Source organism: Rhodococcus sp. D-46 (assembly GCF_011290655.1).
GTDB lineage: Bacteria > Actinomycetota > Actinomycetes > Mycobacteriales > Mycobacteriaceae > Rhodococcus_F > Rhodococcus_F qingshengii.
This window is the reverse complement of the sequence record NZ_JAANTF010000007.1, coordinates 461,373-512,620: the sequence shown is the minus strand read 5'-3', so window position 1 is coordinate 512,620 and position 51,248 is coordinate 461,373. Positions and strand designations below refer to the sequence as shown.

Genomic DNA, 51,248 nt, shown 5'->3' with positions numbered 1-51,248 from the left:
GTGGTCGGCTCAGTCGTCGTCGGCTCAGTCGTCGTCGGCTCAGTCGTCGTCGGCTCAGTCGTCGTCGGCTCAGTCGTCGTCGGCTCAGTCGTCGTCGGCTCAGTCGTCGTCGGCTCAGTCGTGGTCGTCGGCTCAGTCGTCGTGGTCGGTGTCGGAATTACGGTCGTGCCGCAGTTGTGACGGTGACAATGCCAGCCATAGTTGCCGTTGCCGTTGTTGCCGCCACCGTTGCCGTTGTGACCGCCACCGTTGCCGTTGTTATTGCCGCCGTTGCCGTTGTTATTGCCGCCGTTGCCGTTGTGACCGCCACCGTTGCCGTTGTTATTGCCGCCGTTGTTGCCGTAATTGCCGTTTCCATTGCCGTTGTTGCCACCACCGCTGTTGCCGCCAGGTTGGGCGGCGACGATGGCGGGGTAGACCGATACGGCAAGGACGCCGATACCCATCAGGCACATCACAGCAACAAGCATCATCGCTAGCCGTCGTGGCTGGCTCATCGACATTCCTCCCCGACACATACGTCCGACCTGCGGAAAACTGCGGCAGACTCACCGTGCCTATCGCACCGGACACACCCTCGTTACATTTCCGGCAAACATGTATCCGCCCAAGGATCATCCCTCACTTGGAAACTCAACGGTCCGGATCAGCGGTCGCAATCGTATGAAACGGCGCACACTCAGATCGAATCTTCGCAATTCGGGCAGGCCCTGAAAATGCAGGAAAGGGTCGTTCAACTTTCGTTGAAAGACCCTTTTCGCTGGTACTTCTTGGTGGAGCTGAGGGGAATCGAACCCCTGACCTCTTCGATGCGAACGAAGCGCGCTACCAACTGCGCCACAGCCCCGTGCCACCGCCTCAGCGGTGCTCGGCAACTCTAACAGGAACGAATACTCCCGTTGGAATCACCCGACACGAACTTTCGGCCCGACAAGATCGGCCCAGAAGATCACTGACCGGACGCGCGACGCATCTCGGTGTGCCTGATCTCTTCTTCGTAGTGATCCAGGTGATCGAACACCGGATCTTCGTCGTCGACCTCGAGGACAACCGCTCCTGGCCGACGCAGTCGCGCCGGAATCAGGCGAAGCTCTTCGTCGGTGTGCGATTCGACTCCGAGTCGCGATCGGTTGAGGCGTTCGGTACGACGGCGGCGAATCTCTTGCTCGATCCGAACCTGCCGACGCAAGTACGCCATGTACCCGACGAGGCCGCACACGGTCAACGCAAACAACCACCACACCATCGGCGAGATGATCAATGCGAGAGCGCCCGAGAGAATCGCGACGAACGCAAGTCCCAGCAATGTCCGCTGACGGAATGCATACCGCGCCTCCCGGGCGATGGCATCCGCTTCGGGGTCGAATCCGCCTCGGCCGCGCCGAACCGGAACAAATTCTCCGACCGGTGCACGACCGCCGGCGTAGTCGTCTTCTGCGTGAGTGTCCATCTGGTCCTCCGCGTCGTAGCTGCTGCGCACTGGTTCTGGTTGCCAGTTCGGATCGCTTCGATGTCCTGCTGCCGGCCCGCGCTGAACAGGGTTGCTGTCGCCGCGGTGGAGTACTCGAGTCGCGAGTGCCGCGTCACTCGTCTGCCGGATCCTGGGGCGCTTGTTGACAAGCATCGGCACCAGGACGAACAGCCACACGGCCACCAGCCCGATCCACACGAATGAGCTAGGCATGCCGCGGCCTCCTCCCGATCACCTACCAGCACCTATGCCAGCCGTTGACGAGTCAAGGTTAACGGCCGACGCCCTCGCATCGTTGCCGACGCGCCGAACCCCACCATACTCATGTGTCACACGCGTACCGAACTGAACTTCCGGTTCAGTCCCAAAAGTCTCAAGTTCTGGTTGAATCAAAAACCACATTTTCCCGCCCGAAAGTAGGACTACTCAGCGGTAACTGCTGTTTAGCTCGCGTTTCTCACGCTTCTGGCGCCGTCTTCGTCACACCCACGAAGCGCGTCCGGACCGCACCAATCTGTCGACGACGGTGGTGGGTACTTCCTCGATGGTCATTCCGACCAGAAGATGATCACGCCATTGGCCGTCGACATCGAGGTAGCGCTTGAGAAGACCTTCCTCCCGGAACCCCACATTTCGTAGGACTGCGCGACTCGACGCGTTCTCCGGCCGAACAGTGGCCTCCACTCGATGCAGACCGACCTTCGAGAATGCGTGATCGAGTGTGAGTGCAACGGCAGCTGTGGCTACGCCCCCACCGGTCACGTGCGAGGCGACCCAATAGCCCACCCAGGCGGACCGCAGAGCGCCGCGCACCACATTTCCGATGGTGACCTGCCCGCAGTACTTCCCGTCGAGTTCGATCACCAGGGGAAGGATCCTGCCCTTGCGCGCTTCGGAGCGAAGGTTTCCGCACAGGGACGGCCAGACGGTGATGTGGTGGCGAGCATCCCAGGGCGATTCTCCGGTGGGCTCCCACGGCTCGAGGTGCTCGCGATCGCGAATGCGGAGACGACTCCACACAGCAGCGTCACGGAGCTTCACGGGGCGGACGGTCACCACTCCCGCGGGCACTCGCAGCGGGCCGAGATCTTCCGGCCATCCTGGATGGACTGACATCACACCCCACTCGGGTCGGCGTTACCCACGTTGGGCGAGAAAAGCTACGTCGACTTCTTCACCGATGTGCACTTCGGTGACGTCTCGATCGACCAGAACCAAGCAATTGGCTTCCGCCAAGGTCGCGAGGAGATGTGAGGACGCACCGGGCGCGCCCCCGAGGGCCTGCACGAGGTACTCCCCTGTCGCTTCGTCACGCATCAGCTGACCACGCAGAAAACCCTTGCGATCGGCAATCGACGTGATCGTTCCCACTGTCCGAGCCTTCACTACTCGCCGCATCGGCTGGCGGCGTCCGAGCGCGATTCTGATCAGCGGGCGAACCATGACTTCGAATACCACCAGTGCGCTGACCGGGTTGGACGGTAGGAGAAAGGTCGGAACCTCGTCCCTTCCCAGCTTTCCGAAGCCTTGCACCGATCCCGGATGCATGGCAACGCGCTCCACCTCGAGTGTCCCCAGGTCGGCAAGCGCCTCACGAACCTCGTCGGACGCTCCGCCGCCCACGGCACCGGCGATGACAACGATTTCCGAGCGAATCAGCTGTCCCTCGACTACTTCGCGAAGACGACGAGAGTCGTTGCCTGCGATTCCCACACGGTTGACGTCGGCGCCGGCATCGCGCGCTGCGGCGGCGAGGGCATACGAATTGACGTCGTAAACCTGGCCTGGCCCCGGCGTGCGATCCACGTCGACGAGTTCTCCACCGACGCTGATAACCGAGAGGCGCGGACGGGGATGGACGAGTACTTTGTCGCGGCCGACCGCAGCGAGCAACCCGACCTGTGCGGCTCCGATGATGGTGCCTGCCCGAACGGCCACGTCGCCCGGCTGGACGTCGTCGCCTGCACGGCGAACGTAATCGCCCGAACGCACCGGCTCGAAGATCCGAACGCGAGCGCGACCACCGTCGGTGTTCTCGAGGGGAAGAACTGCGTCGGCCAGCGTGGGCAAAGGCGCGCCGGTGTCGACTCGGACGGCCTGGCGAGGTTGCAAGCGGATCGGTTGGCGTGAGCCCGCCGTCACCTCACCGACCACCGGCAAGCTGAGGTCGGTAGGCTCGCCGTCCTCGCCTCGGAGGTCGGCTCCGGCGCCGGCGACATCGACACTGCGAACCGCGTAACCGTCGATGGCAGCTTGATCGAATCCCGGCAATGGGCGTTCGGTCACCACTTCCTCGGCACACAGCAGTCCCTGCGCCTCCGAGATGGCGACCCGAACCGGACGGGGTGCCACTGCAGCAGCGGTAACCCTGGTCTGCTGCTCCTCAACCGACCGCATCTGGTCCGCGTCCTCCTGTGTCTGGAAATTCGGTGATATCCGTCAGCTCATGATGCCTTGCCGCCGAAAAGGGACAAGCACATTGATACTGCGTTATCGGGCGATCAACCACCGTGGCGACACGCTCAGCGGTCGAGCCGATCCGCGAGCCACTTACGCAAGGACGGGCCGTAATCGTCACTGTCGAGCGCCAGGTCCACCGAAGCGCGGAGGTACCCGCCGGGGTTGCCCAGGTCATGACGCGTTCCGCGGTGCACCACCACGTGAACCGGATGGCCCTCGGAAATCAGGAGAGCGATGGCGTCGGTGAGTTGCAACTCACCGCCGGCTCCCGGCTCGATGCGACGAAGTGCGTCGAAGATCGCACGATCGAGCAGATAGCGACCTGCAGCGGCAAAGGTCGACGGCGCGTCTTCCACAGCCGGCTTCTCGACCATGCCGACGACCTTGAGGACGTCGGGATTGACCGCGTCGGGAACGATCTCGACGTCGAAGACGCCGTAAGCGCTGACTGCGTCTTTCGGGACGTCGATTGCACAGAGAACGGATCCGCCGCGCTTGGCCCGAACTCGCGCCATGATCTCCAGGACGCCACGCGGTAGTACGAGATCATCGGGCAGAAGGACCGCGATGGCATCTTCGTCGTCGTCGAGAACCGACTCGACGCAACCGACTGCATGCCCGAGGCCGAGGGGCTGCTCCTGAATCACGGAGTCGACTTCGAGCAAACCCGGCGCTTTGCGCACCTTCGCCAGGGCAGCGAGTTTTCCGCTTGCTTCCAGCTTGCTTTCGAGCACGAGATCCTCGACGAAGTGGGCAACCACGCCGTCTTTGCCCGGGGACGTCACGATGACGAGCCGCTCGGCTCCCGAGTCCGCAGCTTCGCCTGCCACCAGTTCGATACCCGGTGTGTCCACGACCGGCAGCAATTCTTTCGGAACCGTCTTGGTGGCAGGCAGGAAACGCGTACCAAGTCCGGCTGCGGGAACCACGGCCGTACGGAAGGCCCTCGTGCTGCTAGCGACAACGTCTGTCATGCCAACACCTTAGCCGCCGCTTGTTACCGCTCGGTCAGCACGACGAATATCGTTGCGGGGTGACACCTCAGACAAAAGCACAATGGCGACAAATCACACTCGCAGCACGTGATGCAGTCTCCGAGCACACTCGAAACACGGAAACTGCGGCGTTGATCACGCACATACGTTCAGTGATTGTCGACGGCTCGGTCGTCTGTGCGTACGTCCCCACCCGCACCGAACCAGGATCCACCGATTTGCTCGACGCCGTTGCCGAGATCGCTCAGCGTGTACTACTTCCGATCACCGGGGAGCCGGGACCGTTGTCCTGGGTCGAGTACAGCGGCGCGAACGGTTTGCGCCCCGCGAAGTACGGCATTCGGGAGCCTGTCGGACCCGTCTTGCCACCGGAAGCCCTGTCCGACGTGGAATGCATGCTTGTCCCTGCTCTCGCGGTGGATCTTCGCGGAACACGCCTCGGCCGCGGCGCAGGCTTCTACGACCGGACGCTCGGGTCGGTCGGACCACAGACTCGGCTCGTGGCAATTGTCAGAGACTCCGAACTCGTCGAGGCCTTGCCTGCCGACGACCACGACATTCCCATGGGCTGGGCATTGACGCCAAGCGGCGGTCTCACGCAACTCAAAGGCGATTGATCTGCGGGAATAGATCCCTGATTAGCGCTGTTGGCACTGTCACTTGTAGAGTGCTAAAGGCTGCGGTGTAAATACGCGGCTGCTCGAACATCACAGTGCGGAGGAAGCCCGGTGCCCACCTACTCATACGCATGTACGGAATGTGACAACCGTTTCGACATCGTCCAGTCCTTCAGCGAAGATTCGCTGACGGTCTGCCCAGCTTGCTCAGGCAAGCTCCGCAAGCTGTTCAACTCTGTTGGCATCGTGTTCAAGGGCAGCGGCTTCTACCGCACCGACAGCCGCGGCGGCTCCGGGACTGCGAGCGAGCCGGCCAAGAGCGATTCGGCACCCGCTGCGAAGTCCGAGTCCAAGTCGGACTCCTCTTCGACATCGAGTTCGTCGACCAGCACGCCGGCGCCCGCAAAGGCTGCCGCAAGCTGATTTCCACAACCTCCGGGTTGTCCACAGGTTCACATTGTCAGGGCCGGAAGCACCGCTTCCGGCCCTAACGTGCATGAATGCCGTCAGTACGTTCTCGTTCGCCGAGGCGCTCCCATCCATTGCGCGCCCAGCTCGATCTCACGCCGAACACCTTCGATCGCGTCGTCGAACTGACACGCGGCACACGGTTTCGCTCAGCGACCGTCCGCAAGATCGCAGCGGTCGTCCTGGCCACACTCGGCGTTGTTCTCTTCTTTCGAGGCGATCCCGCGACTGACACCGTCGCCGTAGTTGTCTCGAGCCGCGATCTCACTCCGGGGCAGGTGATTGCGGATTCGGACGTCGAGGTCCGCGAGATCGACTCGAAACAACTTCCCGAAGGAGTTGTCTCCGACACCGACCTGGTAGTCGGGAGAACCGTTGCCGGCCCGATTCGCTCCGGAGAAACCGTCACCGACGTGCGCGTTCTCAGCCCACGGCTGGCCGGGTTGTCGGTAGGAACCGACGACGCCCGCATCGTCCCCGTCCGATTGGCCGATGCGGCCGTCGCGGACATGTTGCGCAGCGGGGACGTCGTCGACGTCCTGACCGTCGGCCCTGACACATCCCGCCCAGACACACCCCACCCCGACACACCCAACGAATCAGTTGCAGACAAGGCCCCACAAATTCTTGCGGCAGGAGCGGTAGTCGCGTTGGTCACCACGTCGGAAAGTACACGTAACCAGCAGGAACAGGTGATTTTGCTGGCCCTGCCGACACCAGCAGCCAACGTCGTAGCCGCGGCATCTCTGTCCAATGCGATCACCGTGACATTCCGCTGACCGCACAAAGCGTCCGAAGCTCCTCTAGGATTTTTCCAGTCGGTTCGGTATCAACGGACCATCTGGCACTTGCCATCGGAGACTCGAGGGGACACCGACATGCTCAAGGGATTCAAGGACTTCCTGCTTCGCGGAAACGTGCTCGACCTGGCCGTCGCAGTGGTCATCGGCGCGGCCTTCACCGCCATCGTGACTGCCTTCACCAGCAATATCATCAACCCACTTGTCGCTTCGATTGGCGGAGCCAACGAATACGGGTGGGGCATTCAGCTGACGGGTGACTCCGCTGAGACGTTCCTGAACTTCGGTGCGGTCGTCACCGCGATCATCAACTTCATCATCATCGCAGCGGTCGTCTACTTCGTGCTGATCGTCCCTGCGAATGCGGCGAAGAAGAAGTTCGTCTCCGAGCCCGAGGACAAGGAAGCCAGCGAAACCGATCTGCTCATCCAGATCCGCGACATCCTCTCGGCCAATGCCGGTGGCGCCGACACGGGAGCGCACGCCAAGACTCTCGAATAGGCAGTGCCCACAGATCAGATCAGGCCCTCGGACAATTGTCCGGGGGCCTGATTTACTTCTCAACCCCCGTGGTGCGGGGGCCGCTGACTGCGCAGCCAGTCGTCGTCCGAGGACCGCGAGGATCCTTCGGGACCCCGCTCGTCCGACGTCGTCTCGGGAAAGACGTCCCCGAAGATGCGCGCCAGGCGCTTCTTGTCGACTGACGGCTTCTTCGGGGTATCTCGTTGCTCCGACAAGCTGTCTCAGCCCTCGAGGCTGGAGAGCTCGGCGATCACGTGACTCGCCAAAGCCGTCAGGGTTGCCATGCCGTCGCGAATTGCCGGCCTGGTCGACGCCAGATTGGCGACCACGGTGCTTCCCGAAACTCCGACGAGGCCGCGGGACAAGCCTGCTTCGAGCGATCCGGCCGAAAGACCGGAAGCACGAAGTGCTTCGGCAATTCCCGGGATCTCGCGATCGAGAACCTCAGCGGTCACGTCAGGAGTGACGTCACGCGGGGATACCCCGGTACCGCCGACCGAGATGACGAGGTCGACGCCACCGATGACTGCGGTGTTGAGAGCGTTGCGGATCTCCACTTCGTCGGCGGCGACGGCGACCGTCGCATCGACGAGAAAACCCGCTTCGTTCAGCAGTTCCGTGACCAGTGGACCGATGGAGTCGGTGTTGTCGCCGTGGGCTGTGCGATCGTCGACGATGACGACCAGAGCGCGGCCGGCCGATGTGGCTTCGAGTTCCATGACTCCTACCGTAGTGTCCGATCCCGACGCCGTTGCGATCTGGCCGAAGATCGGGTCGATCGTCTGCTGATCGCCGAACATCATCGGCCGCCCTGCGCTGCCGCGGTTCCCAACGTGACGTCGACGGTCTTGGTCTGCCCGCCGTCGCTGTACGTGATCGAGACCTTGTCGCCGGGAGCATGTGAACGCACTGCCGCGATCAGCGAATCACCATCTGCGACAACACGATCGTCGACCTTGGTGATGACTGCACCCTTCGGGATACCGGCCTTGGCTGCCGGCCCGTCAGCAGTGACATCCATGACGGTTGCGCCGTCGGCGTTGTCCTGCGACGGCACGGTCACGCCGATCATGGCCTGAGTCGCCTTGCCGGTCTTGATCAGTTCGTCGGCGACGCGGCGTGCCTGATCGATCGGGATGGCGAAACCGAGGCCGATCGAACCGCCTTGGGTACCCGACGACGCTCCGAGCGAGGCGATCGCCGTGTTGATGCCGATCAGCTGGCCGTCCATGTTGACGAGGGCGCCACCGGAGTTGCCGGGGTTGATCGCTGCGTCGGTCTGCAGAGCGTCGATGACGGTGTTCTGATTGCCGGACTCGCCGCTCGTGGACACCGGGCGATCGAGTGCGGAGATGATGCCTTCGGTGACCGTGCCGGCCAGGCCGAGTGGGGACCCGACGGCAACCACCTGCTGTCCGACCTGGACGTCGCCGGAGTTGCCGAGATCGATGGGGGTGAGGTCGTTTCGACCGTCGACCTTGATGACGGCGATGTCGGAGACGGGATCGGCACCGACAAGGGTGGCCGAGGCCTTGGTTCCGTCGGAGAACGCAACGCGAAGTTGCGCTCCCTGTGCGCCGGCAACGTGGTTGTTGGTCAGAATCAGACCGTCGGAGGACAGGATGACACCGGAGCCCTCACCGCCCTGTCCCTGCGCGGTGGCCACCTCGATCTGCACGACGCTCGGCACGACCTTCGAGGCAACGGCCTGAACCGAGCCGGCGGGAGCGTTGGACGTGTTGGTCGCAGTGGGCTTCGGAGCGTTCAGCGAGTTGGTGACCGTCGCGGTTCCACCGTTGCGGTCCGCGACGACGGCGCCGACCACGCCACCGACACCACCACTGACCAGGACCAGGGCGAGAGCGCCGGCAACCAGCGCCATGCGTCCCGACTTCGGCTTGGTGGTGGTCGAACCGGAGTTCGGCCCCTGCAGCGGTGCGGGGATCTGATTGTGGCCGCCGCCCGGGCCGTTCGGGCCGCCGGGGCCACCAGGGTTGGGTGCGCCGTACGGGGCGCTCTGCTGGTACGCGGCCTCATGGGCACCGTGCGGGTGGCCGAAAGCCTGCGTGGGCTGCTGCTGCGCCTGCCCGAAGGCTTCGGTGGGCCGGCCTTCATTGGGTCGGGCTTCGGCGGGTCGGGCAAAGGATTCGGTCGGCTGGTACGGCTGCTGAGGCGCCTGCCCCTGAGGCTGCTGCGGCGGCACGGGAGGCTGGGCCTGAGGTGCCGTCGGCTGGGCCTGAGGTGCTGTCGGCTGCGCCTGGGTGGTGGGCTCGCTGTTGGGCTGCTCGGGCCGGGTCGGCCCGACGTTACGGTCCTCGGTCATCGGCTCGCTTTCGTCTACGGTGACCACCGGACGGGCAGTCACAACTGTTCTGCCGACAATGCTGCCTTGCGCTGCTGAGAAGGCGCTGAGACGTGCCTGTCACTTTACCCAGAGTTCGACGTGAAAAACCGGTGTTGTCGGTTCGGCCCGAAAGACTTTCGGGCCGAACGCATTAAGCCGTGACGTCAGTCACCGAAGCGCGGGACCAACGGTCTACAGAACACGCTACTCGGCACTCGGCCCCGGTTCACCGGGAAGCACGATACGAACAAGCGCTCCCCCACGATCGGATTCGTCGATCGCGATTGTGCCGCCGTGCTTGACGACGACCTGACGCACAATCGCAAGTCCCAGACCCGATCCCGGCATCGAACGTGCCGCGGTCGACCGGTAGAAACGATCGAACACCAACTCCCGATCCTCCTCCGGAATTCCAGGTCCCGCATCACTTACGGTCAATTCCAACAATCCTTGACCCACCGGACGCATTTCGACGCGTACCTGTTCGCCCTTAGGACTCCACTTCGCAGCGTTGTCGAGGACGTTCAGCACGGCACGCGACAGGCCCGCTTGATCTCCGTAGACGTACCACGGAGTCGTGACCGCCTCGAACTCGATTTCGTTGCGCCTGCGCCGCGCTCGTTCGAGCGCACGCTCGACGACGTCGCTGACGTCGACGCGCTCGTACACGGTTTCGGGTGCGTCTTCGCGGGCCAGATCGACAAGGTCACCGACCAGAGTCGACAGTTCCTCGATCTGCGCGACGACATCGGCACGAAGTTCCGCCATGTCCTCGTCGGGAATCTGCGGCGCACCGGGGCGACTTGACGCGATCAGCAATTCCATGTTGGTACGCAACGAAGTCAACGGTGTGCGCAACTCGTGTCCGGCGTCCGCAACGAGGCGAGACTGACGCTCACGGGACTCGGCGAGCGCCCGCAGCATCGTGTTGAAACTCTCTGTCAGGCGCGCTAATTCGTCGCTGCCGGTAACGGGGATCTGCGTCAGATCGTCGGTCCGGGCGACTCGTTCGGTGGCGGCAGTCAGCCTGGCGATGGGCCGTAAACCGGTGCGGCCCACGGTAGTACCCGCCACCGCAGCCAGGATGACACCACACCCACCGACCACGAAGAGCACCCAGGCCAGCCGATCCAGTACCGCAACGGTCGGCGCGAGCCGCTGACCAATCACCAAAGTGCTTCCGTCATGCGTCCGTTGAGCAAGCACTCGCTGGCCGTCGACGGTTCGCAGCGAAGAATCCGATTCACCACGCGCAACGGCATCTTCGGCTTCGCCGATCGGCACGTCGGAACCGGGCGGCTGGTACGTGCTCAGGTCCGAGAAGATCAGGGCCACACTGATGTCGGTGGTGTACAGCGTCGCACCGGAGATGTAGCGAGGATCGAATCGCACGACATTGCTGTCGATGAGCACCGCTGCCCTGGTACGCAACTGGTGATCGACGTCCGCGTAGAGCGCACGCGAAACCACCGCGTAGGCAGCGATCGCCATGACTGCGACGGCAATGGCCACCACCGACGCGGCGAGCAGCGTCACACGCCAACGCAATGACACCGAACGGGTCAGTGGCATCGGCGGGCGCATTTCGACGGACGCTTGGGTGGTGGAGGATTTCTTCGGTTCGGCGTTCTTGCCGAACGGAGCGGTGATCACGGAGGCGTCTCCCGCAGGACGTATCCGACTCCGCGGACGGTGTGGATCAACCTCGGTTCGCCGTCGGCTTCCGTCTTGCGACGCAGGTAGCCGACATACACCTCGAGGGCATTGCCGGACGTCGGGAAGTCGTATCCCCACACTTCTTCGAGAATGCGTCCACGGGTCAGCACGCGGCGTGGGTTGGCCATGAGCATTTCGAGGAGGGAGAACTCGGTGCGCGTCAGGCTGATCGATCGTTCGCCGCGCTTGACCTCACGGGTGACCGGGTCGAGGGTGAGGTCCTCGAACGCCATCATTTCGGAATCGGCGTCCAGATCGGGCGCGGTGCGGCGAAGTAGTGCACGCAACCTGGCAAGCAACTCTTCCAAAGCGAAGGGCTTGGGCAGGTAGTCGTCCGCTCCGGCATCGAGACCGGCCACTCGCTCGCTGACCGAATCGCGGGCGGTGAGCACGAGGATGGGCAGGTCGTCGCCGGCACTGCGAAGACGACGGCACACTTCGAGTCCGTCGAGTCGCGGCATCATGACGTCGAGCACGACGGCGTCGGGCCGGTTGGCGAGGATCTTCTCGAGTGCGTCGAGCCCGTCGACCGCGAGCTCGACCGTGTAGCCGTTGAAGCTGAGCGACCGCCGAAGCGACTCGCGAACCGCCCGGTCGTCGTCGACCACCAAAATACGCATACCGACAGTTTGGACTGAAGTGCTGAGATGCGGCTGAGAGGGTCCGATTCCGGCCTCCGGCGTGTCGCGGTCAGTCCCGGGTTCGCCTCGGCCCGGGCAGGCTCCAATGACGCCATAACGCAAGCAGTCTGAACACCGCGGCGAACGCTGTGCCGCACACCAGCGCGGCGTTGGTGGACAGTCCGGCTTGCGAGACTGTGACCACCAACGCAGCGCCGAGCAGTGCGGGAACCGCGTACAGGTCCTTGTGCAGGAGCAGTGGCACCTCGTTGACGAGAACGTCGCGGATCACGCCGCCGCCGATCGCCGCGGTCGCACCGATCAAGGTCGCCGCCAGCGAACTGGCGTTGTTGTCCAGCGCGATGACGGCGCCGGTGCTCGCGAACAAGCCCATCCCCAGTGCGTCGAGCGCCAGGATTTCACGACGCAGTCGATTGAGCGGCTCGTGGAGGTAGAACACGGCGAGTGAGGTGGCGGCGGCCGTTCCGAAGTACGGCCAACTGCTCAGAGAGCTGGGCGGATGGACGCCGAGGAGAACGTCGCGGACGATACCGCCGCCGATGCCGGTGAACACACCCACCGAGCACACCCCGAAGATGTCGAGTCGCTTGGTGACGCCCACCAGGGCACCCGAGGCCGCGAACGCCACGATGCCCACCAGTTCGAGGATCCTCAGCAGCACCGGCCAAGGATCGCACGGTCAGATGCGGCTCGGGTCGATCACCCCGAGTCGAACTGCTTTGACCAGTCGCCGAGGGACTCGGTGGGTCTGGCCGAAGGCTGTGACCTCGACCAGATCGGGCGCCGTCGCCTTCCACTGGGCACGACGGCTGCGCGTGTTGGAACGGGACATCTTCCGCTTGGGAACGGCCATCAGAGTGCCTTGCGCTTTCCGTAGCGCCGCTCGAACTTCTCGACGCGTCCGGCGGTGTCCATCACACGTTGCGCTCCGGTCCAGAACGGGTGAGAGTCGCTCGTGACGTCGACGACCAGCAGCGGGTACGTGCCACCATCTTCCCATTCGACGGTGCGCTCACTCGTCACGGTCGATCGGGTCAGGAAGCTCTTGCCGGTGCTGGCGTCCTGGAAGACCACCGGGTGGTAGTCGGGGTGCATCTGCTTCTTCATTCGTTTCCCTCTCGCGTTGATTCGGTTTCGGCATAAGGTGATTCGGATTCGTCACACGGGTCTTCGTGAAACTCGCCGAACGGGTCTTCCCACGTTGCCCACGACGCTTCGTCCGCCAATTCGTCGTCGGTGACCAAGGCGTGCTGCAGTGTTCGGTCGATCTCGAGCGGGTTCGCACCGCATGTGAGAACGACCATCGAGGTGTCGCGATCACCGAAACGTTCGTCCCATTTCAGGGCCGCGAGTGCACGGCGCTCGGCCGGAACGCGGTCTCGTTCCTCCGGCGTCATCGCGGCAAGCCAGGTGTCCGCGCTGGCAACTCGCAGGCCACCGCCCGCCGATTCGAGCCAGAGCGCTTCACCCGGTTGCGTCGCCACCCAGACTCGTCCGCGGGAGTACACGACGCCTTCGAGCAGGACGTCGATCGCCTCGTGCAGACGACCGGGGTGGAACGGCCGGTTCGCGGTGAACTCGACGAGCATCACTCCGCCGTCGTCGTCGAGCGGCGGCTGGCGACGCAACAGCGGTGAGTGAGCGTCGGCCAGTTCACCGCGTCGCGCATCCGCAGGCACCTCGAGGAGCAGTGCCTCGATGTCGTCTCCCTCATCGAAGACGGGTACCCGTGGAGCGATGCGCGCGAGAACCGCGTTCAAGCGGGACCGCTGCCAGCCGTCGAGCGCATCGGACCCGCGTAGGACGAGCGCGTCGGCGAAGTCGACCTGCCCGACGACGACCTGAGCCAGGGTGCGGTCGTCGTCGAGAGCTTCGTCGCCGGTGGCGTCTGCCAGCCAGGTCGCCGCGTCGATGCACGTCACGACGGCGTCGACGCGGACGTCCCGCTGCGCCGGTCCGTCCAGTTGGCCGACGACGCCGGTCACGACGACGTGCTCGATCGCCCAGCACAGCGCCTCGGGCTCGAGTTGCCGGTCCAACAGCAACACGATCCGCTGCACCGAACTGTGCGAGTGAAGCCGGCGCAGGAGCGGCAGCAAGTCTTCGCGCAGAGTGCAGGAGACGCAGCCGTGCGCGAGCTCGAGGATCGTCTCGCGCTCGGACACAGTGCCGGCAGACCCGGCACTCCCGGTCATCGAGGTGACCGTCCGCCGGACCACCCCTTCACGGACGTGGCTCAGGTCGTGGTGGACCAGAACAGTTCCGGTTCGCAGCAACGCTCGTGCGGTGTGTGGGGTGGATTCGCTCATGCCGGCGACCAGGACCAGCGGAGTCCTGCCGTCCAAGATCGTGTTCACAGCGGGCCTTTCTGGGAATGATTGTCATTACCGAGGTTGAACGGTACATTGATCTCACCGCATTGTCGAAAATGATTGTCATCTGCAAGTTGAAAGGAACACCCATGTCGGCTCACTGCCAAGTGACCGGACGTGTGCCGGGGTTCGGAAAATCCGTCTCGCACTCTCACAAGCGTTCGAACCGTCGCTGGAACCCGAACATCCAGCGCAAGACCTACCTCCTGCCCAGCGAGGGGCGTCGCATCACACTCACGCTCTCGACCAAGGGCATCAAGACGATCGACCGCGACGGCATCGAATCCGTCGTCGCCCGGATCCGCGCGCGCGGCGAGAAGGTCTGAGCAGATGGCACGCAACGAGATCCGCCCGATCGTGAAACTCAAGTCCACCGCGGGCACCGGGTACACGTACGTGACCCGCAAGAACCGTCGTAGCGACCCCGATCGACTCGTACTGAAGAAGTACGACCCGGTGCTGCGAAAGCACGTCGATTTCCGAGAAGAGAAGTAGGCATGGCCAAGAAGTCGAAGATCGCGAAGAACAACCAGAGACGGGTCGTCGTCGAGCGGTACGCGGAGCAGCGGTCCGCTCTCAAGGAGACGATCCGCTCCCCGAAAAGCTCGGCAGAGGAGCGCGCGAAGGCCCAAGCGACCCTGCAACGTCTACCACGCGACGCCAGTCCGGTACGATTGCGCAATCGAGACGCTGCGGATGGACGTCCGCGCGGCCACCTGCGGAAGTTCGGGCTCTCCCGGATTCGCGTGCGAGAAATGGCGCACCGTGGGGAACTGCCTGGCGTACACAAGTCGAGTTGGTAAGGAAGTCGGATGGCAGTCAAGCGTTCACCGTCGAAGAAGCCACGCCCCGTAGAGGGTCGTAAGCCCAAGAAGAACCCGTTGTTCGCAGCGAAGATCACGCATGTCGATTACAAGGACATCAACTTGCTTCGCACGTTCATCTCGGACCGCGGCAAGATCCGCAGCCGTCGCGTCACGGGCCTGACCCCGCAGCAGCAGCGTCAGGTCGCCGTTGCAGTGAAGAACGCACGCGAAATGGCGTTGCTCCCCTTCACCGCCGCCCGGTAGTCATACGTCCTCGGTAGTCACACGTAGAAGTACCGAAAAGGTCGCGCAGTCACTCGACTGCGCGGCCTTTTTGTTGCCCGGACTAAGATTTCCCGAAGTCGTTCATTCCAGTCGAGAGGTGCCCGCAGCGTGTCGGGAGTTGTTGCGGGTTTCACCGTAATTTTTGTTGTCATCGCGGTTGGGTATCTCCTCGGCCGTCTCGGCACCCTCGGTAGCCAAGGACAGTTCGTTCTCGGTCGACTCGTCTTCTTCGTCGCGACGCCTGCCCTGCTGTTCACCACCCTCGCGTCGTCCGATCTTTCGGTGATCTTCTCGCCGACGCTCGCCGTTGCGTCGGCTACTGCCTTTGCCGTCGGCGCTCTGTACGTCGTCGTCGCAAAGATCTGGCTCAACCGGCCGCTACCCGAACTGACCATCGGCGCGCTGTCGGCTTCGTACGTGAATTCAGCCAACCTCGGAATCCCGATCGCGGTGTTCGTGCTCGGCGATGCCACGTTCGTCGCGCCGCTCCTGCTCTTCCAGATCGTCGTGTACTCCCCGATCGCCTTGACGATCCTCGATCTGACGGCCCTTCGCGGCGCGGATGCCGAGAAGCTCTCGTTGATCGACACCGTCACCGCCCCGTTCAAGAATCCGATCGTGCTCGCGGGCGCTGCGGGGTTGATCGTCGCGTTGATCGGTTGGGTACCGCCCCGGCCGCTGATGCAGCCTTTCGAATTGATCGGCGCGACGTCGGTACCCGGTGCGCTGTTGGCATTCGGGCTCTCGCTCTACGGCGTGCGGGTGCTGGAGAAGGGCTCGAGTCCACGCCGCGACGTCGCGCTGGCGTCGACGCTCAAGATCGTGGTCCAACCTGTGCTGGCCTATCTGATGGCGCATTTCCTCCTCGACATCGACGGTCATCAGTTGTTCGCCATCGTGGTCGTCTCGACGTTGCCGACGGCGCAGAACGTCTTCATCTACGCAAGCCGCTATCGGCGCGGAATGGTCCTCGCCCGAGACAGTGCCTTTGTCACCACTTTGGCGTCAATTCCGGCAATTGCGCTGGTCACAGCGCTACTCGCTTGAGCAGGGTTACGGTGGATTCATGCGTGTACTAACCCTCGCCGTTCTGGCCTGCCTTGCTGTGGCCGGATGCTCCGTCGGGGCCCAGACCACGGGGCCGGTTGCCGCACCGAATCCGATGGCGGCCAACGAAGCAAGTCCCGCCGACTGGTCGCTCGGAACCCCCGTTCCCGACGAGGTCGACGACAGCGAGATGGGCACGGAGTTCGACAGCCGCACCGACATCGTGGGTGCGACGGCCACGATGTTCGAATCGTGGTCCGAGGTCGACGATCACACGGTGGCCGTCCACTTCGTGACCGGCACTCCGGAGTGCTACGGCGCGTACGCAACCGTCGAAGAGACCGATACGACGGTGATCGTCACGCTCCGAACCGGGGCACTGCCCGAGGCCGCGGACAAGATGTGCATTCTGGTTGCCGTGTTCGGCAGCTTGGATGTCCCGCTGAGCCGACCGCTCGGCGATCGTCACGTCATCAACGGCTAGCTGCGCGCCTAAACGGCACAAGTTCGACGATCGAACACGCCGTTTCGTCAGGTGTGGTGTGCGTCTCCTCGGGACAGACTGAAAACCGACACCCGTTCACTCGCTCGTCGGCAGCTTTCGACTCGAGCGGTGCTCAACATGAAGGAGCTCGCAAGTGCCTACTCTCCAGAGAGACGTTGCAATCGTCGGTGCCGGCCCCTCTGGCCTGGCAGCTGCAACCGCGCTGCGCAAGGCCGGTTTGACCGTCGCTGTGATCGAAGCGCGCGACCGCGTCGGCGGCCGCACGTGGACCGACACCATCGACGGAGCAGTTCTGGAAATCGGCGGCCAGTGGGTCTCCCCCGACCAGACCGCGCTGATCTCCTTGCTCGACGAACTCGGCCTGAAAACTTTCGAGCGCTACCGCGAGGGCGAGTCCGTCTACATCTCGTCGGCAGGTGAGCGGACGCAGTACACGGGTGATTCCTTCCCCACGAACGACACCACGAAGAAGGAGATGGACCGTCTCATCGACGAGATGGACGATCTCGCAGCACAGATCGGCGCCGAGGAACCGTGGGCACATCCCCTCGCCCGCGATCTCGACACAGTCTCCTTCAAGCAGTGGCTGATCAATCAGTCCGACGACGCCGAGGCACGTGACAACATCGGCCTCTTCATCGCCGGTGGCATGCTCACCAAGCCCGCCCACTCGTTCTCTGCCCTGCAGGCCGTACTCATGGCCGCTTCCGCAGGTTCGTTCTCCCACCTTGTCGACGAGGACTTCATTCTCGACAAGCGAGTGATCGGCGGAATGCAGCAGGTATCGATCCGCATGGCGGAGGCCCTCGGTGACGACGTCTTCCTCAACGCACCCGTGCGAACGGTGAAGTGGAACGAATCCGGTGCAACGGTGTTGGCGGACGGCGATGTTCGCGTCGAGGCAAGCCGAGTGATCCTGGCCGTACCGCCCAACCTCTACTCCCGAATCTCGTACGATCCCCCGCTGCCGCGTCGTCAGCACCAGATGCACCAGCACCAGTCCCTCGGCCTCGTCATCAAGGTGCACGCGGTGTACGAGACGCCTTTCTGGCGCGAAGCCGGCCTCTCCGGCACCGGCTTCGGCGCGTCCGAGGTAGTGCAGGAGGTGTACGACAACACCAACCACGAGGACGATCGCGGCACCCTGGTCGCTTTCGTCTCCGACGAGAAGGCCGACGCGATGTTCGAGCTTTCCGTCGAGGAGCGTAAGGCCACGATTCTGGCCTCACTTGCCCGCTATCTCGGCCCGAAGGCCGAAGAGCCGGTTGTGTACTACGAATCCGACTGGGGCTCGGAGGAGTGGACCCGCGGTGCGTACGCAGCGAGCTTCGACCTCGGAGGCCTGCACCGCTACGGCGCGGATTCCCGCACGCCCGTCGGCCCGATTCACTTCTCGTGCTCCGACATTGCGGCCGAGGGGTACCAGCACGTCGACGGTGCCGTTCGGATGGGTCAGCGAACCGCAGCCGACATCATCGCTCGCAGCAAGGCCTGACGGCCGCTTTGCCAAGTCTCGATCATTGCCCGGCAGTCACGATTGCCGGGCAATGATCGAGAGCAGTAGTTCGGCCCGAACCCTGGCCACTTCCAGCCGACAGTCGATCAGGCTCTCCACCTTCGCCATTCGGCTCCGCAGTGTGTGCCGGTGAACGCCCATCGTGATGGCGGCCGCTTCCCAGTGTCCGTTGGCCTCGAGAAATGCCCGCAACGACGCCAGCAGTTCGGTGCCGTTGTCACGGTCGTAGTCCTCGATCGGTGTGATCATCGTTTCCGCCAACGTGTTGAGCACTTCACGCGTCGAATCGAAAGACAGCAGCACACTTCCGGTCAGAGCTGCGAATTCCAAAGGCTCGCCACCGATTTCCGCCGCCGACGCACACAGCTGGGACTGTTCGACGGCGACCGCCAGCGCAGCGACCACCCGTCGCGCGCTCAAGCCGACACGAAGCGCGCGAAGATCCGACCTCGATACCCCGCCGAGCAACTCTCGGGCGAACTCGACGTCGTCGGTTCCACGCAGCAGCACCGTGACGCGAGTGTCGTTGATCCGCGAGAACAACTGCCGCCCCGCCTTGTTCATGAACTCGGCAATCTCGGCTCCGACGCGTCCCGCTACGTCGGACGTGTCGGCAAGAACTGTCAATCCTCGGATCATGCCCTCACCGTCGGCGGCCTGCCTGATCTGTTGCCACGCCGGCGCCGGGTCGCGATCCTCGGTGAGCAGCAGCCCGAGGGCGTGCGAATTCAACTGATCCTGAGTAGCACGCAGGCGCGCAGGTTTCTCGAAGTCCAACGCCAACAACGAGTTCGCGTGACCGAGCAGTATCTGATCGACGTAGCTGAGCGCCGAAGCACTGATCACCGCCAGGTATCCGTACGGCGTTCGCCCGACGCTGATCTGCTGCACCGCGATCGACGCTCCAGACCTTGCGAGCGTCACGCTACTGGAGGCACCGCCCCCGAGAGTTGCTCGCAGTTCGTCGATCACGTCGTCCGTCGGCAGTTGAGGTGAGCTCTCGAGAACTCGTCCGGCGACGTCGAGAAGAAGCACCGTCGCCGAGGTTGCGATCGCCAGTTCACGCACGGTTGCGGCAGTTCCGCCGGAAATGACGGCACGCGTCATCCGCGGTTGCGCCCGCGACGCCCGGAGGACCGCTTCGTATTCCTGCTCTGCCAACCGGCTCATCACACGCTTGACGACGGCAGCAAACGGCGTCGGCAGCGGCACCTCGATCAGCGGGAGTCCGATCTCGTCGGCGACGGCCACCAGATCGGCCGGGACCTCGGGGTACGAGAGCCCGGTTCCGAATCCCACCGCCGCCACACCTGCCGCGTCGAGCATTCGGAGATAGCGGCCGCGCTTTTGCTGAGTGGACGGCAATCGGATGCCGGTGGTGAGGATGAATTCGCCGCCGGTCAACCACCGGAAAGGGTCGAGCAACTCCGTGGCGTGCGCAAATGTGATTTCGCGACCGACGCCCTGGGCGCCGCCTTTGAGTTCCAGCGCGAGGTCCGGCTGCGCCAACATCCACCGCACAGCGATCGTCATGGGCTGGACTGTACAACTCGGCGCGTCGGCGATCAAAGATTTCACCTTTTTGGCAGCTGCCTTTACTTGTGAGTCAGCGCACACTTGCTCACACACGCCCCACAAAGTGCGAGTTCCGTGCTGATCACCTCGGCCGGAACTCGTTCGACCTCGAGAGGAACCGGTACCGATGTCGATCGTCGTACTCGAGAACTACATCAACGGTGAATTCGTCGCCTCAGCCGCGACGGAAACACTCGACCTGATCAACCCCGTGGACGAGAGTGTGGTCGGGCGTACGCCGGTCTCCACGAAGGAAGACGTCGACGCCGCCGTCGAAGCAGCACAGCGCGCATTCGAGACCTGGGGTAAGACGACACCAAGCGTGCGGCAGGCCGCACTCCTCAAACTCGCCGACGCCATCGAAGCGCACAGCGACGAAATCGTCGCAGCCGAAAGCGCCAACACCGGCCAGGCCCACCAGATGATCGCCGACGAAGAGGTCAAGGTCGGAGCCGATCAGATGCGGTTCTTCGCCGGAGCCGCACGACTTCTCGAGGGCAAGGCGGCCGGAGAGTACATGGAGGGTTTCACCTCCTACGTCCGTCGTGAGCCGATCGGCGTCGTCGGTCAGGTCACTCCGTGGAACTACCCGTTCATGATGGCGCTGTGGAAGATCGGGCCCGCCCTCGCGGCCGGCAACACGATCGTCCTCAAGCCCAGCGACACCACACCGGGCAGCACGCTGGTCCTGGCGAAGCTCTCGAAGGGCATCCTGCCGGACGGCGTGTTCAACGTCGTGCTCGGCAACGGCGGAACCGGAGCGACGTTGGTGGAGAACCCGGCCCTCGGTCTCGTCTCGATCACCGGTTCGGTGCGGGCGGGCATCGCTGTCGCCGTGTCCGCAGCACAGCAACTCAAGCGCGCGCACCTCGAGCTGGGCGGCAAAGCGCCGGCGATCGTCTTCGGCGACGTCGACATCGAGAAGACCGCCACCGGCATCGCCGAGGCAGCGTTCTTCAACGGCGGCCAGGATTGCACCGCGGCCACTCGCGTGATCGTTCACGAGTCCATCCACGATCAGCTCGTCGAAGCCCTCGTCCGGAACGCCGAGAAGCTGCGCCCCGGAGCGCCTTCCGATCCTGATGCCTTCTACGGCCCGCTCAACAACATCAACCACTTCAACGCCGTGAGCGACAAGATCGCGAACCTGCCGGCGTCGGCCAAGATCGTTACCGGCGGAAAGCGTTCGGGTGAAACCGGATTCTTCTTCGAGCCGACCGTCATCACCGGCGCCGCACAATCGGACGACATCGTGCAGGAAGAGACTTTCGGTCCTATCCTCACAGTCCAGAGCTTCTCCGACGAGAAGGAGGCGATCACGCTTGCCAACGACGTTCGGTTCGGCCTGGCCTCGAGCATCTGGACCAAGGATCACGGTGTCACGCAACGCGTCTCCGCTGCTCTCGACTTCGGTGCGGTGTGGATCAACTGCCACATCCCGCTCGTCGCCGAAATGCCGCACGGCGGCTTCAAGTATTCCGGTTACGGCAAGGATCTCTCGGCCTACGGAGTCGAGGACTACACCCGTCTCAAGCACGTCATGAGTTCGCACGACTGAGTCGCCGCCCCTCCTGCTGTGCGCCTTTATCAACCCCCCGCGGTTAATAAAGGCGCACAGCAGATTCCTCCAATCCGGAAAAGAGCCACCATGCGCCTTATCGTCGGATACCTCGCCACACCCAGCGGTAAAGACGGGCTGGTCCTCGGGGCCCAGCTCGCGCGCAGTCTCGGCGCGCAACTCGACATCTGCATGGTCCTCCCACCGGATCGGACACTGCCGGCCAAGGTTCCCTCGGAAGCCGGCTACGACGACATCCTCGCCGCGCGTGCACACGACTGGCTCGCCGAGGCGAAAGCGTCGGTGCCCGAGGACATCCAGGTGGAAGTACACCTGAGCTTCCACGAGTCGTTCGCTCAGGGCCTGCTCGACGAAGTGGACCGACTGAATGCGCTCGCGATCGTGGTGGGAGCTTCCGGCGACGGTCTGCTCGGCCGTCACGCGATAGGTTCGGTCTCGACCGAACTGCTTCACTCCGCCCACGTCCCGGTAGCACTGGCGCCTCGCGGAACGCGGCACTCGGCGGCCACTGCGATACGAGAGGTCACCTGTGCACTCGGCACCCGTGTCGGCGCCGACATCGTCTTGAACACCGCCGTGCGCGCCAGCGAACTGATGCAGGTTCCGCTCCGACTGGTCTCACTGGTAGCGCTCGACCCCCAGAACGATCTGCGAGATCATCGCGACACCGCCGAGTCGGCCAGGGAGCGTGCACGAAATCACGCTCAGGACACACTCGACGTCGCAAGAGCCGCGCTCCCCGCGGAGTTCCCCATCGAGGTCATCATTGCCGACGGATCTACCGTGGAATCGGCAGTGCGTCAACTGGACTGGCAGGACGGCGACCTCGTGATGGTCGGTTCAAGTCGACTCGCACAGCCCCGCAAACTGTTCCTGGGCTCGACCGCCGCCAAGATGCTGCGCGTACTGCCCGTACCCATGGTCGTAGTGCCCAAGCACGAATTCACCCAGCCGGAGGCACTGTCATGACCAGCACCGAACTGAGTTCCAAAGGCCTCGCCACCGGCAAGATCGGCATGATCTCCGGCGCGGTGCTCGGAATCTCCTCCGTGGCACCGGGTTACACCCTGACGGCCAGCATCGGATTGATCGTCGCTGCGGTCGGTCTCAAGATGCCCGCCATCTTCATCGCCGGCTTCATCCCGATGTTCCTCACCGCGTACGCGTACCGCGAACTGAACTCCGACACTCCTGACTGCGGAGCGTCATTCACGTGGTCCACCAAGGCATTCGGACCGTACGTCGGCTGGATGTGCGGCTGGGGCATGGTGATCGCCACCATCATCGTGCTCTCGAACCTCGCTGCAATTGCCGTCGACTTCTTCTATCTGTTCATCGCGCGGGTGGCCGACAATCCCTCCATCGCCGATCTGCCGGGCAATAAATTCGTCAACGTCGGCACCACACTGGTGTTCATCGCGTTGGCCACCTGGATTGCCAGTCGGGGAATCACCACCAGCGAGCGCGTACAGTTCGCGCTCGTCGGCTTCCAGATGGTGCTGCTGGTCGTCTTCGCCGTCGTTGCACTGGTTCACGTCGGCGCCGGCGACGCCCCGGCCGGATTGTCCTTCGACCTGAGTTGGTTCAACCCGTTCAGCGGACTCGCCATCGGTGCGTTTGTCATCGGACTCACCGGATCGATCTTCGCGTTCTGGGGCTGGGATACCTGTCTCACGCTGGGCGAGGAGTCGAAGAACCCCAAGAAGACCCCCGGCCGCGCCGGTTTGCTCTGTGTCGCAACCATTCTCCTTACCTACCTGCTGGTCGCCGTTGCCGCGATGATGTACGCCGGCGTCGGCGAGGAAGGCCTCGGCCTCGGCAATCCCGACAACTCCGAGAACGTCTTCGGCGCTCTGGCCGACCCGGTCCTGGGCAACTGGGGCGGAATGCTTCTGTTCCTCGCGGTCTTCGTCTCTTCAGTCGCCAGCCTGCAGACCACGTTCCTGCCCGCGGCACGAACCATGCTCGCCATGGGTGCATACGGAGCTTTCCCCAAGAAGCTCGCCGAGGTCTCGCCTCGGTTCCTGGTGCCGTCGTACGCGACCGTCGTGGCAGGCGCGGTAACCGCAGTGTTCTACAGCGTCGTCACGTTCCTGTCCGAAAGTGCTCTGCTCGACACGATCGCCGCACTCGGCATCATGATCTGCTGGTACTACGGCATCACCGCATTCGCGTGCGTGTGGTACTTCCGCAAGACGCTTTTCGAGAGCGTACGAAACTTCGTCTTCCGGCTCGCGTTCCCACTCATCGGTGGCCTCATGCTGCTTGCGGTGTTCGTCATTTCGGTCCAGGAGAGTATGAATCCGGACAATGCCAGCGGAGCATCCATCGGCGGAATCGGCCTGGTCTTCTTCCTCGGCTTCGGAATCCTCATCCTCGGCGCGGTCCTGATGATGGTCATGCGAGTGCGCAATCCCGAGTTCTTCGAGGGCAAGACCCTCAACCGCGACACGGAGGCTCTGCGCGACGAGAACGACCTCAGCGTGTCCTAGGAGACAGTAGATTCGGGGGCCTGCGCGATCAGGCCCGCCATCAACACGCGCAAGCCGAATTCGAAGGCGGCGTCGGCACGTTCGGGATTTTTCCCGGACGTTGCCAACGCCGCCTTCATCGCGTCGTTGGCTTCGGGTCCCGACGCCCACTGGACGTCCGGCGCCGCCAGGTCCAGGGCCGAACCGAGAACAAAACTGTCGACGGTCGTGATCGCGTGCAGTGTTTCGGTCGGGTCGAAGCCACCATCGGCAAATGCCTGCGCCAATGCGTTGTAGAGGGTGAACGCCACACCGGCCTGCACCGTCTGGGCCGTGAAGAGCGGAATCAGACGAGGATGCGCGGCGTAGCTTCGCCGGTACTCGGCTGCCAGCGCCGCGACGGTCTCACTCCAGGTCCCCGAGGCCGACTCGACGTCGATTCCTGCCATCAGCTGAGCCCTCATCAGTTCGACGATCTCGGCTCGTCCGGAAACGTGGTTGTAGAGCGAGGACGGTCGAACCTTCAGTCTTGCGGCGAGTCCCGGCATGGTGAAGTCGCCGGATTCGTCCACCGACTCGATCGCTGCCTCGGTGATGATCGCCGGTGAGAGCAGTCGTTGCGATGGCCGCGGCATATGTCCTCCTGTAGTGATCCACACCGTTCGGGGCGCTGCAAAAAACAATTCCTCGAAAGTCCTTGATCAATCAGCGCTCACCCACCATACTTAACGAATCACATTCGTTTTACGTTGAACGTCGAATACCCGAGCACCGAGGAAACCCCATGCTGACGATCACCGCCCTCACCCCACCCGAGTCACCGGCCGCGACTTCGCCGTCCACGTCCACCCCTCTGCGTGTAGGTCTCGTCCAACATCGCTGGCACGAGGACCAAGACGACCTCCACGCCGAATTGAGCGAAGGCATTGCGTCCGCAGCGAAGCTGGGCGCTTCCGTGGTCTTTCTTCCAGAGCTGACGCTCAGCCGCTACCCCGCCTCCACCCCGGCCGGCGACAATCCCGGACGCGCGGCGGAAGACCTGCTCACCGGACCCACTTTCGCCTTCGCCACCAAGGCCGCCGCGGAGAACCAGGTTCTCGTTCACGCGTCGTTGTACGAGCGCAGCGACGCCGAGGACGGCCTGGGCTTCAACACCGCGATCCTGGTCTCGCCCGGGGGTGAACTTCTCGGTCGTACCCGCAAGCTCCACATTCCGGTGACGGCCGGGTACTACGAGGACACGTACTTTCGCGGCGGTCCGTCCGAGGACGCATACCCCGTTCACGAGGCACTCGGCGCCAAGTTCGGACTCCCGACATGCTGGGACGAGTGGTTCCCCGAGGTCGCACGTGCATACTCCCTCGCCGGTGCCCAGGTCTTGGTGTACCCGACGGCGATCGGCTCGGAACCCGATCACCCGAACTTCGACACCCAACCGCTGTGGCAGCAAGTGATCGTCGGAAACGGTATCGCCAACGGCACTTTCATGGTTGTCCCCAATCGCCACGGCAGTGAAGGTCTCATCACCTTCTACGGTTCGTCGTTCATCTCGGACCCGTACGGACGCATCCTCGTTCAGGCTCCGCGCGACGAATCAGCCGTCCTGGTCGCAGATCTCGACCTGCAGCACCGTGAAGACTGGCTTGCGCTGTTCCCGTTCCTGGCCACTCGCCGACCCGACACCTACTCGGCCCTGACCGCACCTGTGAACACTGCAGGAGCCAACCGATGACCTGGCGCATGCCCGCGGAAAGTGAGCCGCACGAACGTACCTGGATGGCGTACCCGAGCGCCGGATACTCTCTCGGGGACACCGCGGAAGAACAGCACGAAGCGCGCTCGACGTGGGCGGCCGTCGCCCACGCCGTCGCCGAATTCGAGCCGGTCACCGTCGTCGTCGATCCCGCCGAAGTCGAAGAAGCACGAAAGTACCTGTCCGAGAAGGTCGACATCGTCGAGGCACCTCTCGACGACGCGTGGATGCGCGACATCGGGCCGACGTTCGTCCTGTCCGACGAAGGCCGTCTCGGCGGAGTCGACTGGGTGTTCAACGGCTGGGGTGCACAGGATTGGGCGCAGTGGGACAAGGACTCGAAGATCGGCGCATTTGTCGTCGAACAATCCAGTGCCCAGTTGATCGACTCACCAATCGTCAACGAGGGCGGCGGTATTCAAGTCGACGGTCTCGGCACCGTCTTGGTCACCGAAACCGTCCAACTCGATCCGGGACGAAACCCCGACCTGACGAAGGCCGACATCGAGGCCGAACTCGCCCGCACCATCGGCGCCAAGCACGTGATCTGGCTTCCCCGCGGGTTGACCCGCGATCAGGAGACCTACGGAACGCGCGGACACGTCGACATCGTCGCTGCCATCTCTTCCCCCGGAGTGGTACTCGTCCATGACCAACGCAATCCGGTGCACCCCGACTACGCCGTCAGCAAGACGATCATCGAGTTGTTCGAAAGCTCGACGGACGTCGGCGGCCGGCCGTGGAAGGTCATTCGGGTACCCGCTCCCGAAATCCTGCGCGACGACGAGGGATTCGTCGACTACAGCTACATCAACCATCTCGTGGTCAATCGCGGAGTGATTGCCTGCAGCTTCGACGATCCGGCCGACGCCGAAGCGGCCCGGATCCTTGCGGCCGCCTACCCCGGGCGCACCGTCGTCACCGTCGACGCCAGACCGCTGTTCGAACGTGGCGGCGGCATCCACTGCATCACCCAGCACCAGCCCGCTGAACAAGACTGACGGCGGCAGAATTAGCGGCGACCTCGCATGTAGTCACTCACGACCGCGGCGCCGAGGCCGTCCAGGTCCGGCGCGATGACGCGTCCACCCACACGGTGCGCCATCCGGTCGACCACCCTGGCCAGACCTGGATCCTCACCGAGGCGGAAGAACGTGACCTTGGCGCCCAGCCTGGCCACCGCGTCGAGTGCTCGAACCGTCAAACCGAGGGTTCGTGCACTCGGCGGGTAGTCGAACCTGGCTTCTCCGTCCGCTTCGAGATGAGCCGTCGGCTCACCGTCGGTGACGATCAGTACCACCGGCTGTGCGTTGGAGTGGCGTCGAAGATGCCTGGCCGCCAACAACAGTGCGTGGTGCAGGTTGGTTCCCTGGTCCCACGCGCCGTCCAAACCAGCGAGCTCCGACGGGCTCAGCACGTGCGCGTGGCGTCCGAAGGCGATCAACTGGAGTTCGTCGCTGCGAAATCGCGTACTCACCAGATGATTGAGTGCCAGAGCGGTGCGCTTCATCGGCACCCAGCGATCTTCCATCACCATCGAGAACGACGTGTCCACCAGGAGAGCAACCGCAGCCTGACTGCGCTGTTCGGTTTCGGCCACCTCGACATCGACGACGCTCAGCCGCACCGGCATTCGGCCCGGGTCACGCAGGACGGCGTTGGTGATGGTTCTCGTGACGTCCCACGGTTCCGTGTCCCCGAATTCCCATTCGCGGGACGCTCCGGTCGGTTCACCCATCGCACCGGCCCGACGCGTATCGCGTTGACCGGTTCGTGACGACAGTTGCCCGGCGACATCGCGCAGAGCAGTCTGTCCGAGCTGTCGCATGGCTTTGGGCGACAAGCGCCATTGACCATCCGGTGCACGATCGAAGAAACCCTGTTCCTGCAAAGCCTTTTCGAGATCGGCCAGGGTGCGAGCATCAGCGGCGGCTTCGTCGCCGAGATGCCGCGCGAGTAGCTCGGGGTCGATGTCGTCGAGCGCCGCGCCCGCGTATTGCTGCGACAGTTGATCCGCCAAGGATTCCAGCTCGGCGATGTCCTGCAGGGCACCGGTCCCCTCACCCAACCCCATTCCGTTGTCGCCGCGGAACTGTTGCGAACCTTCCCAGTCCTCACCCGGCCGAGCCGCCTGAAGGAACTGGTCGAGTTGACTCAGTTCACTCATCAGGCTCGGATCACCGAACGCCTGCTGCGCCAACGCATCCAACTCGTCACGCTGCTCCTGCGAGAGCGAGTTCCGCAATCGTTGTGCAGCCGCCGCGCGCTGCGCCAAAGAATCCAGAAGTTCCTCGACGTTGCGCGGGTTGTCCGGGAAATACTGCCCGTGCTTGTCCATGAACTCCGCGAACTGCTCCGCAGTGTCGACACCCCGAGAGTGCGCGTCGAGCAGTTGATTCAGATCAGCCAGCATCTGGCGAATCTGCTCACGATCCTCGTCGGTGGCGCCCTCGAGTGCCTGCTTCATTCCCGAGAAGCGTTGATCGAGGACCTCTCGCCCGAGCAGATCACGAATCTTCTCGTAATCCGCGCGCGCCTGTTCGCTGCGCCAGTTGTAGTCGGCCAGATCTTGCACGGCCTGAGCTGTCGACGGCGGTAACTCCTCGATCCGCATTTCGTTGAATCGTGCGTCGTCGTCGAGAGCACGTGCCAATTCTTTGCGCTCTTCGAGCACCGCCTTGTCGAGAAGCTTGCGAACCTCGTCGAGAGTTCCGTCGAGATTGTTGCGGCGCAGCAACTCGCGTCGACGCCGGTTCGCCTGGGCGGCAAGGTCGTCGAGCCCGCGCATGTCCCGGTTGCCTCGGCGCAGGAGCTCTCGGAGGGCATGGCGCGGCGACGTGCCCGACAACACGTCGTCGCCGATTGCTGCCAGGGCCTCGCGCAGATCCACGGGAGGCGCCAGCGGATCGGGACCACCGTCGTAAGGCCCGTACCGCGGATTGTGGATCATCACTGCCCCTTACGAATACACCGAGCGGCCGCCCGGGCCTTGATCTTTGGAGATCCGGCGCGCGAGGTAAAGCCCTTCGAGGGCAAGTTCGGCACCGGCGGCACGCTCGCCGTCGGATTGCGCGCCGAGGCGTTCGGCTACTTCGTCCAGGACCTCGAGGTCCGGAAGCTCGTCGAGAAATGCCTTGGCCGTGACAGATTCACCGGTGACGATCGTGTTGCCCATCTCCACCGCAGCAACCAGCATCCCCAGGTCGATCCCGCCGAGACGCACCCGAACCGTATCGGCCGTCGCGCGACGCAGCAGGTGCTCGAGCACCTCCAGTTCCCGTCCCTCTTCACCGGATTCGAACTCGACCTTGCCGCGAAGAACCTCGACCACGGACTCGAGATCGACGGGCCGTGCAACAGGATCGGCTTCGCCGAGCACCGCTGCCCGTCGTACCGCGGCGGCACTGACGGTTTCCGCGCCGGCGACGGCAAAGCGTGCCGACACACCCGATCGCTGGTCCACCGAGGTGGATTCGCGGAGCAGGCGAGTGAATCTGGCAAGAATTTCGAGAAGGTAGTCGGGCACCTCCGCGGCCAGGTGCGCCTCCTGCTCGATCACCGCGATCTCGCCCGCCAGCTCGACGGGGTAGTGAGTGCGGATCTCGGCGCCGAAGCGGTCCTTGAGTGGTGTGATGATGCGCCCGCGGTTGGTGTAGTCCTCGGGGTTGGCGCTCGCGACCAGAAGAACGTCCAACGGAAGCCGAAGCGTGTACCCGCGGACCTGGATGTCCCGCTCTTCCATCACGTTGAGCAAAGAGACCTGGATGCGTTCGGCGAGGTCGGGGAGCTCGTTGATGGCCACGATTCCGCGATGCGCGCGAGGCACGAGGCCGAAGTGAATGGTCTCCGGATCGCCGAGGCTCCGGCCTTCGGCAACCTTGACCGGATCGACGTCGCCGATCAGGTCGGCGACCGAGGTATCCGGCGTCGCCAACTTCTCGGAGTACCGCTCGCTGCGGTGGCGCCAGGCGATCGGGAGGTCGTCGCCCAGTTCCTTGGCTCGACGTATCGAAGCCGGGGTGATCGGCTCGTACGGGTGCTCCCCCAGTTCCGAGCCTTCGATGACGGGCGTCCACTCGTCGAGCAGGAGCCCGAGAGTGCGAAGCAGCCTCGTCTTTCCCTGACCTCGTTCGCCGAGCAGAACCACGTCGTGGCCGGCGATCAGCGCCCGCTCGAGTTGCGGGGCGACCGTGTCCTCGAACCCGACTATCCCGGGCCAGGGGTCACGGCCGTCCCGCAACGCGGCGAGAAGATTCTCTCGTAGTTCTTCCTTGACACTTCGCTGTACGTGTCCGGAGGCGCGTAGCTCTCCGAGGGTTTTTGCGACAGTCACCACTCCACGCTACGAGTGTTTTCGGGGTTTCGCCTCTTGCCGAGGAAGTTCGGTCGCTCAGCCCTCGATGTTCTCGGGATTCATCCAGATGATTTCCCAGATGTGGCCGTCGGGATCCTGGAAGCTGCGGCTGTACATGAAGCCGTGATCCTGCGTCGCGTTACCTTCGGAACCGCCGGTCGCGAGCGCCTTGTCGACGAGGGCGTCGACGGCCTCACGGGTCTCGGCCGAGAGACCGAGCAGCGCCTCCGTCGACGTCGAGGTGTCGGCGATGCCCTTGGTGGTGAAGGTCTTGAAGAAGGGCTCGGCCAACAGCATCACGACGATGGTGTCACTGATGACCATCGACGACGCATTCTCGTCGGAGAACTGCGTGTTCTTGGAGTATCCGAGGCCCTCGTAGAAGGTGGTGGCCTTGCCGAGGTCCTTGACGGGCAGGTTGAGGAAGAACATCGGCTGCGGGTTTGTCGCCATGAAAGGTCCTTTCCGAGACTTTGCTGTGCGCCTTTATTAACCGCCGGCGGTTAATAAAGGCGCACAGTAGACCTAAACTCCACCCATGGATACCTGGGTGTTGCCCGCCATGCTCGGCCTCGGACTCGCCGCAGCGTCCGGAATGCGAACCTTCCTGCCCCTGCTGATGCTCAGCGCTGCCGCCCACTTCGAACTGTTCGGGATCACCGTCGGCGAGTCGATGCGGTGGATCGGATCGACCGGCGTGCTGGTGGCATTGGCAATCGCCGCGGTGGTCGAACTGGGTGCCGACCTCATTCCGTTCGTGGACAACGCACTCTCGGTGATCGGGAACGTCACGGGGCCGATCGCCGGAGTGATCGCCGCCTGGGCGGCATTCAGTCATCTCGACCCTGCGATGGCCGCGTTGGCGGGCATCATCGTCGGAGCGCCGACGGCGTTGACGTTCAGCGCCGCGCAGACCGGCACTCGCGCGGTCAGTACGGCCACTACCGGTGGGCTGGCAAATCCCGTCGTTTCCGTCATCGAGGATGTGCTGACTTTCTTCACTTCCTTGATCGCGATGATCTTGCCGCTCCTGATCATTCCCCTGCTCGCCGCGCTCTTGTGGTTCAGCTGGCGTGGCTGGCGTCGTGTCCGGAGTCTGCGCACCGCCTGACCGCACCGACCTGGTAGACAAGTCGTCATGTCCGACACCGAGATCTCGTTCCAATCCGGCGACGTCACCCTGTACGGGAGTCTTCGCCTGGCCGCCTCACCCGACGCCCCTGCCCCGGCCGCGCTGATTCTGGCCGGCAGCGGCCCCACCGATCGCAACGGCGACAGCGCCCTCCTCGAAGGCGACATCGGAACTCTGCGGTTCATCGCGGATCTTCTTGAAAAACAAGGGATTTCAAGCCTGCGTTACGACAAGCTCGGCAGTGGCGAAACCGCCCTCGGTGACTACGACATCGAGGACATCGCCGATCTCGGCTTCAACACTTTTGTCGACGCCGCCTCCGACGGACTGGACTACCTCGCCGGGCAACCCGGTGTCGATCCCGAGCGCTTGTTCGTGGTCGGACACAGCGACGGCGCCGTAGTCGCACTGGCTCTCGCCACCGCGAAGGAGGGCGCCAGAGTCAGTGCCCTCGCACTGCTCGAGCCACTGAGCGTCAGACTTCTCGATCTACTCACGACGCAGATTCACCGCCAGCTCGATGCGGTCGTCGGCGCCGGTCAGTTGCCGGTCGAACTGGCTGACGAACTGCGCGTCGCGCTCGCCGATGCCGTCGAGTCGCTGCGATCCGAGGGCACTGTTCCGGATGACCTGCCCGAGCCGCTGCAGAATGCGGGACTCGTACACGCCAACGCCAAGGCACTCGCCGAGGAAGACGCATTGGACCCGGTTGCGCTCGTGGCGGCGCTACCGGCGGGCATGCCCGTTCTCACGAGCTGCTCGGACAAAGACATCCAAGTCATTCCCGCCGATGTCGCGGCACTCGACGCCGCGCTCTCACATACAGCGCTGACTTCCGTGCGGATGCGCAACGCCAACTTCGTACTCAAGGACATCGGCGACGAACAGTCCACCGGTGCCGACTACGTCGCGCCGCTTCCGTACTCGGCAGAGTTCTCGGAGCCCTTCACAGCGTGGGTCCGTTCGTTCTCCTGATCACGTACAGACCGAACGTCCTCTTTTTCAGGTAGAAAGTTCCCTCCGCGAACGATCGCGGAGGGAATTCTGCTTTCTACGCCTGACCTGCAATGAAGACTCTTTCAATCCGGCGAACCTGGGGACAGAAGTCACCCGGAGTTTACGTTCGCGGCGCTTTTTATTGGTGCGAACCCTCGATCCGTGCTGTACGGTCATCCATTAACCAGCAACGCCACACAGAAAGGAACGGACATCATGTCGCTACACCCGCACGTCGTATCCGTACCTTCGTGGCGCAGCTGCACCGCAGACAAGCACATTTTTTCGGCCGCAATGTCGGCCAAGCACATGGGCAACAAGCGCGGTGTACCCCGAGAATGATCCCCAGTTTCACCGGATTCGTTCTCGGGCACCCAGGGCAAACGCCTCGGGTGCCTTTTCTTTTACCTTTCACACGCAGGAGCACCACATGAAACTTCGAGTCAACCAACTGTCCATCGCGCCGCCGTATGTCGATCTGCCCGGTGACCTCACCGGATACGCCGTCACCCTGGATCTTTCACACTCCGATGCGGCCCACGAAGCTACCCTCGGCGCATTGATCAGCGAGATCCGCAGTCGCGGAGCCTCACGCGTGGTCATCACCGGCTCACCGCGCGAACTCCAGGGCACCCACAGCAGCGCCGCCTGAAAGACCCGGGCGGCCTGAATGCAGAACGGGCCCCGAACTCCCGTTGAGGAGTCGAGGCCCGCTACCGAGGCAGGAGTCAGTGCGCGAAGTGGCGCGCACCGGTCAGATAGAGAGTGACACCGGCTTCCTTGGCTGCGGCAATCACTTCGTTGTCGCGAACCGAACCACCCGGCTGCACAACAGCCTTGACGCCGGCGTTGAGCAGCACCTGCAGACCGTCAGGGAACGGGAAGAACGCGTCCGAAGCTGCAACCGAACCTACGACGCGGTCACCGGCTCGCTGAACAGCCAGATGCGCTGCATCGACGCGGTTGACCTGGCCCATACCGACGCCGACGGACGCGCCGCCGGAGGCCAGCAGGATCGCGTTGGACTTCACCGAACGGCTGGCGCGCCAAGCAAATTCGAGGTCAGCGAGAGTCTCGGCATCGGCAGCCTCACCGTTGGCGAGGGTCCAGTTGGCCGGGTTGTCGCCGTCGGCGTCCAGGACGTCGCGCTGCTGGAGCAACGTACCGCCGGAGATCGGACGCAGTTCGATTCCGGTAGCGGTCGGAGCGGCTGCCTTCAGAACACGAATGTTCTTCTTACGCTGCAGAACCTCGACAGCTCCGTCTTCGTACGAGGGCGCGATGACGACCTCGGTGAAGATGTCGGCGATCTGCTCGGCCAGTTCGACGGTGACCTCGCGGTTGGCAGCGATCACACCACCGAAAGCACTGACCGGATCGCATGCATGCGCCTTGCGGTGGGCGTCGGCGATGTCGGTGCCGATGGCGATGCCACACGGGTTGGCGTGCTTGATGATTGCGACGGCCGGATCAGTGAAGTCGTACGCTGCGCGCCACGCTGCGTCGGAGTCCGTGTAGTTGTTGTACGACATCTCCTTGCCGTGCAACTGCTCCGCCTGAGCCAAACCTGCAGGCGCAGCCGGGTTTTCGTACAGCGCAGCGTCCTGGTGCGGGTTCTCGCCGTAGCGAAGAACAGCGCTGCGGTTCCAGGTAGCACCGACCCAGGCCGGGAACAGCGAGCCGTCCTCGTCAGCGGCGATCGTGCTCGTCATCCAGCTCGCAACAGCGACGTCGTACGACGCAGTGTGCTGGAAAGCCTGCGCTGCAAGCACAGTGCGCTCACGCAAGGTGAATCCGCCACCGGCAACGGCAGTCAGGACGTCGGCGTAACGAGCCGGATCGACCACGACGGCAACCGACGGATGGTTCTTGGCTGCAGCACGCACCATCGACGGGCCGCCGATGTCGATCTGCTCGACACACTCGTCCGGGCTAGCGCCCGAGGCAACCGTCTCGGTGAAGGGGTACAGGTTCACGACCACCAATTCGAAGGTCGCGATGCCGAGTTCCTCGAGCTGAGCGAGGTGATCCGGCTTGCGGGTATCGGCGAGAACGCCGGCGTGGACGCGCGGATGCAGCGTCTTCACACGGCCTTCGAGGCATTCCGGGAATCCGGTCAGAGCCTCGACCGGCGTCACGGGGATTCCGGCGTCGGCGATCTTCGACGCGGTCGAACCGGTCGAGACCAACTCGACACCGGCCTCGTGCAGGCCCGTGGCCAGCTCGATCAGACCACTCTTGTCGTAGACGCTGACAAGTGCACGGCGCACAGCCTTGCGTTCACTCACTGGGGATCACGGCCTTTCGTCCATCGGAAACCACTCCGCGCGTAGCAACAGCGGCGATGACGTCCGCCAACAACCGTCGCTCCACAATTTTGATGCGTTCATGCAACGAAGACTCGGTGTCGTCGTCATGCACCGGCACAGCTTCCTGCGCCAAGATCGGCCCGGTATCAACTCCGCCGTCGACGAGATGCACCGTGGAACCGGTGACCTTCACGCCGTACGCCAGAGCGTCGGGAACCGCGTGCGCGCCGGGAAAGGCAGGCAGCAACGCGGGATGAGTGTTGATGATTCGGCCGCCGAAACGCTCGAGAAAGCTGGGGCCGAGGATTTTCATGAAGCCTGCACTGACCACGAGATCGGGTTCGTACTCGGCCACTGCTGCTGTCAGCGCCTCGTCCCAGGCGGCACGATTTTCGTAGGTCTTGATCGAGACCTTGAAGGACGGGATCTTCGAATCCGCAGCGTGCTCGGCGGCGAGGCAGTCACGATCTACACCGACGGCAACGATCTCGGCGGGGTATCCCTCGGCATGCGAAGCGTCGATCAGCGAAGTCAGCAGGGTTCCCGCGCCGGAAGCGAGTACGACTACCCGCGCGACAGAGTCGCGAAATTGGACCCTGTCGGGCATTGTCGGCTGCGGATTGTCGGCCGAGGCAGTCAGCGCACTACTCCTGAGAACTGGAAGATGATGCGGCCGGAGTATCGGCCGCATGACAGCCTAGTCGCTGGACTCCTGCGGCTTCGAGGGCAGGTCGGTCTCCGGCTCGGCCCCGGCTGTGGGGTCCGCCTCGGGTGCCGCGACAACCTCCGCGTCGACTACTTCGATCTCGACGGTTTCCTCCGTCACTACCTGCACGGGTTCGCCTGATTCTTCGACAATTTCGGCTTCGACGACCTTGGTCACTACTACCGCAGATTCCTGGGCGAGCACTTCGTCGGCGTTTTCGTCGTCCTCGCCATCCGTTGTGGCCGCCGCCGTGATCGCAAGTTCGGGCTCGGATGCTCGAGCCCGTTCAGCCGTCGGCGGCGCAACCTCGTCCTTCATGTGTCCGCGGTGTGAGAACCACATCGCGAACAGCGCCGAGACGGTTCCGAACAATCCCAGCCACGCAAAAGTCAGAAGACCGAAGCCCCACCACAGGACCTCGACGGTGCCGAACTGCCCGAGGTCTCCCCCCGCAGCAAGGGCAAGCAGAGCCATGACGACGCCTGCACCGGCAGCTGCCGTCAGCACTGCGAGCACACTGTCCTGCCCGGCGATGCGTCGAGCGCAAGCACGGCCGAGCATCACACCCACCGCAGCCGGAACGATCAACAGCACCGGCCAGATTCCGCCGGCGACGCCTTCCGGAACCGCTCCGAGAAGGGGCAAGGGTGGCAGATCTCCACCGATGTTGCCGAACACGCTGATGGAGACGTTTCCGAAATCGGCCGTCGATCCCGTCATCACCGCGGCTGCACCGACCACGAGGTTCGGCAGGTAGAGCAGCGACAACACCGTCAATCCCAGTACGCCGACAAACCCGTTGCCGCGTGCGAGTAGGTCACCGACCGTCGACCACGACACGAGTAGCGACACCACAACGGCCACGGCGCCCGCAGCCAGCAGCGCTGCCGACGCAGCCGCGGCCGGACGAACAGCGGCAGATGCCCACGGCGGAATCTCGGCGACGACGCGATCCCAGTGCGCAGCAGCAACACCGACGGACGCGGCGATCAGGTGAATCGCGGCGACCCAGCCGAAAGCGGCCAACGTGTTGGGGCTCGACAGCGGAATTGCCGCGGAGGCGTCGGCGACAACGGCGAGAGCGATTGCCGTGATAGTCAACGGCCCGGCTACTGCCGCCCCCACCAGGCGGAGGGTGTCGTCACGGGAGTCGGTGTGCACCGCAGTCGACGCGCATCGGCGTGCGACCACCCACATCATGACGGCCGTCGGAAGCAGTGGCAGTACACCGAGTTGGACGCCGCTGATAGTCGCCGGCACCTGGTGGATGACCAACCAGGTGGTGGCAATGGCGCCGAAGGTTCCGGTCAGGTCGCTGCTCGCCGATACCAAAGTGACCACGACGACAGCCGCGATCAGCAGCATCGTCAGGCCCGACGGTCGGAAGGCGACAGTCAGCAGCTTGCGTGCCAGGTCCGGGTTCGGTCCCGGGCGACCGCCGCCGACGCGGCCGCTGCCAGTACGACCACGTCCGGGTCGTGAGGACGTGGGACGGGACCGGGTGCCATCAATCAAAGAACTCATCCCCTCGAGGGTTTCACTCGACAGTGCGCCGCGCACTCAGGCGCGCCGTCGGGCTCACGGAATGTGGCCTCCACCCGCAGCGGGTCGGAGGCCACATTCATGTTCGTGAAACGAAGAAGTACTACTGCTGACGCTCGTCGGGGTTCTGCGAGCCGAAGACCTTGGTCTCGGCCGCGGAATCGCTGCTGCCCTGGTCAGGTTCCGCAGACGGCGTCGGCGCTTCGAAGGTAGGCGGCTCGAAGCCCGTCGGCTGCTCGGTCGAGCCAGTCTGCTGCTGGTTGTACGGCTGGCCGTAACCGCGTGGAGCGGTGAACTGATCCGACGAGTAACTCGGGTTCGGCTGGCCACCGGGCTGAGAGGTCAGCGGATAGTAAGACGACGTCGTCGCGGCCGACGAGTCGGTCTGTCCGGGATTTTGCGCCGGGTTCTGCCCGTAGGGAGACGCAGTCTGGCCGTAAGGCGGCTGCGAAGCGGTCGGGTCGACGGGGGCGGCGTGCGCTCCCCCGTATCCCTGCTGCTGCGCCTGCCCGTACTGCGGATTCTGCTGGTACTGGCCCGGCTGCTGAGCCTGCTGAGGCTGGCCGTACTGAGCCTGTCCGTATCCCTGTGGCTGACCTGGCGCCTGGCTCTGGGGCTGGCCATAGCCCTGCGGCTGACCGTACTGCTGAGCTACCGGACGCGGCGCGGGAGCCTTCAGGATTCCGATCTCGAACAACAACGCGGCGACTGCGACGACGGTCTGCACGAACGAGAGGATCAGCACGATGATCAGGCCCCAACCGAGGCTGATGTCGACGTAGTCGCTGGTACCGACGGAGAACGCGGCGAACACCAAAGCGAAGAAACCCGTGAGGGTGAGCGCTGCGGCAATGCCTGCATACGACTGCTTCGGGAGCAGCGAGACGCCTGCGACCACACCGCCGGCGAAAACGAATCCGAGGCCGTAGATGCTCGATTCGAAGAAACTCGAACTGGTATCCAGGCCGCTACCGATGCCGCTGCTGCTTCCACTGATCGACGTGAAGGGCGCAAAACCGAGCAGGAAATTGATCAGGCCGAGTGCCGCGACGGCGATGAGCAGGATGAATCCGAGATTCTTGGTTCCACCGCCCGCTGCCGGCTGATTCGGTGGCCCGAAGCTGGGCCCTTGCGGCGTGAACGTCATGACTTCTCCTCGTAGACGGTCTTCGATGGTTACCAGCGTATGTGTCTCGACTTCGCACGCTAACACCGACAGGAGACAATGGGCAGATGCCCTTCACCCTCGCGCCCGGCGCCGACCACGTCGTCGAAACCGAGGTGAAGCACTCACGATTCATCGCCGCGCTTCACCGAGTAGACGACGCCGAAGCCGCCACGGAGTTCGTCGCGGAGCAGAAATCGCTGTATCCCGATGCGCGCCATCATTGTTCGGCTTTCGTGATCGGATACGAGGCGAACTCACGCGTCGAACGTGCACACGACGACGGTGAACCGGGCGGCACTGCCGGGGTGCCGATGCTTCAGGTTCTCAAGTCTCGAGATCTGGTCGATGTGATTGTTGTCGTCACGCGCTATTTCGGCGGAATCAAGCTCGGCGCCGGTGGATTGGTCCGCGCGTATTCGGGAGCGGTCTCGGTGGCTCTCGATTCGGCCGAGCTTGTGGCCAGGGAGAGAAAGGTCCTGCGCACTTTGGCGATCCGGCACTCAGAGGCCGGTCGGGTGGAAGCGGAGCTGAGAGCGCGGGGCGTCTCGGTGCTCGGAACTACGTATGGATCGAAGGCGGTGATGACGCTCGCCGCCGGTGACGCCGACGATCTCGATTCGATCGTCGCATCCATCACATCCGGTGCCGGGCAGTTGGAACCTGCCGGGTCGATGTGGGTCGATACCACTGTGCGTGGTTAAGGAGTCCGGAGACTCCCTAACCACGCACGGGGGCGAAGCCCCTTACAGGGACTGAAGAATCTCGCGAGCGAGAGCAGCGGTAGCGGACGGCGTCTTGCCGACCTTCACGCCTGCAGCTTCGAGAGCTTCCTGCTTTGCCTGAGCAGTTCCCGAGGAACCGGAGACGATGGCACCGGCGTGGCCCATGGTCTTGCCTTCGGGAGCGGTGAAGCCTGCCACGTAGCCGACGACCGGCTTGGTGACGTTGGCCTTGATGTAATCGGCTGCACGCTCTTCCGCGTCGCCACCGATTTCACCGATCATCACGATGACCTTGGTCTCGGGATCCTTCTCGAACGCCTCGATGGCGTCGATGTGGGTGGTTCCGATGACCGGGTCGCCGCCGATGCCGATGGCGGTGGAGAAGCCGAAGTCACGGAGTTCGTACATCATCTGGTAGGTCAGGGTGCCCGACTTGGAGACCAGGCCGATGGGGCCGGTGCCTGCAATGTTGGCGGGCGTGATGCCGACGAGGGCCTCACCCGGGGTGATGATGCCGGGGCAGTTCGGTCCGATGATGCGGGTCTTCTTGCCCTTGGACTCGTTGTACGCCCAAGCGTAAGCGGAGTCCTGAACCGGGATGCCCTCGGTGATGACCACGAGGAGCGGGATCTCCGCGTCGATGGCCTCGACGATGGCGTCCTTCGAGAAGGCCGGGGGAACGAATGCGATGGAGACGTCTGCGCCGGTCTCCTTGATTGCCTCTTCGACCGTCGCGAAGACGGGGAGCTCGACAGGGGAACCGTCAGCTGCAACGTGCGAGACCGTGGTGCCGGCCTTGCGAGCGTTGACGCCGCCGACGACCTGGGTGCCGGCCTTGAGCATCAGAGCGGTGTGCTTGGTGCCCTCGCCGCCGGTGATGCCCTGGACGATGACCTTTGAATCCTTGGTGAGGAAGATTGCCATTGTTCTGTGAGTCCCTTACTTCGCTGCGTGAGCGAGTTCGGCGGCCTTGTCGGCGGCCTCGTCCATGGTTGCGACGACCGTGACCAGCGGGTGGTTGGCCTCGGCGAGGATGCGACGACCCTCTTCGACGTTGTTTCCGTCCAGGCGAACGACGAGCGGCTTGTTGGCCTCGTCACCCAGGGTCTTCAGTGCGCCGACGATGCCGTTGGCAACTGCGTCACACGCGGTGATGCCGCCGAAGACGTTGACGAACACGCTCTTGACCTGTGCATCGTTGAGGATGACATCCAGGCCGGCAGCCATGACTGCAGCGGAAGCTCCGCCGCCGATGTCGAGGAAGTTGGCGGGCTTGACGCCACCGTGGTTCTCGCCGGCGTATGCGACGACGTCCAGCGTGGACATGACCAGGCCTGCGCCGTTGCCGATGATTCCGACCTCACCGTCGAGCTTGACGTAGTTGAGGTCGTTTTCCTTGGCCTTGAGCTCGAGGGGATCGGTAGCGTCGCGATCCTCGAATGCCTCGTGGCCGGGCTGACGGAACGCTGCGTTCTCGTCGAGGGTGACCTTGCCGTCGAGGGCGAGGATCTGATCGTCAGGCGTACGAACGAGGGGGTTGACCTCGACGAGGAGTGCGTCTTCGCCGATGAAGACCTCCCACAGCTTCTGGATCGTCACGGCCGCTGCGTCGAGCACCTCTGCGGGCAGCTTTCCTGCCTCGGCGATGCTGCGCGCGAACGCGAGGTCGACGCCCTTGACTGCGTCGACGGGGATCTTGGCGAGAGCGTCGGGGTTCTCCTCGGCGGTGACCTCGATCTCGACGCCACCCTCTACCGAGCACATGGCCAGGTAGGTGCGGTTGGTGCGGTCGAGCAGGAAGGAGATGTAGTACTCCTCGGCAATGTCACTTGCCTCTGCGACCAGCAGCTTCTTGACGACATGGCCCTTGATGTCCAGGCCCAGGATTGCCTCGGCGTTTGCCACTGCGGCATCCACGTCGGGCGAGTACTTGACGCCACCGGCCTTGCCGCGGCCGCCTACCTTGACCTGTGCCTTCACCATCACGGGCTTACCGATTTCTTCGGCAATCTCGCGTGCGCCGGCGACTGTGTCTGTAACACGTCCAGCCGAAGTCGGCACTCCGTGCTTGGCGAAGAGTTCCTTCGCCTGGTATTCGAAGAGATCCATCTGCTCACCGTCTCGTCTGCGTTGTCACCCGCTCGAGGGGTAGGAGCGGGTCTGTTCTGGACTTTAACCAGTTGCCGCGTTCGGTTTGCGCCCGCATTGATGCTATGTGGCCCAAGTCACGCGCAATTGCCCGATGAGGCACGCCTCACCGATTCGGCAAGGTGGCCACACCGAATTTGTCAAGCATCAGTCTCACTGATTCTTGCGCTCGAGAACGCTGCAACGAGAAGCAACACTATGCCCGTGGCCGCTGTGATCGCACCCACCCCCACGGTTGCGTCCGATATGCGCGATGACGTGAGTGGCCACTCACCGACGTACACCAGAGCTGCCACGGCAGATCCGATCAGCAATGCCGCGCCCCGCGACGGCCGCGCGGACGCTGCGATCACAGCGGCGATCACGACGGTGACGCCGACGAGCAGTTGACCCCAGACGTCAATTCCCCACGGCCACTCCAGAACTGAGGCCGCCGTATAGGCGTCGCCCTGATAGAGGGGAAGCGCGGTTCCGATCAGGACAGCGACGGCGCCGATCCCACCGACGAGAAGCACCAGCCCTCTCGAACCGCCACCTACCGACGTGTCGACATCCTCACGCTCGGCGCTTCCCGCCAGCCAGACGAGCAGTCCCGTCGCCGCAGCGAGGAAAGCCGCGCCGCAGAGCACGAAGGCGCCGGCCCCCAACCCGACGCCCGGTACGTCCGTGGCGATGACAGCCGACTGCATGACAGCGGCGACTCCCATCACGACCGTGGTCCACAACACGCCGACGGCCGGCCGCACCACCGCGGCGCGGCCCGGGGCGAACAAGCCCAGACCGGCGACCAGCAGTACAGCAGCCGCGAGCAGGACAACTCGAGACGAGAGCATGGACGGTTCGGGGATGTTCTCCGGCAACGACAGGACCGGAAGTGCCACCCCCAGGGCTGCCACTGCTGCGGTGACAACTGCGCCGATACCGGCAACGCGGTGAAGTCTGTTCACCCGCGCTTGCGCCGCCCGGGACTGAGCCACCATCGCCGCTTTCAGCGCACCCTTTGTCGTCTTCGCGGGTGCGCGAACCACACTTTCAGCGGGAATCGCATCTGTTTCACGCCTGGAAGCGAGGTAGGGAGCTGAAACTCCGATCACGGCGATGACCACGGCGGCCAGTGCCCCGACCACCGATCCCGAACCGACGCCGATCCGATCGCCGGCCGCGAACCCAGCCATCACCCTGGTTCCACTGACTGCGAGTGCGCCGAGACCGACACCGATCAGGGCGCCGCAGCCCACCGGTAGCGAGATGGACGTCAATGCCGCCGCGACCGCAACGAGTACCGCGACGCCGACCAATCCCGTACCGACGGCGGTGGCCGCCGCCGAGTCGACGAGCGGTTTGACCAGAAAGATCGGATCCTGCGAACTGAAGGAAGGACCGAACAGGGAGAGCACGAACACCACCGCGGCCAGAATCAGCAGCGCTGTCGGCCACCCACCGATCCGCCCGCCAACCGATCGCCCGTCGAATTCCGCGGCGCGAGCGCTGCCGTATCCGTCCCGCTCCGATTCACGATGGACGACCATGAAGCCGAGGACACCAGACGCCACAAGAAGTCCGTGGCCCGCGAGCGCGAGATAAGCGCCCGGACCCGCATCGATCGAACCCGCCGAAATCGGACGGAAAAGGTCCAAGCGGTTTGCATCGATTGCGTCGACGAACAACTGAACGTCGAGGATCGCCGCGCCGAGGGACACCGCGCCGATACCTGCCAGGAGTCCACCCGCGAAGGCGGGCCTGCGCCGCGAGGTGAGCACCGCAACCAGCGGCACGACGATCGTGCAGACGGCAGCGAAGAGAGCGGCGGAAGCAAGAGCCCCCGTCGTGTCGACCCCGCGGGCACTCCCGACTCCGACGACGGGACTGGCTGCCACTCCGACGGCACCGAGCAGTCCGATTACCGCCGCGAGTGGCGCCCCGGACTTCACTCCGGGGTCGTCGAAACGCGCCTGCGACGTAGTTCCAGGTGTTGTGGACACTCGATCGACGGTAGTGCCTGAATGGACCGGTGATCCGGTTGTGACACGCGTGATCACGAAACGAGATGATTCGTCCGTTTTGCCCGGATCGACATATTCCCAGGTCAAGCTGTGAGGCACGTCACATAATCGGACAGGTTTCCGCTACGGCTTGCGCCCATCGCAATCATTTCGTTACCGTCAGTCGGTCTAAGTCACGGGCTGATCACGAACTCGAGGAGAGAACCGGCATATGCATCACCGCAGCCAGTTCACCGCTAGTAGGTTCTCGAACTCAGCTCCAGACGAGGTCACGACCACTTATCCAACGCACTCGGCCAGGCGTTACACCGAGACCAAAAGTTCTGAGATCTCTACCGATATGTTCACTCGAAATTCATCCTCCACGTCGTCAGATTCCGACTCTCACGAGTTCGTCGAGTCCGACGTGATCAGCACCCCCACTTACGCCTCCTCCGCACCGACAGTCGATGTCGAATCTCCGGTTCGCCGCAGCGGTGCTCACCGACTCCCCACCCCTCCCTCCGCTCTCAAGGGCCGCGCCGCCGTTCTGGCAGTTGCAGCCGGCGCGGTTGTCGCCGCGGGCCAGGCAGTTGTCAACGACGGTTCCTCTTCTGCCGCCGACCACTCGGAAGTTGCACTCGCCAACGAGTCCTCCGCGATCGGTACCACCGCAGAACCGCAGGCCGCTCAGTTCGCCCCGGCCACCTCCACGGCAGCCACCACCGAGGCCGACGCTCCGCAGGTCCTCAACGTCGCAGCGCCGACCGACCTCTCCCAGTTCAGCAACCTGCTTGCCAAGGGCCAGCGTTTCAGTGACGAGCGCGCAGCACGCGAAGCCGCTGCCCGTCGCCCGCTGTTCGTCCTGCCGGCAGTGGGCACGTTCACGTCCAACTTCGGCACCCGCTGGGGCACCCTGCACGCCGGCGTCGACATCGCCGCCCCGATCGGGACGCCCATCGTCGCCGTCGCCGACGGCAAGGTCATCGATTCAGGTCCGGCTTCCGGGTTCGGCATGTGGGTACGCCTACAGCACGCAGACGGAACGATCACCGTCTACGGCCACATCGACACGTCCACCGTCACGGTCGGTCAGCAGGTCATGGCCGGCGACCAGATCGCCACTGTCGGCAACCGCGGCTTCTCCACCGGCCCGCACCTTCACTTCGAGGTTCATCTCGCCGGCGAGAACAAGATCGATCCCCTCCCCTGGCTCGCCTCACGCGGCATCAGCCTCGGCGTCGAGCAGGACTGATCGCAAGCCCAACGCTTCTGATGAAAAACTTCCGGCCCGTACCTTTCCAGGTACGGGCCGGAAGTTTTTGCCTGTCTTCTACAGCTTGACCATCGGCACACCGCCGATGAGCATCAACCGCACCTTGCCCGCGCTACCGAAGTCGATGGTGACCGTCGCGGTGGGGCCAGTGCCCTTGGTTTCCAACACGGTGCCCAGACCGTACTTGTCGTGACTGACGCGGTCACCCGTGGCGAGGACCAGAACGTTGTTGCGGCCACGCGCGGCCCCGAAACTGGGAGTCGACGCGGCCTTGCCGGACCCTCCCCCGTAGTTCTGCCCGCCGCCGTATCCCTGGCCGCCCTGGCTGCCGTAGCGGCTTCCGCTGCCGTAACCCGGCCTGCCGCTTCCGAATCCGCCACCGGTGCCCGGATCCTCACGGCGCCAGTTGATCAGGTCCTCCGGGATCTCCTGGATGAACCGCGACGCCGGGTTCTGGATCGGTTGCCCCCACGCCGAACGCATGATCGCGCGCGTCAGGTACAGGCGCTGCCTGGCACGGGTGATGCCGACGTAAGCAAGTCGACGCTCTTCGGACAGCTCCGCCGGATCGCCGAGGGCGCGCATGTGCGGGAACTGCCCGTCCTCCCAACCGGTGACGAAGACGACCGGGAACTCGAGGCCCTTGGCGGTGTGAAGCGTCATCATGGTCACGACGCCGTCGTCGGAGTCCGGCAGTTGATCGGCGTCGGCGACAAGCGATACCCGTTCGAGGAAGGCGGCAAGCGAACCCGGATCGGGTTCACCTTCACGCATTGCTGCGGTTTCCTCGTCGTCCGGATCGATCAGCCCGGCCGCGTTTCGCGCGTCGGAACTGAATTCCCTTGCCACGCTGACGAGTTCGTTCAAGTTGTCGAGTCGCGCGCCATCCTGCGGATCGCTGCTCGCCGCAAGCTCGGCGCGGTAGCCGGTGCGCTCGAGCACCGCCTCGGCAACCTCACCGATGTCACCGAGCTCGAACGGTTCGTCCTCGTCGGCGGCCGCTGTCGGTAGCAGGGCCCGCAGCCCGTCCATCATCTCGAGGAACGACGCGATGGCCTTCTGTGACCGCGTATTGAGCAGCGCCACTTTGCCTTCCGCGCCGTCACGGAGAGCGGCGGCGAAGCTGATGTTGCGATGCTCGGAGTGCACGGCGACGCAGGCTTCGGCTCGATCACCGATACCGCGTCGGGGCGTGTTGAGAATGCGTCGCAGGCTCACGGTGTCGTCCTCGTTGGCGAGGACGCGCAGATACGCGACGATGTCCCGAACTTCCTTGCGCTCGTAGAAGCGAACGCCGCCGACCACCTTGTACGGCACTCCGAGTCGAATGAAGATCTCCTCGAGCGCGCGCGAGGAGTTGTTGGTCCGGTAGAACACCGCGATGTCGGCGAACTTGGTCTCGCCCTGGTCCACCAGCCGATCGATCTCCGAGGCGACAAACGATGCTTCGTCGTGCTCGTTGTCTGCAACGTAGCCGACGATCAGTTCGCCTTCACCCGAATCGGTCCACAGACGCTTTTCTCGTCGGCCGGTGTTCTTGGAAATCACGGAGTTGGCCGCAGACAGAATGTTCTGCGTCGAACGGTAGTTCTGTTCGAGAAGGATGGTCCGAGCATCCGGGTAGTCGCGTTCGAACTCTTCGATGTTGCGGATAGTGGCTCCGCGGAACGCATAGATCGACTGATCGGCGTCACCGACGACGCACAGTTCGGCCGGGGCAACGGCGTGGTCGGACTCGCCGGCTCCACCGACCAGTTCACGCACAAGCATGTACTGCGCGTGGTTGGTGTCCTGGTACTCGTCGACGAGCACGTGACGGAAGCGGCGGCGGTAGTACTCGGCGATCTGTGGAAACGCCTGAAGAAGCGCGACGGTCTCACCGATGAGATCGTCGAAGTCGAGTGCGTTCGCAGCACGCAGCCGCTGTTGGTAGTGGCCGTAGACCTTGGCGATCAGTCGCGGAAGTTCGGCCGGATCCTGATCGGCTGCGACAACCGCCTCTTCCGGTCCGACGAGTTCGTTCTTCAGATTGGAGATATGCGTAGCGAGAAGCCGCGCGGAGAATCGTTTGGTGTCGAGCTCGAGGTCCTTCGAGATCATCGTCAGCAGTCGACGCGAATCGTCGGAATCGTAGATCGAGAAATTCGAGTTCAAACCGGGTAGGAGCGCCGCCTGTGCTCGCAGAATCCGCACGCAACTGGAGTGGAACGTCGAGACCCACATGGCGTTGGCACGCGGTCCGACAAGAGCTGCCACACGCTCGCGCATCTCGGCCGCAGCCTTGTTGGTGAACGTGATGGCCAGGATCTGACCGGGGGTGACACCCCGTTCGGCCAGCAGATAGGCGATACGACGCGTCAGCACTGCAGTCTTGCCCGAGCCGGCGCCCGCGACTATCAGCAACGGCGAACCGGCATGGACCACGGCCTCGCGCTGTTGCGGGTTGAGACCCTCGAGGAGGGCGTCCGAACCCGCGTCGTGTCCCCGCGCGCCGCCCCCGTCGTGCTGGGAATGTCCGTCGTGCTCACCGAGTGCTGGGTACGTGTTCATCGCCTGTCCACGCTACCGGCGTCCACCGACACGGTCGTCAGTGCGTCCACCTGCTGGTAGAGGCACTTGGATTACCTGTGTCGAGCATGGCAAACTGGACGCTATGTTCAGCATTTCCGTTCGCGACAACACGGCCGACCCCGTCGGCCCGCTGTGGCGTTACTTTACGTGCCCCGGACCTCGGTGCACGTGATCTGAACAGCTCACCCGCCCCTGGTCCGAATCGGATCCGGGGCATTTTCGTCAGTGTGCCTGGATCGGTAACGACCCGAGCCGAGACCACGATCCACGCAGTAGGAAGAGGAGACGAATAGCAATGAGCACCCAGGCTGCAGCCCCCCATGGAAATACTGTCGATACTGTAAAAACTGCTCCGACAGACGTCGAGATCCCCCAGAGTGAGGCGGAGATCGACGAACTACGGAAAGAAATCGACCGTCTCGACGCCGAGATCCTCGCGGCCATCAAACGTCGCTCCGAGGTCTCCCAGATCATCGGCCGTACCCGGATGGCATCGGGTGGTCCGCGTCTGGTGCACAGCCGCGAGATGAAGGTCCTCGAACGATTCAACGAGCTGGGCCAGGAAGGCCACACCCTCGCGATGCTGCTCCTGCGCCTGGGCCGCGGACGCCTGGGCCACTAGCGCACGACCTGTTCACTTGCGAACGGCCACATCGGATGCCTCTGGCAGTCCCGATGTGGCCGTTCGCGTGTGTATCAGCTCTCGAGCGCGATGTACTTCGTGTTCAGGTATTCCTCGATCCCCTCGGTCCCGCCCTCGCGGCCGAATCCGGATTCCTTCACGCCACCGAACGGCGCTGCCGCGTCCGAGATCACTCCGCGGTTGACGCCGATCATTCCTGATTCCAGTGCATCGGAAACCCGAAGCGCACGGTCGAGATCCCTTGTGAAGATGTACGCGGCCAGTCCGAACTCGGTGTCGTTGGCGGCTGCGATTCCCTCGGCTTCGGTGTCGAAGCCGGTGATCGCGGCGACGGGTCCGAACACCTCTTCTTTCAGAATCCGCGCGCTGGCCGGAACGTCTGCCAACACCGTGGCTGGATAGAAGTACCCTTCACCACCCGGCGCTTCGCCGCCCAGTCGCACCTTCGCCCCGGCATCCACCGCATCTGCAACCAACTCCGCGACCGTGTCGAGTTGGTTCTGGTTGATCAGCGGGCCGAGCTTCGTCTCCGGGTCGGTACCGGGTCCCATCGTGAAAGTCGCCATCTTCTCGGTCAGCTTGGTCGTGAACTCTTCACGCACGGCGTTGGCGACGTGGAACCGGTTGGCGGCGGTGCATGCTTCGCCTCCGTTGCGAAGCTTCGCCAGTACCGCGCCCTCGACTGCCTTGTCGACGTCCGCGTCGTCGAACACCACGAAGGGTGCGTTGCCACCCAATTCCATCGACGTGCGGAGCAATCGCTTCGCGGACTTCTCCACCAGCATCTTGCCGACGCCGGTGGACCCGGTGAAGGTGAGCTTGCGCAGTCGAGGGTCGTCGATGAGAGGGCCGGTCACTTCACCGGATTTCGATGTCGGCAACACCGAGAGGACTCCGTCGGGCAACCCGGCTTCGGCCATGAGCTGAGCAAGCAACAACATCGTCAACGGGGTCTCCGAGGCGGGCTTGACGATGATCGTGCAGCCGGCGGCCAACGCCGGGCCGATCTTGCGGGTACCCATCGCCAACGGGAAATTCCAGGGAGTGATGGCCAGACACGGTCCGACCGGCGCCTTGGTGACAAGGATCCGGCCGTTGCCCGCCGGCGCCGGCGTGTAGCGCCCGCCGATGCGAACGGCCTCCTCGCTGAACCACCGGAAGAACTCCGCCCCGTACTTCACCTCGGCGCGACTTTCGGCGAGTGCCTTGCCCATTTCGAGGGTCATCAGCAGCGCCACGTCCTCGGCTCGCTCGGTGATCTTCTCGAAAACGGCTCGCAGGATTTCACCACGCTCGCGCGCAGGTGTGCTCGCCCACTTCGACGAGACGGCGACGGCTTCGTCGAGAGCGCGCAGCGCGTCCGCGGGGCTCGCATCGGCGACATCGGTCAACGATTTCCCGGTCGCCGGATCCGCCACCGGGAAGGTCGCGTTGTTCTCCGCGGGCACGAACCGACCGCCGACGAACAACTGGGTGGGAACTGATCGAATGAATTCGAATGTGTCCATGGGTTCCATGATGCTCGTCGGAGCCGCGTCCGTCTGCCCGCGAGCGAGACTCACGCGGAAGTTTCCAGCTTGTGCCACTAAAGTCGATGATCGTGAGCACTGACATCACCGGAACCTCAGCCTGGCAGAAACTGCGCGCTCATTACGCCGACATCGAAGGCGTTCACCTGCGAGAACTCTTCCAGGACGATCCAGCCCGCGGGCGAGAGCTGACGATCGACGCCGGTGATCTTCACATCGACTACAGCAAGCATCGCGTCAGCCGCGAGACTCTCGCGCTGCTCGTCGACCTGGCCCGCGAGGCCGGCGTCGAGGCACGACGCGACGCGATGTTCGCGGGCGATCACATCAACACTTCCGAAGACCGCGCCGTACTACACACAGCGCTGCGTCTGCCCAAGGATTCTGCGCTGACCGTCGACGGTCAAGACGTCGTCGCCGACGTTCACGAAGTTCTGGACGCGATGGGCGCTTTTGCCGATCGTGTGCGCAGCGGCGAGTGGACCGGAGCTACCGGCAAGCGCATCCGCACCATCGTCAACATCGGCATCGGCGGTTCCGACCTCGGGCCGGTGATGGTCTACCGCGCATTACGGCATTACGCCGACGCCGGAATCAGCGTCCGGTTCGTCTCCAACATCGACCCTGTCGATCTGGTCGGACAGCTCGACGACCTCGATCCGGAGACGACGCTCTTCATCGTCGCATCCAAGACGTTCTCCACCCTCGAGACCCTCACCAACGCGACAGCGGCAAAGCGTTGGCTGTTCGCCGGTCTGGGCAGCGAAGACGTCTCGGCCGTAGCCAAGCATTTCGTCGCAGTCTCCACCCACGGTGACCGCGTGGCGGAGTTCGGCATCGACACCGCGAACATGTTCGGGTTCTGGGATTGGGTCGGCGGGCGCTACTCCGTCGACTCGGCGATCGGCTTGTCGGTCATGTGTGCCGTCGGACCCGTTCGCTTTGCGGAGTTCCTCGACGGTTTCCACCAGATCGACACGCACTTCCGAAACCAACCGCTCGAGCAGAACGCGCCGGTCCTCCTCGGCCTCATCGGGCTCTGGTACTCCAACTTCTTCGGCGCACAGTCCCGCGCAGTTCTGCCCTACTCCAACGACTTGCTGCGCTTTCCCGCCTACCTGCAGCAGCTGACCATGGAGTCCAACGGCAAATCGGTTCGCGCCGACGGCTCACCGGTGACCACGTCCACCGGTGAGATCTTCTGGGGCGAGCCCGGAACCAACGGCCAACACGCCTTCTACCAACTCCTGCATCAGGGCACCTGGCTGGTGCCTGCCGATTTCATCGGGTTCGCGGAATCCACCGACGATCTGCCTACTGCGGACGGCACGGGATCAATGCACGATCTGCTCATGAGTAACTTCTTCGCTCAGACAAAGGTTCTCGCGTTCGGGAAGACTGCCGAAGAAATCGCGTCAGAGGGCACTGCTCCGGAGCTGGTGCCACACAAGGTGATGCCAGGCAACCGACCGTCGAGCACTATCTTGGCGAAGGAGCTGACCCCCTCGGTCGTCGGTCAGCTGATCGCACTTTACGAGCACCAGGTATTTGTCGAAGGTGCTGTCTGGGGTGTCAATCCGTTCGATCAGTGGGGCGTCGAACTCGGCAAGACACAAGCCATGGAACTGGGGCCTGCGCTCTCTTCCGAAGCAGCACCCGGCGACCTCGGCGACACATCCACAGATGCTCTGGTGCAGTGGTACCGCAGAGAGCGCGGACGGGCCTGACTCACGCGGCCGCCGGGCCGAACCAACTTTCCGTTGTGTACACGCGTCCGGATCGGTCGACGAGCCGAGCCCGAAGCTCTTGCTGTTCAACCCATTTGATGGCGCTTATCCCCCGGATCAACGCAGCTTCGCTCGCGGCGTACGCCCACACCGCGTCGTCAGCAATCACCGAGACCTGTGCCCATTCCGTGGAGGGCCGCTCCTGGTTCGGCTCCCAGGAGGGCAGCTCCAGCGCCCGCGCCGTCGCCATCGCGGTTCCGTTGATCAGTTCGACTTCTTCGCTGTCCGGCACCGGAATCTGCCAGCCACCAGCCGGTGCATGGCCGGCCGTGGCGATCACGTCGCCGATCCGCACAGCAACGCCGCATTGTAATTCGGCGGCGACGATCTGCGCGGCGCGATCGACGGTGTCGGCCTTGGCAACTCCGGTGATGTCGAACGACGCACCCCAGGGCGCGTACACCACGTCTCCGTCGAGCTGTACGTCCTCGAACGTCGGG

At 63.8% G+C, this 51,248-nt stretch carries 52 protein-coding genes and 1 tRNA gene (1 of these 53 only partly in view); 23 read left to right on the top strand and 30 right to left on the bottom strand.

All coding sequences use genetic code 11. The annotated features are described in order from the left end of the window. From G9U53_RS20805 to G9U53_RS20780, 6 genes are all read right to left on the bottom strand, one after another. On the bottom strand, nucleotides 1-497 hold a 497-nt coding region (locus tag G9U53_RS20805), incomplete at its 3' end, for a hypothetical protein (RefSeq protein WP_207624422.1). 274 nt (nucleotides 498-771) lie between these two features. Beyond that, a tRNA-Ala gene (locus G9U53_RS20800) sits at nucleotides 772-847 on the bottom strand. A gap of 102 nt (nucleotides 848-949) precedes the next feature. Beyond that, entirely contained in the window at nucleotides 950-1,684 is a 735-nt protein-coding gene (gene glpR, locus G9U53_RS20795; RefSeq protein ID WP_165639128.1) for a gephyrin-like molybdotransferase receptor GlpR, read from the bottom strand. Nucleotides 1,685-1,951: 267 nt separating this feature from the next. Further along, on the bottom strand, nucleotides 1,952-2,587 hold the full coding sequence (locus G9U53_RS20790) for a GNAT family protein (protein WP_007727523.1): 636 nt from the start codon (nucleotides 2,585-2,587) through the stop codon (nucleotides 1,952-1,954). Nucleotides 2,588-2,608: 21 nt separating this feature from the next. Next, nucleotides 2,609-3,868 (bottom strand): gephyrin-like molybdotransferase Glp, encoded by a 1,260-nt coding sequence (gene glp, locus G9U53_RS20785; RefSeq protein ID WP_003946353.1) that lies wholly within the window; start codon nucleotides 3,866-3,868, stop codon nucleotides 2,609-2,611. Between the two features lie 125 nt (nucleotides 3,869-3,993). After that, nucleotides 3,994-4,905 (bottom strand): UTP--glucose-1-phosphate uridylyltransferase, encoded by a 912-nt coding sequence (locus tag G9U53_RS20780; protein ID WP_003946415.1) that lies wholly within the window; start codon nucleotides 4,903-4,905, stop codon nucleotides 3,994-3,996. A gap of 59 nt (nucleotides 4,906-4,964) precedes the next feature. Here G9U53_RS20780 and G9U53_RS20775 point away from each other — a divergent pair, with 59 nt between their 5' ends. The 4 genes from G9U53_RS20775 (at nucleotide 4,965) to mscL (ending at nucleotide 7,312) form a co-directional block, all read left to right on the top strand. Continuing rightward, on the top strand, nucleotides 4,965-5,543 hold the full coding sequence (locus tag G9U53_RS20775; RefSeq protein WP_165639127.1) for a 5-formyltetrahydrofolate cyclo-ligase: 579 nt from the start codon (nucleotides 4,965-4,967) through the stop codon (nucleotides 5,541-5,543). Nucleotides 5,544-5,654: 111 nt separating this feature from the next. Continuing rightward, complete coding sequence (locus tag G9U53_RS20770; RefSeq protein ID WP_003946378.1) at nucleotides 5,655-5,966, top strand: FmdB family zinc ribbon protein; 312 nt, start codon at nucleotides 5,655-5,657, stop codon at nucleotides 5,964-5,966. Between the two features lie 77 nt (nucleotides 5,967-6,043). Next, the gene (locus tag G9U53_RS20765; protein WP_065455352.1) at nucleotides 6,044-6,790 is read left to right on the top strand and encodes an SAF domain-containing protein; all 747 of its coding nucleotides are present in this window, start codon (nucleotides 6,044-6,046) and stop codon (nucleotides 6,788-6,790) included. 99 nt (nucleotides 6,791-6,889) lie between these two features. Then, nucleotides 6,890-7,312, top strand: a complete 423-nt coding sequence (mscL, locus tag G9U53_RS20760; RefSeq protein WP_030536328.1) for a large conductance mechanosensitive channel protein MscL — start codon at nucleotides 6,890-6,892, stop codon at nucleotides 7,310-7,312. Between the two features lie 59 nt (nucleotides 7,313-7,371). Here the strand turns inward: mscL and G9U53_RS20755 are convergent, their stop codons facing one another. The 9 genes from G9U53_RS20755 to G9U53_RS20715 form a co-directional block, all read right to left on the bottom strand. Next, the gene (locus tag G9U53_RS20755; RefSeq protein ID WP_165639126.1) at nucleotides 7,372-7,548 is read right to left on the bottom strand and encodes a hypothetical protein; all 177 of its coding nucleotides are present in this window, start codon (nucleotides 7,546-7,548) and stop codon (nucleotides 7,372-7,374) included. A 6-nt stretch (nucleotides 7,549-7,554) separates the two neighbouring features. Further along, on the bottom strand, nucleotides 7,555-8,052 hold the full coding sequence (locus tag G9U53_RS20750; RefSeq protein ID WP_176720912.1) for a MogA/MoaB family molybdenum cofactor biosynthesis protein: 498 nt from the start codon (nucleotides 8,050-8,052) through the stop codon (nucleotides 7,555-7,557). 80 nt (nucleotides 8,053-8,132) lie between these two features. Next, nucleotides 8,133-9,698, bottom strand: a complete 1,566-nt coding sequence (locus G9U53_RS20745; RefSeq protein WP_165639125.1) for a trypsin-like peptidase domain-containing protein — start codon at nucleotides 9,696-9,698, stop codon at nucleotides 8,133-8,135. 183 nt (nucleotides 9,699-9,881) lie between these two features. Further along, entirely contained in the window at nucleotides 9,882-11,261 is a 1,380-nt protein-coding gene (locus G9U53_RS20740; protein ID WP_020908630.1) for a HAMP domain-containing sensor histidine kinase, read from the bottom strand. 65 nt (nucleotides 11,262-11,326) lie between these two features. Then, a complete protein-coding gene (locus tag G9U53_RS20735; RefSeq protein ID WP_003946387.1) occupies nucleotides 11,327-12,013 on the bottom strand; it encodes a response regulator transcription factor in 687 nt (228 codons plus the stop codon). A 70-nt stretch (nucleotides 12,014-12,083) separates the two neighbouring features. Next, nucleotides 12,084-12,695, bottom strand: a complete 612-nt coding sequence (locus tag G9U53_RS20730; protein ID WP_003946409.1) for a trimeric intracellular cation channel family protein — start codon at nucleotides 12,693-12,695, stop codon at nucleotides 12,084-12,086. 18 nt (nucleotides 12,696-12,713) lie between these two features. Beyond that, nucleotides 12,714-12,887 carry a 50S ribosomal protein L32 gene (gene rpmF, locus G9U53_RS20725; RefSeq protein ID WP_007727540.1) on the bottom strand — a complete coding sequence of 58 codons (174 nt, stop codon included), beginning with the start codon at nucleotides 12,885-12,887 and terminating at the stop codon, nucleotides 12,714-12,716. Continuing rightward, complete coding sequence (locus tag G9U53_RS20720) at nucleotides 12,887-13,141, bottom strand: type B 50S ribosomal protein L31 (protein WP_003946367.1); 255 nt, start codon at nucleotides 13,139-13,141, stop codon at nucleotides 12,887-12,889. Before G9U53_RS20720 ends, rpmF begins: the two co-directional genes overlap by 1 nt. Then, nucleotides 13,138-14,391 carry a GTP-binding protein gene (locus G9U53_RS20715; protein WP_003946410.1) on the bottom strand — a complete coding sequence of 418 codons (1,254 nt, stop codon included), beginning with the start codon at nucleotides 14,389-14,391 and terminating at the stop codon, nucleotides 13,138-13,140. The genes G9U53_RS20720 and G9U53_RS20715 overlap by 4 nt, the downstream gene beginning before the upstream one ends. A 104-nt stretch (nucleotides 14,392-14,495) precedes the next feature. Between G9U53_RS20715 and rpmB the strand changes: the two genes are divergently transcribed. From rpmB to G9U53_RS20680, 7 genes are all read left to right on the top strand, one after another. Further along, nucleotides 14,496-14,732: a 50S ribosomal protein L28 gene (gene rpmB, locus G9U53_RS20710; protein ID WP_003946346.1), complete on the top strand. Its 237-nt coding sequence runs from the start codon at nucleotides 14,496-14,498 to the stop codon at nucleotides 14,730-14,732. Nucleotides 14,733-14,736: 4 nt separating this feature from the next. Then, a complete protein-coding gene (gene rpmG / locus G9U53_RS20705) occupies nucleotides 14,737-14,901 on the top strand; it encodes a 50S ribosomal protein L33 (protein WP_165639124.1) in 165 nt (54 codons plus the stop codon). A gap of 2 nt (nucleotides 14,902-14,903) precedes the next feature. Then, nucleotides 14,904-15,209, top strand: a complete 306-nt coding sequence (gene rpsN / locus G9U53_RS20700; protein WP_003946379.1) for a 30S ribosomal protein S14 — start codon at nucleotides 14,904-14,906, stop codon at nucleotides 15,207-15,209. 9 nt (nucleotides 15,210-15,218) lie between these two features. Further along, nucleotides 15,219-15,476 carry a 30S ribosomal protein S18 gene (rpsR, locus tag G9U53_RS20695; protein ID WP_003946414.1) on the top strand — a complete coding sequence of 86 codons (258 nt, stop codon included), beginning with the start codon at nucleotides 15,219-15,221 and terminating at the stop codon, nucleotides 15,474-15,476. A gap of 129 nt (nucleotides 15,477-15,605) precedes the next feature. Beyond that, the gene (locus G9U53_RS20690; protein WP_007727548.1) at nucleotides 15,606-16,544 is read left to right on the top strand and encodes an AEC family transporter; all 939 of its coding nucleotides are present in this window, start codon (nucleotides 15,606-15,608) and stop codon (nucleotides 16,542-16,544) included. A gap of 19 nt (nucleotides 16,545-16,563) precedes the next feature. After that, a complete protein-coding gene (locus G9U53_RS20685; protein ID WP_007727550.1) occupies nucleotides 16,564-17,028 on the top strand; it encodes a hypothetical protein in 465 nt (154 codons plus the stop codon). A gap of 154 nt (nucleotides 17,029-17,182) precedes the next feature. Beyond that, nucleotides 17,183-18,544 carry an NAD(P)/FAD-dependent oxidoreductase gene (locus tag G9U53_RS20680; RefSeq protein ID WP_020908634.1) on the top strand — a complete coding sequence of 454 codons (1,362 nt, stop codon included), beginning with the start codon at nucleotides 17,183-17,185 and terminating at the stop codon, nucleotides 18,542-18,544. A 36-nt stretch (nucleotides 18,545-18,580) separates the two neighbouring features. Here G9U53_RS20680 and G9U53_RS20675 read toward each other — a convergent pair whose 3' ends face one another. Further along, on the bottom strand, nucleotides 18,581-20,098 hold the full coding sequence (locus tag G9U53_RS20675; RefSeq protein WP_003946355.1) for a PucR family transcriptional regulator: 1,518 nt from the start codon (nucleotides 20,096-20,098) through the stop codon (nucleotides 18,581-18,583). A gap of 169 nt (nucleotides 20,099-20,267) precedes the next feature. Here G9U53_RS20675 and G9U53_RS20670 point away from each other — a divergent pair, with 169 nt between their 5' ends. From G9U53_RS20670 to G9U53_RS20660, 3 genes are all read left to right on the top strand, one after another. Beyond that, entirely contained in the window at nucleotides 20,268-21,698 is a 1,431-nt protein-coding gene (locus G9U53_RS20670) for a gamma-aminobutyraldehyde dehydrogenase (protein WP_165639123.1), read from the top strand. Between the two features lie 90 nt (nucleotides 21,699-21,788). Further along, nucleotides 21,789-22,688: a universal stress protein gene (locus tag G9U53_RS20665; RefSeq protein WP_007727555.1), complete on the top strand. Its 900-nt coding sequence runs from the start codon at nucleotides 21,789-21,791 to the stop codon at nucleotides 22,686-22,688. Beyond that, the gene (locus G9U53_RS20660) at nucleotides 22,685-24,211 is read left to right on the top strand and encodes an APC family permease (RefSeq protein ID WP_003946397.1); all 1,527 of its coding nucleotides are present in this window, start codon (nucleotides 22,685-22,687) and stop codon (nucleotides 24,209-24,211) included. The genes G9U53_RS20665 and G9U53_RS20660 overlap by 4 nt, the downstream gene beginning before the upstream one ends. Here G9U53_RS20660 and G9U53_RS20655 read toward each other — a convergent pair. After that, entirely contained in the window at nucleotides 24,208-24,825 is a 618-nt protein-coding gene (locus G9U53_RS20655; RefSeq protein WP_030536334.1) for a TetR/AcrR family transcriptional regulator C-terminal domain-containing protein, read from the bottom strand. The genes G9U53_RS20660 and G9U53_RS20655 overlap by 4 nt on opposite strands. Nucleotides 24,826-24,974: 149 nt before the next feature. Here G9U53_RS20655 and G9U53_RS20650 point away from each other — a divergent pair, with 149 nt between their 5' ends. Both G9U53_RS20650 and G9U53_RS20645 read left to right on the top strand, forming a co-directional pair. Then, the gene (locus tag G9U53_RS20650; RefSeq protein ID WP_054188815.1) at nucleotides 24,975-25,922 is read left to right on the top strand and encodes a nitrilase-related carbon-nitrogen hydrolase; all 948 of its coding nucleotides are present in this window, start codon (nucleotides 24,975-24,977) and stop codon (nucleotides 25,920-25,922) included. Next, nucleotides 25,919-26,944, top strand: a complete 1,026-nt coding sequence (locus G9U53_RS20645; protein WP_165639122.1) for an agmatine deiminase family protein — start codon at nucleotides 25,919-25,921, stop codon at nucleotides 26,942-26,944. The genes G9U53_RS20650 and G9U53_RS20645 overlap by 4 nt, the downstream gene beginning before the upstream one ends. Before the next feature lie 11 nt (nucleotides 26,945-26,955). Here the strand turns inward: G9U53_RS20645 and G9U53_RS20640 are convergent, their stop codons facing one another. Genes G9U53_RS20640 through G9U53_RS20630 form a run of 3 tightly spaced genes read right to left on the bottom strand, consistent with a single transcriptional unit; the run spans nucleotide 26,956 to nucleotide 30,750 of the window. After that, entirely contained in the window at nucleotides 26,956-28,893 is a 1,938-nt protein-coding gene (locus G9U53_RS20640; protein WP_030534873.1) for a VWA domain-containing protein, read from the bottom strand. A gap of 9 nt (nucleotides 28,894-28,902) precedes the next feature. Beyond that, on the bottom strand, nucleotides 28,903-30,279 hold the full coding sequence (locus G9U53_RS20635) for an ATP-binding protein (protein WP_102999408.1): 1,377 nt from the start codon (nucleotides 30,277-30,279) through the stop codon (nucleotides 28,903-28,905). 54 nt (nucleotides 30,280-30,333) lie between these two features. Continuing rightward, nucleotides 30,334-30,750, bottom strand: coding sequence for a VOC family protein (locus tag G9U53_RS20630; protein ID WP_007727590.1), 417 nt, complete (start codon nucleotides 30,748-30,750; stop codon nucleotides 30,334-30,336). 85 nt (nucleotides 30,751-30,835) lie between these two features. Here G9U53_RS20630 and G9U53_RS20625 point away from each other — a divergent pair, with 85 nt between their 5' ends. From G9U53_RS20625 to G9U53_RS20615, 3 genes are all read left to right on the top strand, one after another. Next, the gene (locus tag G9U53_RS20625; RefSeq protein ID WP_063315953.1) at nucleotides 30,836-31,408 is read left to right on the top strand and encodes a DUF4126 domain-containing protein; all 573 of its coding nucleotides are present in this window, start codon (nucleotides 30,836-30,838) and stop codon (nucleotides 31,406-31,408) included. A 27-nt stretch (nucleotides 31,409-31,435) separates the two neighbouring features. Continuing rightward, nucleotides 31,436-32,404, top strand: coding sequence for an alpha/beta fold hydrolase (locus tag G9U53_RS20620; RefSeq protein ID WP_003946348.1), 969 nt, complete (start codon nucleotides 31,436-31,438; stop codon nucleotides 32,402-32,404). A gap of 451 nt (nucleotides 32,405-32,855) precedes the next feature. After that, nucleotides 32,856-33,077: a hypothetical protein gene (locus G9U53_RS20615; protein ID WP_003946391.1), complete on the top strand. Its 222-nt coding sequence runs from the start codon at nucleotides 32,856-32,858 to the stop codon at nucleotides 33,075-33,077. 76 nt (nucleotides 33,078-33,153) lie between these two features. On the opposite strand, the gene purH is transcribed toward G9U53_RS20615, so the two are convergent. The 4 genes from purH to G9U53_RS20595 form a co-directional block, all read right to left on the bottom strand. Then, nucleotides 33,154-34,713, bottom strand: a complete 1,560-nt coding sequence (purH, locus tag G9U53_RS20610) for a bifunctional phosphoribosylaminoimidazolecarboxamide formyltransferase/IMP cyclohydrolase (RefSeq protein WP_003946407.1) — start codon at nucleotides 34,711-34,713, stop codon at nucleotides 33,154-33,156. Next, complete coding sequence (gene purN, locus G9U53_RS20605; RefSeq protein WP_050655578.1) at nucleotides 34,706-35,341, bottom strand: phosphoribosylglycinamide formyltransferase; 636 nt, start codon at nucleotides 35,339-35,341, stop codon at nucleotides 34,706-34,708. Before purN ends, purH begins: the two co-directional genes overlap by 8 nt. A gap of 90 nt (nucleotides 35,342-35,431) precedes the next feature. Beyond that, nucleotides 35,432-36,964, bottom strand: coding sequence for a DUF6350 family protein (locus tag G9U53_RS20600; RefSeq protein WP_063315952.1), 1,533 nt, complete (start codon nucleotides 36,962-36,964; stop codon nucleotides 35,432-35,434). Nucleotides 36,965-37,085: 121 nt separating this feature from the next. Next, nucleotides 37,086-38,129, bottom strand: coding sequence for a DUF5336 domain-containing protein (locus tag G9U53_RS20595; RefSeq protein ID WP_165639121.1), 1,044 nt, complete (start codon nucleotides 38,127-38,129; stop codon nucleotides 37,086-37,088). A gap of 86 nt (nucleotides 38,130-38,215) precedes the next feature. On the opposite strand from G9U53_RS20595, the gene G9U53_RS20590 reads away from it, so the two are divergent. Beyond that, nucleotides 38,216-38,851, top strand: a complete 636-nt coding sequence (locus G9U53_RS20590; RefSeq protein WP_003946418.1) for a YigZ family protein — start codon at nucleotides 38,216-38,218, stop codon at nucleotides 38,849-38,851. Nucleotides 38,852-38,893: 42 nt separating this feature from the next. Here G9U53_RS20590 and sucD read toward each other — a convergent pair whose 3' ends face one another. The 3 genes from sucD to G9U53_RS20575 all read right to left on the bottom strand — a co-directional run bounded on the left by sucD (nucleotide 38,894) and on the right by G9U53_RS20575 (nucleotide 43,002). Further along, entirely contained in the window at nucleotides 38,894-39,796 is a 903-nt protein-coding gene (gene sucD, locus G9U53_RS20585; protein ID WP_003946432.1) for a succinate--CoA ligase subunit alpha, read from the bottom strand. 15 nt (nucleotides 39,797-39,811) lie between these two features. Further along, nucleotides 39,812-40,981: an ADP-forming succinate--CoA ligase subunit beta gene (gene sucC / locus G9U53_RS20580; RefSeq protein ID WP_003946426.1), complete on the bottom strand. Its 1,170-nt coding sequence runs from the start codon at nucleotides 40,979-40,981 to the stop codon at nucleotides 39,812-39,814. Nucleotides 40,982-41,160: 179 nt separating this feature from the next. Beyond that, on the bottom strand, nucleotides 41,161-43,002 hold the full coding sequence (locus G9U53_RS20575) for a hypothetical protein (RefSeq protein ID WP_347570820.1): 1,842 nt from the start codon (nucleotides 43,000-43,002) through the stop codon (nucleotides 41,161-41,163). A 232-nt stretch (nucleotides 43,003-43,234) separates the two neighbouring features. On the opposite strand from G9U53_RS20575, the gene G9U53_RS20570 reads away from it, so the two are divergent. Further along, nucleotides 43,235-44,257, top strand: coding sequence for a M23 family metallopeptidase (locus G9U53_RS20570; protein ID WP_030534879.1), 1,023 nt, complete (start codon nucleotides 43,235-43,237; stop codon nucleotides 44,255-44,257). 78 nt (nucleotides 44,258-44,335) lie between these two features. Here the strand turns inward: G9U53_RS20570 and pcrA are convergent, their stop codons facing one another. After that, on the bottom strand, nucleotides 44,336-46,828 hold the full coding sequence (gene pcrA / locus G9U53_RS20565) for a DNA helicase PcrA (protein WP_003946394.1): 2,493 nt from the start codon (nucleotides 46,826-46,828) through the stop codon (nucleotides 44,336-44,338). 316 nt (nucleotides 46,829-47,144) lie between these two features. Between pcrA and G9U53_RS20560 the strand changes: the two genes are divergently transcribed. Then, nucleotides 47,145-47,471 (top strand): chorismate mutase, encoded by a 327-nt coding sequence (locus tag G9U53_RS20560; RefSeq protein WP_003946362.1) that lies wholly within the window; start codon nucleotides 47,145-47,147, stop codon nucleotides 47,469-47,471. 74 nt (nucleotides 47,472-47,545) lie between these two features. Here the strand turns inward: G9U53_RS20560 and G9U53_RS20555 are convergent, their stop codons facing one another. Continuing rightward, entirely contained in the window at nucleotides 47,546-49,000 is a 1,455-nt protein-coding gene (locus G9U53_RS20555; protein WP_007727613.1) for an NAD-dependent succinate-semialdehyde dehydrogenase, read from the bottom strand. Between the two features lie 92 nt (nucleotides 49,001-49,092). Between G9U53_RS20555 and pgi the strand changes: the two genes are divergently transcribed. Beyond that, nucleotides 49,093-50,748, top strand: coding sequence for a glucose-6-phosphate isomerase (gene pgi / locus G9U53_RS20550; RefSeq protein ID WP_007727615.1), 1,656 nt, complete (start codon nucleotides 49,093-49,095; stop codon nucleotides 50,746-50,748). 1 nt (nucleotide 50,749) lies between these two features. Here pgi and G9U53_RS20545 read toward each other — a convergent pair whose 3' ends face one another. After that, nucleotides 50,750-51,248 carry the 3' portion of an FAD:protein FMN transferase gene (locus G9U53_RS20545; RefSeq protein ID WP_007727618.1) on the bottom strand. Its footprint extends 314 nt past the window's final position, so only the last 499 of its 813 coding nucleotides appear in the window; its start codon lies beyond the right edge, outside the window — the gene reads right to left on this strand; its stop codon occupies nucleotides 50,750-50,752.

Coding starts and splice junctions, on each gene's coding strand:
- G9U53_RS20735 (WP_003946387.1), bottom strand. CDS start 12,013: ATGCGTATTTTGGTGGTCGACGACGACCGGGCGGTTCGCGAGTCGCTT.
- G9U53_RS20655 (WP_030536334.1), bottom strand. CDS start 24,825: ATGCCGCGGCCATCGCAACGACTGCTCTCACCGGCGATCATCACCGAG.
- G9U53_RS20640 (WP_030534873.1), bottom strand. CDS start 28,893: ATGATCCACAATCCGCGGTACGGGCCTTACGACGGTGGTCCCGATCCG.
- G9U53_RS20670 (WP_165639123.1), top strand. CDS start 20,268: ATGTCGATCGTCGTACTCGAGAACTACATCAACGGTGAATTCGTCGCC.
- sucC (WP_003946426.1), bottom strand. CDS start 40,981: ATGGATCTCTTCGAATACCAGGCGAAGGAACTCTTCGCCAAGCACGGA.
- G9U53_RS20685 (WP_007727550.1), top strand. CDS start 16,564: ATGCGTGTACTAACCCTCGCCGTTCTGGCCTGCCTTGCTGTGGCCGGA.
- G9U53_RS20780 (WP_003946415.1), bottom strand. CDS start 4,905: ATGACAGACGTTGTCGCTAGCAGCACGAGGGCCTTCCGTACGGCCGTG.
- G9U53_RS20625 (WP_063315953.1), top strand. CDS start 30,836: ATGGATACCTGGGTGTTGCCCGCCATGCTCGGCCTCGGACTCGCCGCA.
- G9U53_RS20650 (WP_054188815.1), top strand. CDS start 24,975: ATGCTGACGATCACCGCCCTCACCCCACCCGAGTCACCGGCCGCGACT.
- purN (WP_050655578.1), bottom strand. CDS start 35,341: ATGCCCGACAGGGTCCAATTTCGCGACTCTGTCGCGCGGGTAGTCGTA.
- G9U53_RS20620 (WP_003946348.1), top strand. CDS start 31,436: ATGTCCGACACCGAGATCTCGTTCCAATCCGGCGACGTCACCCTGTAC.
- G9U53_RS20765 (WP_065455352.1), top strand. CDS start 6,044: ATGCCGTCAGTACGTTCTCGTTCGCCGAGGCGCTCCCATCCATTGCGC.
- rpsR (WP_003946414.1), top strand. CDS start 15,219: ATGGCAGTCAAGCGTTCACCGTCGAAGAAGCCACGCCCCGTAGAGGGT.
- sucD (WP_003946432.1), bottom strand. CDS start 39,796: ATGGCAATCTTCCTCACCAAGGATTCAAAGGTCATCGTCCAGGGCATC.
- G9U53_RS20555 (WP_007727613.1), bottom strand. CDS start 49,000: ATGGACACATTCGAATTCATTCGATCAGTTCCCACCCAGTTGTTCGTC.
- G9U53_RS20660 (WP_003946397.1), top strand. CDS start 22,685: ATGACCAGCACCGAACTGAGTTCCAAAGGCCTCGCCACCGGCAAGATC.
- G9U53_RS20595 (WP_165639121.1), bottom strand. CDS start 38,129: ATGACGTTCACGCCGCAAGGGCCCAGCTTCGGGCCACCGAATCAGCCG.
- G9U53_RS20645 (WP_165639122.1), top strand. CDS start 25,919: ATGACCTGGCGCATGCCCGCGGAAAGTGAGCCGCACGAACGTACCTGG.
- G9U53_RS20600 (WP_063315952.1), bottom strand. CDS start 36,964: ATGAGTTCTTTGATTGATGGCACCCGGTCCCGTCCCACGTCCTCACGA.
- G9U53_RS20560 (WP_003946362.1), top strand. CDS start 47,145: ATGAGCACCCAGGCTGCAGCCCCCCATGGAAATACTGTCGATACTGTA.
- G9U53_RS20570 (WP_030534879.1), top strand. CDS start 43,235: ATGCATCACCGCAGCCAGTTCACCGCTAGTAGGTTCTCGAACTCAGCT.
- glpR (WP_165639128.1), bottom strand. CDS start 1,684: ATGCCTAGCTCATTCGTGTGGATCGGGCTGGTGGCCGTGTGGCTGTTC.
- G9U53_RS20675 (WP_003946355.1), bottom strand. CDS start 20,098: ATGACGATCGCTGTGCGGTGGATGTTGGCGCAGCCGGACCTCGCGCTG.
- G9U53_RS20750 (WP_176720912.1), bottom strand. CDS start 8,052: ATGGAACTCGAAGCCACATCGGCCGGCCGCGCTCTGGTCGTCATCGTC.
- mscL (WP_030536328.1), top strand. CDS start 6,890: ATGCTCAAGGGATTCAAGGACTTCCTGCTTCGCGGAAACGTGCTCGAC.
- rpmB (WP_003946346.1), top strand. CDS start 14,496: ATGTCGGCTCACTGCCAAGTGACCGGACGTGTGCCGGGGTTCGGAAAA.
- rpmF (WP_007727540.1), bottom strand. CDS start 12,887: ATGGCCGTTCCCAAGCGGAAGATGTCCCGTTCCAACACGCGCAGCCGT.
- rpsN (WP_003946379.1), top strand. CDS start 14,904: ATGGCCAAGAAGTCGAAGATCGCGAAGAACAACCAGAGACGGGTCGTC.
- rpmG (WP_165639124.1), top strand. CDS start 14,737: ATGGCACGCAACGAGATCCGCCCGATCGTGAAACTCAAGTCCACCGCG.
- glp (WP_003946353.1), bottom strand. CDS start 3,868: ATGCGGTCGGTTGAGGAGCAGCAGACCAGGGTTACCGCTGCTGCAGTG.
- G9U53_RS20590 (WP_003946418.1), top strand. CDS start 38,216: ATGCCCTTCACCCTCGCGCCCGGCGCCGACCACGTCGTCGAAACCGAG.
- G9U53_RS20665 (WP_007727555.1), top strand. CDS start 21,789: ATGCGCCTTATCGTCGGATACCTCGCCACACCCAGCGGTAAAGACGGG.
- G9U53_RS20720 (WP_003946367.1), bottom strand. CDS start 13,141: ATGAAGAAGCAGATGCACCCCGACTACCACCCGGTGGTCTTCCAGGAC.
- G9U53_RS20630 (WP_007727590.1), bottom strand. CDS start 30,750: ATGGCGACAAACCCGCAGCCGATGTTCTTCCTCAACCTGCCCGTCAAG.
- G9U53_RS20615 (WP_003946391.1), top strand. CDS start 32,856: ATGAAACTTCGAGTCAACCAACTGTCCATCGCGCCGCCGTATGTCGAT.
- G9U53_RS20740 (WP_020908630.1), bottom strand. CDS start 11,261: ATGCGCCCGCCGATGCCACTGACCCGTTCGGTGTCATTGCGTTGGCGT.
- pcrA (WP_003946394.1), bottom strand. CDS start 46,828: ATGAACACGTACCCAGCACTCGGTGAGCACGACGGACATTCCCAGCAC.
- G9U53_RS20790 (WP_007727523.1), bottom strand. CDS start 2,587: ATGTCAGTCCATCCAGGATGGCCGGAAGATCTCGGCCCGCTGCGAGTG.